Here is a 57,671-nt window from a genome sequence, read left to right on the forward strand (position 1 = left end):
AAAGGCTTGAAAGCCTTGTCGGGTATGCCTTCTGCCTTCATGCAGCCAGCCCTATTTATTTCCTATTCATAATTCCTAAAATTTGTCAAGTTTTTTGTAAAGAAATATGTTTATAAAGCATAGCTTATTAAGGGGGATAATGGGGGATCAAGTTGTACCTTATGGGATATAGAATTGCTATAGCGCTTCTCATAGCTATAAGGTACACAGGATTTTTTTCCTGATCTGAAGTTCCCTATTCTCTCTTCCCTACTCCCTACTCCCTGCTCCCTGCTCCCTAACTTTGGAGTTACACTGCATCTATGGACAGACTCCGATCACCCCTATGGAAATTACCATCCAACTCCCCGATGAAATCGCTAGTCAACTCCAAGTAGGTGACCTCTCCCGCAGAATCCTTGAATTGATCGTGGCTGATCACTATCGTCAAGGTCAGCTTGGCGCTGCCCAAGTCCGCAGAATCCTTAACTTCTCTTCTCGCTGGGAAACCTACCAATTCCTCAAGGAGGAAAAAGCTTACCTTCCCTACACCGAAGCTGACCTAGACGAAGATCGCAAAATCCTTGACAATCTATTTTCAAAAGCTTTTAGATAAGCAAAATGGCAACCTCTCTAATAAATCCTGATCAAGATTTCGCTTTATGGGCTGTGCTGCTGTCAGCAGCAACAATTGGATTGTGGGCAGAACGTACTCCTTGGGGAGCTAAACTATCTGGGGCTGTTGTGACCATTTTGGTAACCTTCATCCTATCTAATCTTAGGATTATCCCACCGGATGCTCCCACCTATGGGGTGGTCTGGTCTTACTTAGTTCCTTTAGCGATTCCTTTGCTACTATTCCAAGCTGACTTGTTTCGGATTGTGTGGGAGGCTGGGTCTACCTTAATTGCCTATGTCATTGGTGCAGTGGGAACAATCCTAGGAACAGTAGTGGCTTACTATCTCATTCCTTTAGGAGAAGAAGGTTGGAAGTTGGCAGCAATTTTTTGTGCTACTTATATTGGTGGTTCTGTTAATTTTGCGGCAACCGCTGAAAGCACTGGGTTACGAGCAGGAGATTTACTCAGTGCCGGGGTAGCAGCAGATAATTTAGTTATGACCTTGTACTTTTTACTGTTGTTTGCTTTACCTTCAATGAAGTGGCTACGGGGAATTTTCCCTAACCAACGTTCCCATGAGAATACTAATTCTAGCCAGTTTAGTGTCTTTGATTCCCAGTCTCGACAAGGACTCTCTGTTATCGATATCACTTTGGCATTAGCCATTAGTATGACCACTTGTGCTGTAGGTTATGGTCTCGCTAGCTGGTTGGGCTTCAACAAAGGGGGAATTCTGGTGGTAACGGTTTTAATTGTGATGCTAGCGACAGTATTTCCAAGTTATTTAGGTAGGATAACCGCAGCAGAAAAAATTGGCTATCTGCTGATGCAGGTATTTTTTGCTGTAATTGGAGCCAGCGCTAATGTGGAAATAGTGCTACGAGTCGGATCAGTTCTGTTTATCTTTGCTGGATTAATTCTCGCTATCCATTTGTTAGTGCTACTGGGAGTTGGTCGATTGCTGGGTTTGGATTTAGCTGAATTGCTGATTGCGTCCAATGCTAATATGGGTGGGCCAACTACAGCAGCGGCTATGGCGACAGCACGGCAGTGGGATAAACTTGTTACTCCTGCTATTCTTTGCGGTACTCTGGGTTATGCTGTTGCTACGTTTATTGGTGTAGGATTAGGTAATTTTCTGCGCTCTTTGGGTTGATATAGTATTTTGAAATTGGGTGAGGTACTTACGCCGGTGGATTTTAGGGAGCAGGGAGCTTCGGAGCAGGGAGCAGGGAGCAGGGAAGTCGGAAGTGGGAAAAAATACTGTTTACCTCATAGCTATGAAAAACGCTATATCGCATTTTCCTAGGTTTTGGAAATATTTCCGGATCTAGGTAGAACTCCCTTGGATTCAGAAATAGTAGATGCACCCTGACTAATCCCTCAGCTACCCGCTGGGGTTTTTTTTTTGATCTTGAACAATGGTATCTGGGGTGACGTTTCTGGGGATTTTGGTTTTTGCGATCGCGTAGCGGCTCCATTCGCGTAGCGTGGCCCAAAGGCCAAGGAGCATCGCATTTCCCTATGTTTTGCCAATGTTTCCGCCCACCTTCTGCACTTCAAACTGTAGTATTTTGAAACTCCCCCGGCTTATAGCCTTGAGGAGTTTCAATCGGGAGCAGGTCAAAGTTGATGAACTATCTAGTATTAGAGCAAGCTAAAACCCATGAGGGGGCTATAGCTTTAGTACAAATGCTCTGCATAAGTGACATGCTCCCTGTCAATCTCTTATATAGCGTTTTCCATACTTATGATTTAGACAGGATTTTTTACCAATTCCGAAGTTCCCAATTGCGAAGTTCCCTGTTCCCTAAAATCCCAAAATTGTCTACCTCACCGAATTGAAAACCGCTATATTATTACTAAGGCTGATAAGCATTAAGTAATTTACTGTGAGGCTGTACAAATGGTTAAGATTGATACTCAATCGGTGTAAATCGCTCAAAAATGGGCTTTTGAGATACTGTATTAGGGGTAATACCAAGTATCCTACCAAAGCCCTGTTGACTAATTGCAATTTTTCATATCCTAGATTGGCGAAGGTATTGTTAAAAACTAAATGATGCTATGACACTAGTTTATAACGATAAAACAAAGAAGCTTGAATTTAAATTTACATGGGAAACCTTTATCGATATATTTTTCACTTATAAAATTGAATGGGCACTTATTAGATATGTAGTAGATCTAGTGAAATCACCAGGTAATCTTTCTCAAGATGATAGTGCAATCATAAGGTCAGTCATTGAGGAGGGGCGCAAGCAAAACGTTGATGAAATGGAGATTCAGATGAGCCGTGATGTTGCTTTGGGAATTAATGTAGATGGTATAAAAGGTGTCGATGTGACATTCGGAAGCAAAGGTAAAACAAATTATGTTATGAAGATAAAATATAAGTCTGATGACTAATCAAGCTGTCTAGTTCTTCTCAAGAATTCCTGTTTAATAACATAAAAGCCAATGAAGATAAAATCTGAAAAGCTGTGGTAGTAAACTTTAGCATGCATGCCTCTTGCCTTGCCCGCAGCGGTATATCACAAAACCCAAGGAAATTTAGCAGAAGAATTCCAGGGTTTCTCCCAAGGAATACCACCAACTTCTAATCCACATAACTTACTTTCAGCTATCAAAATCGGTTCAACGTTATCCCCACGTCGTTGTTTAAGTTCCAACCTCAGGTGACCTTGCATAGTATCCCGGCAAATGAAATCTAACCCCTGTTCCGTCGGAGCTCGTAGAGGTGTACCAGGATAGTCCGTTGTACCAGTTAACTCTACTTCATACTCACCATTGCGTCCTTGCATCTGCCAATTTCCCCAAGGCTCGATCTGCCAGCTTACTTCTGCATTCCACGGCACGAATTCATAAAATTTACCTTCGTAGTGAATGCCAATCAATGCAGCTGCTTCTGCCAACCCCATTACTTCCCGTCTACCACCACCAGCAGTCAGAGCCAGGTCTGGTTGATCGCTAAAACTGTTGCAATTGAGCCAAAACCACTTCTTAGGAAAAGCACGACCCCAATTTTTTTCCCCATAGGCCGGGACATTGGTAAAATCATAGAGCTTACCATTCCAATCAATCCAGCCAGTGGCTAAACCGTGGGCCATCAAGATTTGCCATCCTGGTTCAAATATCTGTAAAAACGAAAGCCAGCCAGCGGTTGATTGCTGGGGTTTTCCCTGATCTCCCCAGCCATAAATCGGTTTAATTTCATAGCGCCAATCACAATAGCGTCCGCTGGCTGGGTCCCGAATAAACCCTTGATTCAAGGTAGCTGTAGCCTGATATCCTTCTTTGATTTGATACTCAAATTTATCCGGGTCAAGGTATTGAGGAGTTATTTGTAATTTCGTTTTACCCCAATGTCCTAGACCTAAGGATTCCGATGACCCCCAAAACTGTTCCGGATGGGGGAAGGTACGACACAGATACTGATCATCAGGGCCTAGAATTTGGGCTGAACCCCCACTATAGGGTTGACCACCAATGGGGTCTTCAATGGAATACATAAACGCAAACGTCTGACCACAACTGGGTAACGTCACCCGATAGTACCAACCTTCAAAAAAGCGATCGCTCTTACCGTCCCAGTGATATCCGCTGTGGGGTGTTTGTATTTGATCTGCCATAGACTAGGGTTTTGGTTGGGGGATTTTGCCATTAAATATTATAAATTCAAGGATCAACTTCGATGGTGGGCAGTGCCTACTAACCCTATAGCAAACTTGGTGAATCGGTCTAATGCACTGCCCACCCTACATGAACTGTTCCCTGTTCCCTGTTCCCTGTTCCCTCTTACCCCTACTCCCTACTCCCTACTCCCTACTCCCTACTCCCTACTCCCTACTCCCTACTCCCTAATGCCCGATAAAAAGGTATTCACACCCGAAATGACTGCTGATGGCTCATTCACCTTCTTTTGTTCAGAAATTGGTGAATCCTATCACAGCCGACAAGGTGCCATAGAAGAAGCCCAGCTGAAGTTTGTCAAACCCTGCCAACTAGCGGAAAAAGCCCAACAGCCAGTGCTACGGTTATTAGATATCTGTTATGGTCTAGGTTACAACAGCGCTGCTGCCCTAGCGGAAATTTGGACACACAATCCCCACTGCCATGTCCAACTAGTTGCCCTAGAATTAGACTCTACCGTACCACAAGCTGCGATCGCTCAGGGTTGGCTGAATCACTTTGCCAATCCTATCCCCCAACTATTAGAGGCTCTGGCAACTACTGGACTAGTTGAAACCCAGCAATTGCAAGCTCAACTCTATCTCGGTGATGCCAGAGAGACTATCCAACAGGTGCAACAAGCTAACTTCCAAGCTGATGCTATCTTTCTTGACCCCTTTTCCCCACCCAACTGTCCCCAATTATGGACTCTCGAATTTATTCAACACTTAGCCCAATGTTGCTCAGACACCGGTAGACTAGCCACCTACTCTTGTGCCGCAGCAGTGAGAATTGCCCTGATCACAGCTGGGTTTACTATTGGCTCTACCATTGAAGTGGGAAATCGGCAACCCGGTACTGTCGCTAGCTTTACTGAAGCTGATTTACCTAGCTTATCAATCCGAGAGCAAGAACATTTGCAAACTCGTGCTGCTGTGCCTTACCGAGACCCGAATTTATCAGACTCAGCCTCAGACATTCTACACCGACGCCGCCATGAGCAGCAAAACTCTTTACTTGAAGCAACCTCCCATTGGAAAAAGCGTTGGTTGAGAGAGCAAAGGGAATAGGGAACAGGGAATAGGGAGTAGGGAGTAGGGAGTAGGGAGTAGGGAGTAGGGAGTAGGGAGTAGGGAGTAGGGAGTAGCAAAAGGCAAAAGGTGTTGCTTAATAATTGAATGATTTTAAGAGTGAGGTGGAATGGGCATCTTGTGTGGAACTGGCATCTTGTGTAGAACTGGCATCTTGCCAGTTTCCTGGAATGGGCATCTTGTGTGGAACTGGCATCTTGTGTAGAACTGGCATCTTGCCAGTTTCCTGGAATGGGCATCTTGTGTGGAACTGGCATCTTGTGTAGAACTGGCATCTTGCCAGTTTCCTGGAATGGGCATCTTGTGTGGAACTGGCATCTTGTGTAGAACTGGCATCTTGCCAGTTTCTTGGAATGGGCATCTTGTGTGGAACTGGCATCTTGTGTAGAACTGGCATCTTGCCAGTTTCATGCTTATTTTCGCGCGGGCAGGATGCCCACTCTACTCCTATTCATTCAAAGACTGACGCAACGCCAGGCAAAAGGCAAAAGGCAAAAGGCAAGACAGGTTTAAGCGATGTAGTCCCGATTCCCGATTCCCGATTCCCGATTCCCGATTCCCATTTTATAGTCATAATACGGTAATTTTTTACTTAATTAGTAATTAATAAGAGTTTATACCGGAATAATCCTATTTATTCTCCCAATATAGTAATCATGCTTCTCCGGAATTCTTAATTCTCTCTCCTGCATCTTTAACAAAACTGCCAATTTATGACATTGAACTGAGGTCAAGTCTTAGTATGATAGGGATGCAAAGATGGAAGCAAAAAGCTAATCTATGGTTGCAGTAGCAATTCTAGCGGCAGGACGCGGAACTCGCATGAAATCTGACCTGCCCAAAGTCTGTCATCGTTTGGGTTCACAAACTCTAGTGGAGCGTGTGCTCAACAGTTGTGTTTCTATTAACCCCTCCAGAGTGATAGTGATTTGTGGCTATCAGAGTGAACGGGTAAAAGAAAGTCTGAGCGCCTACACGAATGTAGAATTCGTTGAACAGAAAGAGCAATTGGGTACTGGTCATGCCGTCCAGCAACTGTTGCCCCACTTGGCAGACGATACCGGAGACTTACTGGTCTTAAATGGTGATGTTCCATTGTTGCGTCCCGACACCATTAAACAACTATTAGAAAGCCATCAAGCCCATAACAATGGCGCTACGATCCTAACTGCCCATGTGCCCAATCCCACCGGTTATGGACGGGTTTTCTGTGATAGTAACAATCAGCTGCAACAGATTGTGGAACACCGGGATTGCACTGATGCTCAAAAGCAAAATAACCGCATCAATGCTGGTGTCTATTGCTTCAACTGGTCTCAATTGGCTTTGGTCTTACCAAAACTCTCTGCGGATAATGACCAAAATGAGTATTACCTAACGGATACGGTTACCATGGTTAATCCAGTAATGGCAGTGGATGTGGAAGATTACCACGAAATTCTAGGGATTAATGACCGTAAACAGCTGGCCATGGCTGAGCAGATTTTGCAAGAGCGGATTAAGGATAGCTGGATGAAGGCAGGGGTGACATTAATTAACCCAAACAGTATCACCATTGATGAGACTGTCCAATTGCAACCTGATGTCACCATCGAGCCCCAAACTCATTTGCGGGGTAAGACTGTTATTGGTGCTGGTAGCAGGATTGGTCCAGGGAGTCTGATTGAAAATAGCCAGGTGGGTGAGAAGGTGACCGTGCTATATTCAGTGGTAAGTGATTCTGTGGTTCAAGATGGCACCCGTATTGGTCCGTATTCCCATCTTCGGGGTCATGCCCAAGTAGGAGAATCCTGCCGTATTGGGAATTTTGTGGAACTGAAAAATACTCAGATTGGCGATCGCACTAATGCCTCTCATCTATCTTATTTAGGAGATGCTACCCTAGGGTCCCGAGTGAATATTGGCGCAGGTACGATTACTGCCAATTACGATGGTGTTAAAAAGCATAAAACCCAGATAGGCGATCGCACTAAGACTGGCTCGAATAGTGTTTTGGTGGCACCACTAACCTTAGGAGAAGATGTCACTGTGGCCGCTGGTTCTGTGGTTACCAAGGATGTTCCAAACGATAGCTTGGTAATAGCTCGTGGAAATCAGGTAGTTAAACCCGGTTGGCGATTAAAGACCACTGAAGATTCCAACAGCTGAGCAAGTATAGGGATGGCTGTAAGTTGATCAGGTTGTTGCTAAATTCCCTAAATTGGGTGTTTCAAGAGGGGCAATAGGGGTAACAGAAGTAAGAAGGGGAAGCAAATGACTAAAGACTGCGATAATAATTGTTGAGGTAAAATTTAGCTAGCCTGATGACCTGGGAAATTGCTTCTGTTGTTGCTAAATCTGTTACCCCTATTTTAGGGAGAAAAATTCAAACTAGGCTAACTCCTGCCGACATCCACAAAGCAGTAGAGCAAGGACTCAAAGCTGCCCTAGTGCGAGAAGAACCCTTGGCACCAGAGCAGCGCCTTTTCTATTACTCTGCTCCTGATGCGATCGCGTTTTTTCTGGAAGACTTTTTCCAAGATAGGGAAGTACAGGAGGAATTACACAAACCCCTCCAAGAGGAGCACAAAGCACCATTAACCTCTTTGCTTGTGGAGAAATTTAAGCAGGTAGCCTCAAACTATGCCCCCACTCAACCACAAGATAGTTTTATCCTTCCCTGGATGGAAACCTTTGTCAAGACTTATACTGAGAAAACCAGCACTTATTTACAATTTCAACTAACTAAGGAAAACTATTTCCAGCAAATTTCCAACAAGATTGATCATGTTAAGTTTGCTGGGATGTTGGTAGCGACCCAGCATGGAAACCATTCCCTTAAGCTTGACCAAATTTTTGTCATGCCTGAGGTGGAAGTGTTACATCCTCCCAGTAGTCAGCGACCGGTAGAGTCGCGGGCTTTTCACCCTCAGGTAGCATTACCCGGTAAGCAATGGCAACCATTGCCCATGCAAACGGTTAAAAAAACTCTTGCCCAATATTTATTAGCGGTAAAAACCTGGCAGGTTACCTCTGCTAAATCCCGAAACGTCATGTTACTGGGTGCGCCTGGTTCAGGTAAAACCACCTTAATGAATTATGTTGCTGTCATGTTAGCCCAGAAGCAACCAGAAGCAATGGGGTTAGCGCCAGATCTTGACTGGCTGCCGATTTTAATTGATATTCGGGATTGGGTCGAGTATTCAGATATCAGTATTCTAGACTATGCACGGCAGTTTGCTGAAAAAACCCTATTGGTGAAATCCCTGCCTAAAGGTTTCTTTGAACATTGGCTGGAGGATGGACGAACATTGATTTTGCTCGATGGGCTTGATCAAGTCACAGAACCAGCCAAAGGTGAGGAAGTCGTAGGGCAAATTAAGGATTTTATCCAGCAATTTCCTAATAATTGGGTAATTATTACCTCCGATAACGACCGTTACCTTAACTCAAATATCCCCTGGGAGTTTTTCTGGAACCAAGATTTTTATCACTATCAACTTCAGTTATTTGATGACAGTAAAATAGAGGAATTTATTCAGCGCTGGTACTATAGTAAAATTCAAGACAACGCAGAATCACAACGACTTAAAGAAAGCCTGAGCAACTTACTATCTGAGCATCAGCAGATTAGAAACCTGGCACGAAACCCCCTATTGTTGACGATTATTACTTTAATTCACCGCTATCATTTCCGATTGCCTTTGGAGCGCTATCAGCTTTATGACCAGGCAGTAGACCTGTTATTAACCTCCTGGGATAATAAACCAGACGTTACTAAACCAGACATTAGTAATAATCAGAAGCTGAAATATCTGGGATTGAATGATTGCAGACGATTGATGGAACGTTTAGGCTATTGGATGCATACCCAGAATAGTAAAAAAGATAAAGATAAAAAAGGTAAGATAGTAATTAACCGAGATGAACTGATGGCTTGGTTTGGTAGAGAAATTCAAAGCCTGAAACAGATTCAGTTATACGAGGCCAAGGCAGAGGCAAAACGGTTGGTTAATTTAATTAGCGTTCGCGTAGCGGCTCGTACCGAGCATCGCGTAGCGGCTCCAAAGGAGCATCGCACTGGAATTTTAACACAACAAGGGCTGGATGGTTACGCCTTTATCCATAAAATATTTCAAGACTATCTGTGTGCTCAAGAAATTAACTATCAAGCCGATAATGAAGGTAATTTTGAGATTATCCTGAATCATATCCAAGACTATCTCCATGACTCCCACTGGCAAGACGTGTTGCTCCTACTAATTGCTCAGCTTAAGCCCAAAAAAGCCGCTAAAGCAATTCAGGAAATTTTGAATCACGACAGTCAGTATGAGTCTTGGTTACATCGGGATTTATTATTTGCTGCCACTTGCATTAGCGAAAATCCTCAACCCTTGAAGATAGCAGATAATTCCCTACTGCAAGAAATTTTAGCAGCATTGGTTACCCTAGCAGCCAGTGATTCACGGCGCGTTGGTTACCAAATTCATCAGCAAGTCTTTCAAACCCTTTCCGACTTGAATCAGACTGAGATTAAACTTGACCTTTTACAACTATTGAAAGATAGAGCAAACTCTCAGAAAGATACACAATCCCAGGAAAGCCAAGTGGAATTAGGGCAAAACCAATTAGGGCAAAACCAATTAGGGCAAAACCCGACATTCCTCAAAACCTTTTTGGCAGGGCTAGAAGATAATAATAATACCGTGCGTCACCAGGCCAGTGAGATATTAACTAGTGATAGATTAACTAGTGATAGTTTAAATAAATTAGACTCTCCTGACTATTATCTGACTACTCTCCATCACACTAGTCTTCCAAAAAATATTCAGAACTTATCACTAAGCGCTATTGTCAGATTAGACAATACTTCAGAAAGCTTAGTAAATACATTGCTGAGCTGGCTAAAAGATGACGATGCTACGGTTCGTTCTGAAGCAGCTTTAGCATTAGGTGAATTAGCTCAGGTTTCTGAGCCAGTCGTGAATAGCTTGTTGATGCGGTTAAACGATAAAAATTCTCGTGTTCGTTACTCCAGTATCTGGGCATTGGGCAAATTGAAGCAGCGTGGTAAAACCGTTGTGAGTGCGTTATTGACCAGGCTAAACGATCAAAATTCTCGTGTTCGTTGCTTGAGTGCTTCGGTCTTGGGTAAATTAGAGCAGCGTAGTGAAACCGTAGTCAGTGCTTTAATCACATCCCTCAAGGATAAAGATTCTGATCTCCGTTGTGCCGCTACTACTGCTTTAGGTCAGTTAGGTAATGGTCAGTTTGGGAACCTTTCTGAAACAGTCATCAGTGCCCTACTACCACAGCTAGAAGATGAAGATTCTGATGTACGTTGTGCCGCTATTAATGCCTTAAGCCAGTTGGGTAATTCTTCTCAAGTTGTGATCACTGCTTTGCTGGGGTGCCTCAAAGATGAAGAGTCTGGTGTACGTGCCTCAGCAGCTGAGACCTTGGCTGAGTTAGGTAAACCATCTAGTTATGTGTCCAGTGCTCTTGCACAATGGATTGAGCTGCACCAATCCTCAGACTATGTGGGTAGTGGGATTGATGCTCTGTGGAATTTGGAGATCGCACAAGGGAGTAGGGAGTAGGGAGTAGGGAGTAGGGAGTAGGGAGTAGGGAGTAGGAGCTGAGGGGTTGACCACAAGGCTAATTCTCATAAAAAATGGCTAAAAGTATTGCTAGGCAACGCTTTTAGCCATTGAGATACTATTTAGTATAAAAAATCAATTATCAAAATATCAAAGCTATACACAATAGCAGTTTGAGGCCACTAAAGTTAACAGCTTAGTCTAACAGGTACCGAAAAGCCATTACTAATGACTATCAAGATTTCAGCATCCTGTATGCGTAATTGTTCAGATACATTTAAATCGACTTAAATCGACAAAAATTCCACATCCTTAGTCATATTCAACGTATCCACAATCTTTTCGCCAGTATGATAAGCCGCTAGCAGAACTTCGCTAGTTTTGCCCCATGCGATCGCACCATTAGCATCTAGAGCGATAGCGGCAAAATCTCGCTGATTCTTCCGAGCTTCCTTAAATGAACGCTCCATGGCATTCACCAGGGATGAACCATCAGTGACTCGCACCACAATCCGTGCTGCTAGACACTCTTCCATAATGTCTTCCCCGATACCGGTACAGCTCACTGCTGCATCAGAAGTAGCGTAATTTCCTGCTGGCATCGCCGAGTCACTGACGCGACCAATCCGTTCAAAACCCTTACCACCAGTAGAGGTCCCTGCTGCCAGATGACCCAGGCTATCTAGTACAACCACACCAATGGTTCCCCTTCGAGCTTCAGAGCTGGTCACCAATTCGTCCTCAGCAATCACTCCCGCCATCTTATGGCTAAAATTGGCCTGCCTTTCTTGAAGCCACTCTTGTAACCGCAGCTTCGTCATAGGATTGTAAACCGGGAGTTGCAGGTCTCGTAACAATTCTGCAGCTCCATAGTCCGACAGCACGCGGTCATCGGAGCCTTGCAACGCTTCTGCCAGCTGAATCGGATGCTGCACTCGCGACACATTAATCACACCGCTGAAGCGCTGAGATTGACCTTCCATCAGGGACGCACTCATCCGGATTTGCCCATCTGATTGCAACACTGAACCGGTTCCAGCATTAAAGCGCGGGTCATCTTCTAACAGTTGGCAGCCTCGGACCACAGCATCAGTCGCACTACTACCGTTCGCTAACAAGGCATAAATCTCCTCAATAATTGAGTGGAGGGACTTGCGAATCGCATCAGCCCCTCCTTTGCCTTTTATAGAACTACCAGCACCACCGTGGATAATGACTTTGGGACACACCGTCTTCACAAACATACACAAGAATGAAGAAAAGATTAAGGATTAGAACACATAGTGTGAATTATGAGAGTCTGCTGTGTCAAGTATGAAAATATACAAAACACAAAAAGTTCACTGACGAAACCTTTGGAACTAGCCCTGGTTATCCTTGATACCTCATCTCTGCTTCACGCCAGATTTCCGTCTGCGACAGCGCTCTGAGCAATATTTGACTTCCTCCCAACAATCTTGCCATTTTTTGCGCCATGTAAAGGAACGTTGACAAACAGGGCAAATTTTTGTTGGCAGGTTCGATTTCAATTGCTGGCGTGTCATATTAGTTCTAATATAGACTATAAATACCTAAAATTGTAACAAATTATTAATTTAGATCAAGTTTAATAAAAAAAATCACAAAATTTAATAATTATATAGCGGTTAATTATATAGCGGTTAATTGTTTATTGTTAATCGTTAATTGTTAATCGTTAATTGTTTATTGTTAATTAACAACTTTTGAGTTTTGATTGTCTATAGCAATTCTAAATAGGTTGTGAAATTTCACGGGGGCAGGATACCCGTACTCACAAGGATTTTGGGTTTCGGAATTTTCACAACTCGTTTATAAAACCTATAATTTTTCATACTTATCAAGTACTTTGTCCTAGGTTTTAGGCAATAGGGAGTAGGCAATAGGGAGTAGGCATAAGCCAATTGACTGTACATCATTACTAGGAGAAATGCTATAGTAAAGGGAAGAAGAACCCTTATTATCAAGTCAGGTTGAATACCCATCTTTCTAGAGAGCGAGGGGAGGGTGGGAAGTCTGGGGAGATAGGGAGATAGGGAGATGGGGGAGATTTTTATTAAGGGTAATTATCCCGACATGATATATGACCTTTCCCAACTAATCGATAACTAGATAACAATTAATCAAACTAACAATTAATCAAACTAACAACTCATCAAACTAACAACTAATCAAAGAACCTATGCAACCTATTCGACAAGGCGACGTTATTTTACTTCCTGTAGACCAAATCAATGGACAACAGTTACCTCACCTAACCCTAGCAGAAGGAGAGGTAACTGGACATTCCCATCGCATCAGTGATGGTGTTGCTCAGTTATACGAAAAAAATGGCATCCTTTATCTACAAGTTCTCTCAGAAACAGCAACCTTAACTCACGAAGAGCATCAGCCCATAGAGCTTCCACAAGGTAGCTGGATGGTGCGAATTCAACGGGAATATGAACCTCAAGGATGGCGATATGTTGCTGACTAATGATGCCTAATCTCAGGTCTGAGGGAACAGGGAGTAGGGAGTAGGGAGTAGGGAGTAGGGAGTAGGGAGTAGGGAGTAGGGAGTAGGGAGTAGGGAGTAGGGAACAACAATTATTACAATTCATTGAGGTGCCCTATAAAACTTATAACTTGTAACTTGTCACCTGTAACTTGTAACTTGTAACTTGTAACTTAAAAAGTATAAATTACAAATTACCTGAATACAAAGTAATTAACCGAACTCGATACTATCTGTTCACACAAGTTCTGATCGTCACACCTTTTCCAGTCTAACCAAAGCATTGTAGTCTGGAATATCCACTTCAGGCGATCGCTTGCGTTTATCCAATAGCACATTTCCTTCAGGCCAATGTACCTGTAAATTTCCTGGTGTAATCGGTGCGATATGGATGTTTCCTTGGAATTGACCCTGTTGATTCCTCAGGATTACGGCATCGCCATGGTTTAATCTCAGTTTTTTAGCATCCACCCGACTCATCAGCACGGCCTTTCGCCTTGCCCCAGTAATGGCATCTTTCTGTTCTTGCACCATGCTGTTAAATTGTTTACCTCGCCTGGTGGCTACCAAGAAATGACCTTCTGGCAGTTCTAGCTTCGGTGGAGATAAGGGGGAAAAATGGGCTAACCCATCCGGTGTGGGGAAATTCCAGCCAAAGCAAAGATGGGCACCCCCATACTGGAACTGATCACCGGCTTCCTTAAGATGTTGGATACCAGCATACTGGGGGATAACCTGGGCAATTTCTGCCCGAATCGCGGCTGTGCTATCAAACTGTAATTTATCTGCCAAATCGGGACGCACTCGCCGTGCTAGCTCCATAAAGACTTCCCACTCCGGACGGGCTTCCCCAATCCGAGGGCCAGGAATTTCTGGACTGAAAATCACCCTTCTCTCGGTACTGGTTTCAGTGACTCCCCCTGGAATTTCGTAGCGAGTCGTGGCGGGTAACAAGAGTACGGTTTCTCCAGGTTCTACTAACATTTGACTGGAGAGGACAATATCCATATGGACTCTCAGAGGGATTCGCTGTAGTGCCTCTTTGATATAATCCGGTTCTGGCAACACCTCCAGGAAATTGCCTCCGACGGAAAATACTATATCCAACTCCCCTGAATGGGCAGCATCAATCATTTCCGCTGCTGTTAATCCTTTGGTGGTGGGTACTTCAAACTGCCATTGTTGGCTGAGCTTAGCAGCATTTTCTGGAGTAATGGGCTTGCCACCAGGAAAAACCGTGGCATAGCATCCCATTTCTGCTCCTCCTTGCACCCCAGAGTGACCCCGAATCGGCATTAACCCACAGCCTTCTCGACCAACAAACCCTTTTGCTAAGGCTACGTTAATGATGGCTCGCACATTATCTTCGCCACACTGATGTTGGGTAATACCCATGCTCCAGACAAACACAGCTTTATCAGCTTCAGCTAGCATCTTGGCAAAGGCGTACATCTGTTCACGGGAAGTACCGGAAAGCTGTTCTAGTTCTTCCCAGGATTGGTTAGCTAGGGTTGCTTTTAATTGCTCAAAATTAGTCGTATGATTTTTGATGAAGGATAAGTCTACCCAATGGTTGGCAATCATCTCCTTGAGGGTGCCATTGAGGAATGCCATATCCCCACCCATGTTGATTAAAAAGAAGTCTTCGGCAAATTTAGTACCAAATAAGGCACTTTCGGGAATCGAAGGCACCCAATAGCGTTCCATACCTGGTTCTTGGTAAGTGTTAATTACCACAATTTTGGTACCAGCCTTCTTAGCCCAGTGGAGATACTTAACTGTAACTGGTTGATTGTTGGCAACGTTAGAGCCAATGAATACTAATAAATCTGTGCCAATCCAATCTTGATAAGAACAAGTAGTAGCTGCTACCCCTAATCCTGCTTTAAGTCCAGCAGTACTCGGAGAATGGCAGATGCGAGCAGCATTATCTATATTATTAGTTCCGATTGCCCGCACTGCTTTTTGGGCAGCGTAGTAGGTTTCATTTACTGTACCTCTACTGGTGAGATAAACGCTGAATCGGTTAGTGCTGCTATCAATGGGTGAAGGTAAACTATTCCTTAGGGAATCACTGATTAATTCCAGTGCTTTATCCCAACTAATTCGACGAAATCCTTGCTCCCCTCGTTGCCGCATCATGGGGTAAGCAAGCCGTCCTAAATCCCGCAGTTGGATACTTTTTTTCCTCTGAAGCTGAGAGACATCTGCTAAGATTTCGGGGTCAAATGCTGCCATGGTATTCATCCGCAACAGCCGCAGCCGGACATTACAGACATGGACGCCATCAAGAGTCCAGTCTTTCATACCAGTAGTGCCAAGGGCGCAACCGTCGCACACTCCCTGATTTAAGATATCCCAAGCATAGGATAACTGGTCTCGGTTTTCCCAAGCTGCTCTGAAGACTTCCCAATAATTGTTCGGGTATTGTTCACCAATACCGAATGGTTTCCAGTTTGCCCAGTGGGAAGGAGTCCAGCGTTTTTTGGGTTGACGCAGCATGAGTTTGGAGTAACGTTAAAATCTGGGGACTTGATTACGTTACCATAAACTTATAGCAATTATCATAGCTATTAGGTAAACAATTTCTGGATTTTAGGGAGCAGGGAGCAGGGAGCAGGGAATAGGGAATAGGGAATAGGGAATAGGGAATAGGGAACAGGGAACAAAAATTATCACAATTACTCTAGGGATTACTATATAATAAATAACTTAATTTAAGGAAATGCTTAGGATGAAATGTTGGAGGGAATATAACGGTTTATTGGTGTCAATAAAACTGATGGTTAAAGGGTTGGTTGCTAGGAATTTTTGTGTTTGTTGATAGCAGAGCGATCGCTTAATTTAGGAATACCATAAAAAGTTATATAAATCTATAGTTTTTATAAAATAGGTGAGCTAAATTTTTAATGTTAAAGAATAGGGCATAACGATGCAGTTCTACTCCCTACTCCCTACTCCCTACTCCCTACTCCCTACTCCCTACTCCCTAAAACCCAAGACTAAAGTACCTCAACCAATTGAAAACTACATCAAGTATGAATCAGCACCGTAGCAAAACTAAATCCCAAGTCTGGGTAGTGGACAACAGCCAAGTGCGATCGCGTTTAGATCAACTGGCAACAGAAGAACCCTTGGAAATTCGCCTGACCTCCCCCCAGAAAACCGTTGCGGTGACGATGCGCACCCCAGGGGCAGATTTTGAACTAGCAGCAGGGTTCCTCTATAGTGAAGGAATTGTGAAAGATCGGGATGATATTCAACGGATTAGCTACTGTGTGGATTCTAATCGAGATGGTGAGCAGCGCTATAACATTGTGAATGTGGCTCTGAGGGAAGAACTTACTCCAGATTTGCAGCCCCTGGAACGCCACTTTTTTACCACCAGCGCCTGTGGAATTTGTGGAAAAGCTAGTCTTGAGGCACTACGGTTGCGAGGGTGTCCAGTGATGTCTGATGCTATGGAAGTTAGCACTGAGGTGATTTACAGCCTCTCGGAACAGCTGCGTTCAGCTCAATCAGTGTTTTCCACAACTGGGGGAATCCATGCTGCTGGGTTGTTTAATTCCCAAGGAGAGTTACTCTGTTTACAAGAGGATGTAGGACGTCACAATGCTGTGGATAAATTGGTGGGTTCAGCGTTATTAACTAATCAACTGCCCTTAAGCGATCGCATTGTCATGGTCAGTGGGCGCTCTAGTTTTGAGATTTTACAGAAATGTCTGATGGCTAGGGTACCAATTGTTTGCGCAGTATCTGCTCCCAGCAGTCTAGCGGTAACCCTAGCCAGAGAGTTTGGGATTACTCTAGTGGGATTTCTGCGGGGAAAACGGTTTAATGTTTATTCTGGGAAAGAGCGTATTTGCAGTTTTTTTGATCATGGTTGATATGTCAGCATTCAGCGGTCAGCTGTCAGCTGTCAGCATTCCGTAACTCAGATTAAACTTTTGCTTACCTGTTGTCTTGTCCAGTCGCTTATTCAAAAGCTGTTTGGTGTAGCTTATCCTATGCCCATAAGCACATCAAGTACCGTGGCACAGGCTAGAAGCCTGTGCCACCCATTAGCTGATAGCTGATAGCTGATAGCTGATAGCTGATAGCTGATAGCTGATAGCTGATAACTTACGCTAGATTAACAAACAACAAAATCCTTAACCGTAATCATATTGGCGCTCACATCAGTCAAGAAAGCTAACGGTTGATTATTTTGAGTTGTGATCCAGGTGTCACCATTTTGTTCCAAGATAGAAAGTGACCCAAAGGTTAGACCTCCCTCTAATTTCAACAAATCTACACCATCTTCAAAGTCAGCAATGGTGTTCTTGCCTGCTGTGGACAAGACAAACATGTCTTCTCCAGCGCCACCAGTCAGGATGTTATCTCCTTGACCACCATTGAGGAGGTCGTCACCGCTACCGCCAAAGAGTTGATCTTGACCTTGACCGCCTAAGAGGGTGTCATTGCCAGCCTCTCCAAATAAGTTATCGTCACCATCACCGCCCTTAAGGCTGTCATCACCACTACCACCGTACAGTTCATCCTGACCACTGCCGCCTAACAGGGTGTCATTACCCTCGTCTCCAAATAACTTATCGTCACCGCCGTCACCGTCAATAAAATCATCACCTGCTAGACCTTCGGCAATATCTTGACCGGTCAACAGATTGATGATATCATTCTTTGGGGTCAGGGTCAGATTATCGTCGTTGGGGGTTGCGACAATGGAACTTGAGAAAGAGGTAGTGTTGAGCAGTACTGAGACGTTGTCGGAGCCAGAGTTGGCCGTCGCAATGTCTGGTTTACCATCACTGTTGAAATCCCCTACGGTGATGGAAGAGGGATTACTGCCCACATCAAACTGACCAGAAGGGGTAAAGTCTCCTGCACCATTCCCTAATAGCAGTGAGACGTTACCATCTAGTGAGACTAAGGGATCTATAACACTTGCTGCTGCAATGTCCAAGTTGTGATCACCATTGAAGTCCCCCACGGCGACTTCAGAACCAAAACCTGTTGTAAATGGTATGGGAGAACCAAAGGTACCATTTCCATTCCCCAACAGCACCGCGATTTCGTTCTCAGCACCGGAACCACTTCCTATCACTAAGTCTAGATTGCCATCTTTGTCGAAGTCTCCCACAGCATCAGGAGCAGCAAAATCCACACCTGTTGGAATCAATATACTAGGCTGAAAGGTTCTTGTCCCGGTTCCTAACAGCAGCGAGACTTGGTTACCTTGAGGCCCTGTCACTATATCCAGGTAACCATCCTTGTTGAAGTCCCCCACAGAGGTAGAAAAGCCAGCAACCCCAGTCGTAAAATCCCTAGTAAGTGGAAAGCTCCCCATCCCATTTCCGAACAACACCGAGACTATACCGGAAAATCTTCCCACCGCTATATCCAAATTTAGATCGCGGTCGAAGTCCCCCACGGCCACTGATTGAGGAATATCTCCTTGGTTGACTTGGGTGGCAGAACCAAAGCTGCCATTTCCATTTCCTAGCAAAACTGAGACAGTGTTATCAGTAGAGGATTCAAAAGGAGTACCGGAGTCTGCCGTCACCAAATCCAGATTACCATCCTTGTTGAAGTCTCCCACCGCAACGTCAACGGGATTTCGTCCCACGGCAAAGTTCCCACTTAAGGTATAGCTTCCTGCGCCATTATTTAACAGCACCGAGACGTTATCAGAGTTCAAGTTCGCTGTTACCAAGTCCAAATCACCATCATGGTCAAAGTCTCCGGTGGCGATGGAAACAGGACTATTTCCTACTGCAAAGTTGTTAGCGTTGCTAAAGGAAACAACAAAAACTCCTTGATATACCTGCATCAATTCCGGCAAAAATGCTGAATCTACACCAATCTGACCCGTACAACATTCTAGATTCCAATCACCACCCAAGGCAGCATTACCCGTGCGGTTCCCAGAAGCAGCAATCTCAGTACCAGTTATTTGGTGCAGTCGTTCCAAAAATTCTGTACCAGCATCTCCAGTAGCAACATTGCAGCCGTAGAGGAGAATAGGAGTGGGTGAATCAGTGGTTGACCAAGTTTTTAATTGAGGGGTGTAATGATTTAGAGTATCTAGACTAAGTTGGCTATTTCCTAAATACAAACACCCCGGTGAACCGTGAGAAACGATGTGAATAGCAGTAATATCAGTGCGTCGTTGCAGAGCCTTGGTAATTTGTTCAACGCCATCCTGTGTAGAGTCCAGGACAATTACCTCAGCTTCCGGTACCGTACCATTAACTAAACTCTGATAATCATCAACCCCTGAGTCAATAAAGACAATAGTGCTAGAGGTTTTGGAGTGACTTCCCAAAGCATTGTGTACCTCAGTTTCCCCAAAGTTCAACGACTTATCGAGTTCGTTTATCCTGGCATCTTTGATATCAAACATGCTAAAATGCCCCTTTATGATGTGTTGGTTTGTAACAGTAGCCACTGGTGAAATTGCTACTAGTCTCAGCAGTCCTCTAAAATCCCGTTGATTACTGTAAGCATCCTGCACATTATTATTAGTAGGTGGCTGCCATCCACCTACTAATCGTGACAATTTGCCAACAGAACCAAGCATTCGATAATCAGGGTTTTACTGATTACACTCTCAACCCAAATTACCAATCAGATATTTAGGATAATATTTGCAACCTCAGATATCCTAACTACCAATCCGGCCAATGTAGGTGAAGCTTTGATGAAGTATCACTCAAGTTTTATGAAATTTAAGTTAAGCAGGGCTTTCACATTTATTCATTTATTGCCTTTATAAATGAAATGTAAACCTATGATGTCTTTTTTTATTGTCCAAGAAAACTCCGAATCTCTTTCTCCTCTTGCCTTTTGCCTCTTGAATTTTGCCTTCTCTGGCAATACGTGTGTTTACAACTCAAATACAAACGCTATAGCAGTTCTCAATTGGGTGAGGTACCTCGTCTTGGGTTAATGGCAGTAGCAATGCAGTCCCTAATGGGAGAAACCCCCTCAGCTCGGCGCTGCATCGCTTCTCTATACCCCACACCCCACACCCTACACCCTACACCCTACACCCTACACCCCACACCCTACTCCCAGTAAGGCTCACAAGGCTGCTTGTCACCCCGTCGAGCCTAGCTTAAATTATTGATTAACCTGAAAAATCCCAAAAAAAGTGCTTCAACCTCTCACAGGAGATAATCTTCACCGAGAGGAAAGCATACACTTAGGAAAAACCCAAATGGAAATAAAAAATAACTTGCTACCTAAGCAATAATCTTCGTATTATAGCACTACTGACCAGAAAAGGAGTGTTTGATGAGATTACCCAAACAAGTAGCACCAGTCAAAAGACCGGATCTGATTCAACCCTATCGGGCAGTGGATGTGGTTCATGGTAGAGGCGAAGACTTGGTGACTATTCGCATGGACTTGACCCATGGTGCCAATTACAATGACCCAGCACCCTTTGCTTACCCTAGTTATCAGCAACTCAAAACCTCTGGCTGGGGCGGATGGTATTGATGTAGTGGTGCCCCTAGGTCAAGGGTCAGCATTCAGCCGTCAGCATTCAGGCGTCAGCATTCAGCCGTCAGCTTTTGGCTCACGCTGCGCGAACAGTACCGTGGCACAGGCTTCGACCCTGTGACCCATAGGCTGATAGCTGATAGCTGATAGCTGATAGCTGATAGCTGATAGCTGATAGCTGATAGCTGATAGCTGATAGCTGATAGCTGATAGCTGATAGCTGATAGCTGAATGCTTACGGTTAAATAGATGTCGTAAACCATAAGAAACAATAAGAAACAATTATGCCAGAAGAAGAAACTAAAACTCCCAGACGCGGTCGTCGCAGAAAAACCCAGGCCAAGCCAAAAGCAGAACCTGCTGCTGCTTCTCCATCTGTTCAACCAGAGGTTAATGAAGAAAAGAAATCAGTGTTACTTGCTACTGGTCTAGAAGATTATGCACGGTGGAAGGTTATGTTTAAAGACCAGAAGCCAGACAATGACCCCCCTTTCCGTCGGGGACGCATTTGGGCTTAATCAGGGGATGAGGGGATAAGGATAGCAGGGCTGTTTCTTGCGTCCGACTAAAATTTCACGGGTAGGGAGATAGGGAAATGGGGGAAATTTTTATTATATTAATGGTAATTATCCTGAGATGATAATAGCCTTCAATGGTCGTATTTTGACAAAAGCGATCCATCCCTACTCCCTACTCCCTACTCCCTACTCCCTAAAACCACCCGAGTAAAGTCCCTCATCCAATTGAGAAATAGTATATATGATTAATAAAAACAATGCTAAAAAATATGCTCAAAAAAGTAGCCTAAAACTATTCCGTATACCCCTACAAGTTACTCTAATTGGGTTTTTCCTTATCAATGGAGGATGCTTAGCCCAGACAATTCCACTGACCGAAAATCTGATTAACCTCGATTCCGATCACGGAGAAAGGTTACTGATGGCAAGCCAAGCCCGAGAAGACTATTTGCCCCTAAGTATTCAGTTTGTCACTCAGGAAAACCTGGCTTACTGTGGAGTAGCTAGTGTGGAGTAGCTAGTATGGTCATGGTGCTAAATGCTTTATCAATTCAAGCTCCAGAGGCACCGGAATTTAGGACTAACCGCTTCACCCAGAAGAATGTTTTTAATGCCAAAACTGAGCAAGTGCGGATGGCTGAGGTGATTGCTCGTCGGGGCATGACTTTGGAACAATTAGCAGGATTATTGGAAACTTATCCAGTTAAAGCAGAGGTTTACCATGGTGGTGATTTGACCCTGGATCAGTTTCGCAACATAGTGGTAAAGAATTTGCAAGAAGGGGGAAATTTTGTCTTAGTCAATTACTTACGCAAAGCCATTGCTCAGAAAACTGGGGGACATATTTCTCCTTTAGCTGCCTACAACCAAGAAGCAGACCGTTTTCTGATCCTAGATGTCTCTCGTTACAAATATCCTCCGGTCTGGGTCAAGGCTGAAGAATTGTGGCAAGCAATGGCGACTAAGGATTCAGAATCTAAAAAGACACGGGGGTTTGTGCTGGTGAGTCGCCGTTGATTGTCAAATTGATTGTCAAATTGATTGCATTCTCATTAATCTATCAATATTGATGTTTATATCATGTCAGGATAATTACCCTGTCTTGATGCAGTCGCTCATGGGGGAAACCCCCAAGACCGCGCTGCATCGCTTTATAAAAATCTCCCCCATCTCCCCATCTCCCCATCTCCCCATCTCCCCATCTCCCCATCTCCCCACACGCCCCACCCTCCCCATACTTTTATGATGGGTATTCAAGCGGACTTGATATTATTTTAAGCTGACAGCTGACAGCTGACAGCTGACGGCTGACGGCTTACAAACTAATCATTAAAACTAATCTGTTCTCCCATTGATCAATGTTTTGTCTGTGACCAGCAAAGACAGGAAAATAAGTAATGGCAAAAACACGATTGCCCAGCCAATTCCTAAAGCCCAGGCTGGGTATCCTTCATAGGGAGTCCTAATATCTTTTGAAAACTGGGTTGCTAGCAAAGCGACTAAAGCCATAGGAATCAGGTATTTTATAGAAAAATTCCACCATTTCCCAACCTTCCAATCACTAACTTGGTTGATGTATCGTCGTAGTTTTTCCGCACCATACAGCCATCCCACTAGGATAGATTGGAAAATAGCTACCAACATCAAGTTATAGTTAGTCACAAAATGATCTACGATATCTAAAATGTATAGTCCAGCTCTGGTAGTGTAAATAATTCCAGCAATAAATCCCCCTAGACAAACCCCAATTGAAACCTTAGCAACATTTCCCTGTTGTTGTTTGTCGAGGATAGTCGCATTCAAAGCTTCTACTAGGGAAAAAGCGCTGTCGATGCCTAGGGAAAGCAGCATCACAAAAAACAGCAGACTGAACAGCCAAGGCAAGGGCATTAAGCTTAAAGCTTCCGGAAAAACCACAAACGCTAGACCAGGACCAGAAGCAGCCAGCTCTGCCAAGGGGGTGTTAGTTTCTCCAGCCATATATCCTAAGATTCCGAACACCACAAAACCGGCAAATAAGCTGATACCACTGTTGATCAAGGCAGTTAACCACGTATCTTTAGCAATGTCATCCTCTGAGTTTTTGTAGCTAGCATAAGTCACCATAATTCCAAATCCCAGAGATAAGGTAAAGAAAATCTGTGAGAATGCAGCTGTCCAAACTTCGGGGTCAACTAATGCACTCCAAACCGGAGTAAGATAGAGTCTCCAGCCATTGAAGAAACCTGGTAAAGTTACCGCTCGTAATAGCAATACTCCCAGTAAAATAATTGGAAGTGGCACGCTGTAGACAACGACTTTGCCCACACTGGTCGTGCCTTTCCAAACACAGAAATAAATCAAGACCCAGACTACAACTAGGGACCATAAGATTGGCCAGTTGATACCACCTAATACATTGACCCCATCGCTGATTTGCAGAACACTATCAAAGAAGTAGCTTTTAGCATCCCTCGACCACTTGACCCCAAAGGATGCCAGAAAGTAAATCAAGCTCCAGCCCATCACAACTGCATAATAGGAGACAATGATAAAGGCTGACATCAGGGCAAACAGACCGAGACTGCCGAAATTGGGGTGTAATTTCCGAAATGAGCCTATGGCTCCCCGTTGCATTTTTTGTCCTACCGCAAATTCCAGCATCAACAGTGGAACCCCGATTAGGACTAAAGCGATCAGGTAAGGGACTAGAAATGCTCCCCCACCGTATTTCCCAGCTAGGTAGGGAAAGCGCCACACATTCCCTAAGCCAACTGCAGAACCTACTGCTGCGAGGAGAAATACTGTTCTTGAAGCCCAACGTTGACGAGCCATCTACAATTCCCTCTATCTTGATAGTTCATGCTTCATACTTAATCCTTGATACTTCATCCTTTACAATTAATCCTTGATACTTCATACTTCTTTAAATTCTTGCCATAGGTTTGCTTATTCCATCACAGGTTTTAGGGAGTAGGGAGTAGGGAGTAGGGAGTAGGGAGTAGGGAGTAGGGAGTAGGGAGTAGGGAGTAGGGAAAAAATTCTGTGTATCTCATTACTATGAGAAACTTTTATAGCGTTTCTCGCAGTTATAATATAGATCTTTGACGTTGATTTCCTATCTTGATACAGCGGATCGCTATTCCCTGTTCCCTGTTCCCTGTTCCCTAAAATCCATAAAATTTTACCTCATAGCTATGATAATTGCTATAGGTTTACATCTCAAATACAAACCCTATATTTCACTTCAAGGTGCTTGGTAACTTTACGCCCAGTAATATCGCTCTGCCTGCCATAAACAAAGATAACGCTAACCAAAGAAGATGAACACTTTGAAACTGCCAAGACGCCACAGCCATAGGGGCAAATCCCACCACCAAGGCGATTACGGTAGAATTACGTAAGGTCTGTCCTGCGGCTAAGCCCAGAAAATAACCATCCAGCATAAACGCAATGGAACCAAACCCTAACACCAGGAGTAACCAAGGAACATAGACAGTAATAGATTCGATCACCTCAGTGTGGTTTGTTAACAGCCCAAAGAGTGTCTGGGGAAACAGCATAAACAGGAAAGCAAGGTTAATTCCTAATAGCAAACAGCTTCCTCCAGCCATTCTCAATAAAGGGAATAACTGCTCTTTTGCTCCCTTACCTTGTAAATTACCCGTCAGAGTTTCAGTAGCAAATGCCAATCCATCAATAAAATAAGCAGCCAGCATGAACACCTCTAATATTAAAGCATTTTCCGCCAAGATTGTGGTACCCAAAGCTGAGCTCATATTGGTAAAAATAGACAAGGTAAAAATAATCGCTAAGGTTCTAATAAAAAGATTGCTATTTAGGGTAAAACTAGCTTTTATTTCTGACAAGTTCCAAATTCGTTTTGCTACTGATATTAGCTGTTGCCACTGGATTTCTTGGCTAACTAAAACTATGCCCACTAAAACCATCACGTATTGACTAACTGCTACAGATAATCCAGCGCCAGTGCTTTCCCAACCCCACCGAATAATAGTTAAGTAATCGCAAACTATATTAGCGCAGTTACCGATAATGGACAACAGCAAAACCTTACCACTCATTTCTCTACCGAGAAACCAACCAATGACTACAAAATTGAGTAATGTTGCCGGAGCTCCCCAAATCCGAGCGTTAAAATAGGCAATACCGGAAAATTTGACATCTGGTGTAGCACTTAACAGAGCAAATCCCAGCTCTCTAATAGGATACTGTAAACTTAAGATAACTACACCTAAAATCAGAGCAATTAAGCCATTACGAAGTCCCACCAGTAACATAGCATCTCGGTCATTTCGTCCGACGGCTTGAGCGGTTACTCCAGTAGTTCCCATCCGTAAAAACCCCAAACTTTTGTAGATGAAGTTAAACAGGATAGTGGCGATAACGACTCCAGCTAAGTGGCGGATTTGATCTAAATGACCTAAGAAAGCCACGCTGATTAAACCCGCAAGGGGTACCGTCAGATTAGACAGAATATTGATGATCGCCAGTTTCCAGAAGCGATAGAGCACGTTGTCTTGGTTTGAGCCAATAAAAGTCATAAATTAACCTTAATAGTTAGGGCATTTTGAATGGGAAAATAAAGGTATTTTAACCTTTTTTATTAAGTCAGATTAGTGGCTTGATTAAATATTATATCCAATACTATTTTTATAGTTAGAGATTAATAGAGATAGATTAATCGACTATAATATAAATAATGGACGCCAACCCTAACCATAAAGATGAAACTGATGATTTTTTTAAATTACCTATAAAGGATATCATAGAGGAAGAGTAAAGACTAGTGGCCAGAGTAACAGCAAGGCACCTGGACAAGCTAAAATCAATAAGCTGTTAATTCTTAACTACTGACGCCGGAGCCTAAGGATGAGTAAAGTCAAGACGATTCAAAAACTACACGCGGAATGGGTGACATCAGAGAACTTTCAGCCCTACGGTCAAGTCATCTTTGCCAGTGAAGATGGCAAACCCTATGATCAAGATGATGCTCAGTTAAACCTCGACAATGGGACATCCCGGTTTTATATCATGCGGCTACACCACAAAGGTCGTAAGTTTGATAAAATTACTCGCCACGTCCAATGTACTCAGTGTCTCGGTTCTCTAGAAGGGAAAGACTGGTTCATGGCTGTAGCTCCTCCCACTCAGGATGACCAACCAGTTTTAGAGGATATCGCCGCTTTTCGGATTCCAGGTAACTGCTTTATTAAATTAGAAGTAGGAACTTGGCATGCTGGTCCCTATTTTGACCAAGAATTTATAGATTTCTACAATTTGGAACTTGCTGATACCAATGTCGTCGATCATTTTACCCATGATTTTATAGACAGCCATCAGTTACAGTTTGAAATTGTTATAGCAAAGGGAACAGCGGAGCAGGGAGTAGGGAGCAGGGAGTAGGGAGTAGGGAGCAGGGAATATGGCATCAAAAATTATCACAATTCCTACACTGATACCTAGAGGAAGTGATAAACTGGAATGGGGAATAACAAGTAAATCATAATCCCATAATTAGTCACAACATAATAAAAAAAAACTAAGCCAAACTAACTAATGACTAATAGTATTGGATATATAATCAGTTATAAAATCCTCAAATTTTATGACTTTTCCCTGTTACCGATTCCCGATTCCCGATTCCCGATTCCCGATTCCCTACCTTGACAGGTAAATTTTAACTTGGTGCAAGATAATATGAGTAATGACTAATGAGAAAGGAAACCTATGACAGTAAACATCCAAAAATTATATAAAGCCTGTAATCCCAGCAAAACCTTAACGGTAGAACAGCCTGAAGACCTTAATTATTATATCGATTTTTCCTCAGTGCGAGGGGGCAAGATCATTGAAGAGTTGAAGGACAATATCACCTTCTTCTCCATGGATGAGCCGACCTGTGAGCTATTTACTGGACATATTGGTTGTGGTAAATCTACGGAATTACTGCGGCTGAAAGCGGAATTGGAAGAAGCTGACTTTCACGTGGTCTATTTTGAGTCTTCTCAAGACTTGGAAATGGGAGATGTAGATGTTGGTGACATTTTACTCGCTATTGCTCGTCGAGTCAGTGAAAGCTTAGACAAAATTAAGCTAGGTGAACCGAAAGGCTTTAAAAAATTACTGGCAGGTGCGGCTAAACTATTGCTCACTGAAATTGAATTAAGCGGTCGGGTAGGAGTTCCTGGCATTGGTGAGGTTGGAGTAGACACGGAGGGGGCGGTTTCCCTAGCCGTTGGGATTGGTGAGATTACGGCTAAGGCTAAGGATAGCCCGGATCTGCGCAGTCGGTTACGGCAATATCTCGAACCTCAAACCAATCGGTTGTTAGAAGTGATTAACCAAGAGTTGCTCGAACCTGCGATCGCAAACCTCCAACAAGTGGGGAAACAAGGGCTAGTGGTAATTGTAGATAACCTCGATCGGGTGGATGCTTCCCAGAAGCCTTGGGGACGTGATCAGCCGGAATATCTATTTGTGGATCGTGGAGCCCAGTTAAAGGGGTTACACTGTCATGTGGTCTATACCATGCCCCTAGCCCTACGATTTTCTAATGACTATAGTGCCTTGACTCAACGCTTTGTGGTAGATCCCAAAGTGTTACCAATGGTACCGGTAAGGTTACGAGATGGCACTCCCCATGAACAGGGCATGGCTCTGCTGCGACAAATGGTACTCGCTAGAGCCTTCCCTGATTTAGAGCCTGGGTCGCGTCTTGCTAGAGTAAAAGAGGTGTTCGACTCCCCTGACACTTTAGACCGCCTGTGTTACGCTAGCGGGGGTCATGTGCGGAATTTGCTCCGGTTCCTCAGTACCTGGATCAAGAAAGAAAGACGATTACCTCTGTCTCAAGGCATGTTAGAAACTGTAATTCGAGACCGCCGCAATGAACTAACCCTACCCATCTCAGACGATGAGTGGGAACTATTGTGTCATGTTGCTAAACACAAGAAGGTAGTTGGAGATGAAGGTTACCAAGTCTTGATCCGCAGCATGTTCGTCTATGAGTACCGAGACCAAGATGGGTCTTGGTTTGACGTTAATCCCATTTTGGCAGAAGCGGAAGGATTCAAATCATGCCTAGCTTATACCGCGTAGAAGATGCGGATGCCTACAACTTTAATTCAATGCAGGAACTCGCCTGGGCGATTGAGACGTCCCAAGGGGAGTTTTCCCTGATTTTAGCCCGCCGCAACTATGAAGCTTTACAGGAGTACATTGTCCGGAAGTTGCGGCAAGTCTGTGCTGTTGAGTTCCAGGAAATATACCTGAACCAGTCGGTTAAGGTTAAGAGTCTCTATACCACTATCTTGGAGCAGCTAGGGGATCAACAGCCAGCTGCGGTGATGGTCTTTGGTTTAGAGTCCCTGAGCAACCGGTCGCAAGTACTAATCACTACCAACCAAGTGCGGGAGGAGTTTCGCAAGCATTGCCCCTTCCCTCTAGTGTTATGGGTAAATGACGAGGTATTGCAAACGCTGATTCGGTTTGTGCCAGATTTAGAGAGTTGGGCAACAAGCACAGATTTTGTCCTCTCCTCTAGTCAATTGATTGAAGCTCTAGCAGAGCGAGAGAGTTATTTATTTACTCGTATTTTGGATGCCGGTGGGGATCAGTTCCTACCCAATACCGCTATTTTCGGTTCCAGCTATTGCCGAGAATTGGACTCAGCTTTGAGGGATTTGCAAACTCGTGGAGATGTCTTAGACATAACCCAAGAAGCTAGTTTGCCATTTGTCCTTGGTCGAGAAGCTTATATTAATGGTCAGATCGAACAGGCGTTAGAGTATTATCAGCAAAGTTTAGCCTTTTGGCAGCAGCAATCTAGGAGCTGCGAAACACAACAGCAGAAAACACAACAGCAGACTAGTTTTACCTCCAGACTGGGTCGAACTACCCAAATACCTACTTCCCTCCGGACGTTGCCGAGAGACCCCTCAACCCCTTCACCAGTAGAACGTCAAGCTCTACTGCTGTTTCATATCGGTTTGTGTTATCTGAACCTGGCTGAACTCAATCGCTCCCAAACTCGTCACCACTGGATCACAGCCAGAGGGTATTTTCAAAAATGTATCGATACATTTGAACAAGCAAAACGCCCAGATTTAATCGCCAAGTTTATTACTAAACTTGGCGAAACCCTACAACGACTGGAAGCTTGGAAAGACTTACAAGGTCTGGCGCAACGCTCCCTGGTACTGCACAGAACCTATGGAAATTCACTGCAACTGTCTCAAGATTATGGATTTATCGCTGCAGTCGCCCTTCAAGACTGCCGTTGGATGGGCGCTCAGCAAGCAGCTAGGAAAGCTTTAGAACTCCTAACACGGTTAACTAATACCTCCGGACAGTATCAAATGTCCTATCTACTGCTTCTGGCTAAAGCGAAGGGGCATTTGGGTCAGTCGGAGGAGGCGATCACTATCCTGGAAAGGGCTAAGGAAACCGGTCCAATGGATGCCCCACAACTTTATATTCGCATTTTGGAAAAATTGCGGACGCTTTATTTCCGGCAAAAGCAGTATCTAGAAGCCTTTCGGGTCAAACAAGAACGATTCTCCGTTGAGCAGCAGTACGGTTTCCGTGCCTTTATCGGACCTGGTCGGCTTAAACCTCATCTACGCCAAACTTCTACCTTACTCCTAGAGCAGGAAACTGCTGCGGAGGAAATCACTGCTTCTGTACGTCAGAACGATGTAGAGCGCTTAGTGGAACGTATTGGCAGCACCCAGCACAAACTGACAGTGATTTATGGTCAGTCAGGGGTAGGTAAGAGTTCCCTGCTAGAAGCTGGATTAGTCCCCACTCTCAAAACTAAGGTAATTGGAACCCGTGATGTCGTACCAATTTTGGTAAGGGTTTACACCGATTGGGTCAGGGAAGTCTGGAAATCCTTAGCTTCTTCTCAGTTGGAAGTTGACCCGTTGAACGGTGAAGGGTTTTCTGGGTTGAAGGTTGACCCGTTGAAGGTTGTTCGCGTTCGCGGAGCGTCGCCTACGGCGAAAGCGTGGCCGAAAGGCCAAGGTTCACAGCAGTCTTCTCACCTGCAACATTCAACCCAAACTAACCTGCAACATTCAACCCAAACTAACCTGCAACATTCAACCCAAACTAACCTGCAACATTCAACCCTTTTAGAGCAATTGCGACAAAATGAACATAGCAATTTGCTAACGGTGCTGATTTTTGACCAGTTTGAAGAGTTTTTCTTGATTTCGGATAATCCTACTGAAAGAAAACGCTTCTTTGATTTTTTCCGGGAGTGTCTTCAGATTCCTTTCGTCAAGGTTATCTTGTCATTACGGGAAAATGATTTGTATTTTTTGTTGCAGGGAATTCGTCATAAAAATTTTGATTCAATCAACAATAATATTCTCAACAAAACTATTCTTTATTATTTAGGTAATTTCTCCCTAGAGGATGCTAAATCTATTATTCAACGACTAACCGAGCGCTCTCAAGTTTATTTAGAAGAAGCCTTAGTAAACACCTTAGTGCAGGAACTAGGTAGCAGTGAAGGAGAAGTTCGTCCCATTGAATTACAGATAGTAGGAGCTCAACTACAGACTGAAGGAATTACTACCCTAGCTCATTATCGGAGAAAAGGTCCTAAAGAAAAATTGGTGCAGCGTTACCTGCAAGAAGTGATCGCAGATTGTGGCTCCGAGAATGAAAAAGCTGCTGAACTGATCTTGTATTTACTAACTGAAGAAAATAACACCCGCCCGCCTAAGACCCGCCAGGATTTGGAAAAAGACTTAAAATCCTTGGCAGTGGATTTAGCGATAGAAGAAATAGACCAGTTAGATTTAGTCTTAAATATCCTAGTCGAATCAGGATTAGTGGTGCTCTTACGAGAAAGTCCCCTTAACCGCTATCAACTGGTTCATGATTATCTAGTTTCTGTGATTCGCCAGCAGCAAGATAGCGAATTACTCGCCAAACTTAAGGAAGTCCAAGAGCAACATCGGCTTTCTCAAGCCCGGTTACAGAAGTCGAAGATAGCACTGACCGGCTCCATTGTTCTAGTTGGCATGTTAGCGGTCTCAACCGTTTCTGCTGCTATATTTTGGGCTCTTGCTAGAAACAACGAAATCACAGCTTTGATTAAATCCTCAGAAGCCCTTTACGGTTCGAATAATCATGCCCTCGATCCACTAAAAGATGCCTTACAGGCAGGAAAAAAACTCAAGTGGTCAGTTCGGGTCAGCTCTGACACTAAGGATATAGCGATGAGTTCTCTACAGCAAGCCTTTTATGGGGTTAGAGAGCGCAATCGCTTAGAAGGTCATGATAATACAGTCAACACTGTTAGTTTCAGTCCCGACGGTGAGCTAATTGCTACGGCTAGTTCCGACAAAACTGTCAAAATCTGGTCCAAGGAAGGCAAACAACTCTACACGTTAGCAGGAAAGCATGGACATAAGGATGAAATCAAGAGTGTTACCTTCAGTCCTGATGGGAAGTTGATTGCTACCGCTAGTAAAGATCAAACTGTTAAAGTTTGGCAACGGAATGGTAAGTATATTCAAACCCTGACAGGGCATACTGATTTAGTTTGGAGCGTGCGTTTTAGCCCTGATCGCAAAAGCCTTGCTGCTTCTAGCGAGGATGGAAGAGTTATCATCTGGAGTCTGGAAGGCAAAAAACCCCAAATCTTCAAAGCCCATGATAAAGCAGTGCTCAGTATTAGTTTCAGCCCCGATAGCAAGGTGCTGGCAACCGGGAGTTTTGACAAAACGGTTAAACTCTGGCGTAGAGACCGGAATGGCTTGTACAAGAGAAAGCCTCTAACCATACAAGCCCATGAGGATGCGGTTTTCAGCGTCAGTTTCAGTCCCAAAGGTAAACTGATTGCTACTGGTAGTAAGGATAAAACTGTCAAACTCTGGAAACTTGACGGTACTCGGTATCAGACATTGGGAACCGATGACCATGAAAGTCATCAAAGTACTGTGACTACCATCAGTTTCAGTCCCGACGGTCAGACCCTTGCTAGCGCTAGTGCTGACAATACCGTCAAACTTTGGAATCGAAATGGCCAGCTACTCGAAACCCTTACCGGTCATGAAAGTACGGTATGGAGCGTTAATTTCAGCCCCGACAGCCAGACCCTTGCTAGCGCTAGTGCTGACAACACGGTTAAACTTTGGAGTCGATACGGTAATGAACTCCCTATTCCCACAGGGGATGAGAATACCGTTTACAACGTCAGTTATAGCCCCGACGGTCAGACTATTGCTACCGCTAGCAAGAACAACACTATCCAAATCTGGAGCTTAAACGGTCAATTGCAGCGAACTCTGACTGGTCATACCGGTTGGGTTTGGGGTGTTAGCTTCAGCCCTGATGGTAAGACTATTGCTAGCGCTAGTGCAGACAATACTGCCAAAATCTGGAATAAGAATGGTAAGTTACTGCACACCCTATCTGACCATAAGGATGTGGTCAGGAGTATCGCTTTCAGTCCCGATGGCCAAATTATCGCTACGGCTAGTAGGGACAAAACAGTTAAACTCTGGAATCAGAATGGTATCCTGATTAGAACTCTGACTGGTCATGAAAATTGGATCAACAGCGTCAGGTTCAGTCCTGATGGTGAGACGATTGCTACGGCTAGTGCAGACAAGACTGCCAAACTTTGGAATGTTAGTGATGGCAAGGAGCTGCAAACCCTCGATGGTCATAAGGATTGGGTTCTGAGTGTCGGTTTCAGCCCCGATGGTAAAACCCTGGCCTCTGCTACCAGGGATAAGATGGTTAAACTCTGGAATGTTAGTGATGGTAATGAACTAAAAACTCTTAAAGGTCATGACAATACCGTCTGGAGTGTGGTGTTTAGCCCCGATGGTGAAACCATTGCTACCGCTAGTGCTGACAAAACTGTCAAGCTTTGGAACACCAAAGGTAAACAACCTCAAACCTTTTCTGGCCATGATGGTGCTGTAGTTAGCCTCAGTTTTAGTCCCGATGGCCAGACTATTGCTTCTTCAGATTCATCTGCTAGAGTAATTATATGGAATTTAGAGACTATCAGACATCCTGATCAACTGCAGTCCCTTGCTTGCGATTGGCTACAGGATTATCTGAAGCACAATACTAATGTAAATAAGAGGGATCTTCGTTGGTGTCGTTAGTGCGTCAGTGCTGAAGTCCTGATTCCGTCAGAAGCAGTCTGGAATGGGACTGGAAACCACTATGGCAATTTTAATAAGTTTTAAGTAGTATTGCTAAGTAGTCTGTAGTAGTTTTAGGTATTTAAGTGTTACTACTTAAAAGTTAATCATATCATGACTAATCACAAAAAAATCACAAAAAATTGCCATTTTGCTACCAGGATAGAATTTAATTTGCTGATAATATAATTACCTCACTGGCTGGCATAAGTACTTGCTGGCATAAGCAATATCCTTAAAATCATGACTAACTCACCCCTACTCGACCCTGTAGCTACTCACCACCGGGATGCTGTAGAAGAACTAGCCTGGGCAATAGCTGCTAGTGAGGGACAGTTTTTGCTGATGTTAGCACACTGTAATTATGCCAAGTGGCGTAAGCGAGTGGTGCGCAAGCTACACAAAATTTCTTCTGTCCCAATCCGGGAAGTATTCCTAGACCAATCTGCTTGTACACTCTACACCACCCTCCGACAGGAAATCGGGGAGGAACAGCCAGCTGCCTTGATGGTGTTTGGTTTAGAGTCAGTCACGGACCTTGATGAACTGTTAATCGCCACTAACCAAGTTAGAGAAGAGTTTCGCAAAAATTTCCAGTTTCCATTAGTATTGTGGATTAACGATGAGGTGCTGTGTAAGCTGATTCGCATCACACCAGATTTCCACAGTTGGGCAACAACGGTTATGTTTCAAATCCCAACCTCAAGCCTAATTAGCAACCTACAACAAAAAGCCAATTCTTTATTTAGCAAAGTCTTGGAATTAGGTGCCAGTGAAATTTGCCCCAATGATGCTATCTTAGGTGCTGGTTATAGTCAGGAAATTAAGTTTGCCTTACGGGATTTGGAAAGTGGTAACCACCAGTTGCCACCACAGTTGCTAGCCAGTCTTAACTTTGTCTGGGGTCGAGAGGCGTATGGATTGGGCAAGATTGATGTTGCTATCACCCACTATCAGAAAAGTTTAGAATTCTGGCAACAGGAACCCCGCAAGCACCAGAGCAAGCCCGAAAACAACGGTGAGATTCTCCCCGGACTTGGTGTGCCTACCTTCAGATCCCGTAAACCCATTACCCCTCCACCTCGGGAGCGAGAAGCAGTTATCCTGTTTCACCTAGGATTGTGCTATTGCGATCAGGCTAAGCAATATCCAGCGGGAGACCCTAGCTATGGAGAAAATTGGCACAAGGCTAAGGAGTATTTAGAGCAGTGTCTGGTGGTGTTCGAACAAGAGCAACGACCGGATTTAGTGGCTAAGTTTATTAATCAGCTCGGTGAGATACTGCAATCTCTGCAAGCCTGGGAGGATTTGGAAAGTCTAGCTAAAAAGTCTCTAGCGCTACACAGAAACTACTCTGCTCCTGTTCAAATCGCTCAGGATTATGGATTTATAGCAAAAGTGGCGCTACACAAATCCCGCTGGCAGGAGGCTTACACAAACGCTCAATATGCCAATGTAATTATCACAAAAGTCACAGAAGAACAGGGTGTTGCACAGGATAGGGAAGATTTGTTGGCCTATGGAACAGGGGGAACAGGGGGAAGTAAAAAATTTTCCTATTATCCCGCAAGTATCCAAGCCCAACAACAGCAACAGTACTCCAGCTATCAGGAAAATTCTGCTTTATATTGCCTCAATGGAGTAGTCAATATAGATAAGATTAGCCAGAAATATACAAATAAATCTCCCGTTGGTCGCTATCTGTTACTTCTGGCTCAAGCGCAACAACACTTGGGTCAACATTCCGAAGCGATTAGCCATCTGGAACGGGCTAGGGAGTTAGGCATTGGTGATGACCCGAAACTGTACCTGGAAATCCTGGAAACTCTAGGAACCCTCTACTGGCAACAAAAACGATATCAAGCAGCATTTAGATTAAAACAAGAACGGCTTGCGATCGCACAAGAGCATGGTTTACTTGCTTTTATCGGTGCGGGTAAACTCAAATCCTCCCAACAGAATCAGTTACCACAGAATCAGTTACCACAAAATCAGTTACCACAGACCAAGAGTAAAGGTAGCCCTACCGTATCTCAGGCCATGACTGCTTCCCATTGGCAACACAAAGTACAAGAGCTAGTCCAACGCATTGCCAGTACCCAGCACAAACTAACTGTAATTTATGGTCAAGCTGGAGTGGGCAAGAGTTCCTTACTAGAAGCTGGGCTAATCCCCACCCTAAAACAGCAACCCATTGGTAACCGTGATATAGTCCCGATTAGGTTGAAGGTTTACACTGACTGGGAAAAAGAGTTGGGTAAACGTATCTTAGAGTCGAAAGGTGAAAGTTTAACGGTTGAAGGTTTAAAGGTTGAAGGTTATAAAAACAACCTTGGCCAAAAGGCCACGCTACGCGAAGAACCGGCTACTCTTCTAGACCAGTTGCAAAAAAATCAACGGCAAAACCAGATAAACATCCTGATTTTTGACCAATTTGAAGAGTTTTTCTTTGCTTGCCGAGAGCCAGCTGAACAAAAACGCTTCTTTGAGTTTTTCCGTGACTGTCTTAATATTCCTTATCTCAAAGTTATCCTGTGTTTACGGGAGGATTATCTACACCTATTATTAAAGTGCGCTCGTCAGGTAGATTTGGATGCCATTAATAATGATATTCTTAATAAAGGTATCCTTTATTATGTCGGTAATTTTTCTCCAGACGAGGCAAAATCGATTATTTCTAATCTAACCACTAGAGCTAAATTTTACCTAGAGGATGCATTAGTCGATGAGTTGGTAAACGACCTAGCTAAGAATGAACCAGTGGGAGAAGTAAGCCCGATTGAATTACAGATAGTGGGAGTGCAACTGCAAACTGAGCAAATCAATACTTTAGCGGCTTATCGACAAAACGGATCAAAAGAAAAGCTAGTGGAGCGCTATTTAGAAGGGGTTGTTTCTGATTGTGGTTCAGAAAACCAAAACGCGGCTTGGAAAATTTTGGGTTTGTTAACGGATAAGGATGGCACTCGACCATTCCGAACAAAAGACGATTTAGGAGCAGAGTTACAGTTATCCACTGACAACTTAGATTTTATCCTAGAGCTATTGGTCAAGTCAGGTTTAGTGATGAGATGGCAGCAAGAACCAGAAGCTCAATATCAACTGATTTATGATTATTTAGCTGAGGCTATTCGTAGACGTTGCTGATTCTAAGCTATCAGCTATCAGCTATCAGCTATCAGCTATCAGCTATCAGCTATCAGCTATCAGCTATCAGCTATCAGCTATCAGCTATCAGCTATCAGCTATCAGCTATCAGCTATCAGCTATCAGCTATCAGCTTTTGAATTAAAGAGGTAAGCATTGGTTTAATCTCAGTTCCTTGGCCTTTCGGCCAAGGAATTCATTGTATTTGGCTTTGAGTCCGTTGAACTCCTAAGCCGAATATCTTGTTTTAAGCCAAGGGCTGACAGCTGACCGCTGACGGCTGTTCGCGTAGCGTGCGCGTAGCGCATATGCTTACATCTGATTAGCCTTTCAGTCCCTCTAACCAACTGGATAAATCCGAGCCATCGGAAAAATCGAACAATGCTTCACTCAATTGATCTAAATCAGCAACAGATAAGTTGTTGATGAGTGATTCTAGAGTAGGCTCAATTGTTCCAACCTGGCGTGTCAACTGACGCATAATTAGCTCCAGTTTTCCTTGCTGTAAGCCTTGCTGTAAGCCTTGCTGTAGACTTTGTTGAACTTTCTCCTCTCCCCAAGGTAATAAATTTCCAGAGCTATCCCACCACCGTAACCAATAGTTGGTAATTTCTGATTTTTTGCCGTACCATACTCCTAGAAACAAACCCATGGATTCAATCCAGTAGCGTCCATTAGCATCGGGTTGTTGGAGGGTATAGCTTCCTGAATTAAGCGATCGCATTTCGACACTTCCCGACGCTGGGTCAAAAATCACATAAATTGGTACTTGTAGGATTTGCTCGTAAAAGTACCATTTGCCATAGGGGTAACGGGGGTTAATGGAATATTCTCCTTGCTCCTTCTCGGATAAAAATTCCATAACCACTGCTGGTACCTCTCCTTCCGTGTGAGGGGTATAGCTCCGGCGAATCACCCCTGGTAAGACTGGAAACACGGAAGGTACATAAAACCAGTCCGGTGCTTTGACTACTGTTTTACCGTCCACATTGGCACAGAGTCCAAAGTTGGAAGCAATCAGCATTGAATTATTGATAAATCCGGCTAATTCCAGAATCTCTCGGAGGATAGCCGCTAATAAGGGATGATAGAGATTTTCCACTGGGTCATCGGGTAATTGAAATTCGTCGGGGAGTTTTTCCCATCGGATAATGGGTTCGGCTTTCGTTTGAGTCATAGCCCTATCGGGTGTCTTTATATCCTTAAGGTAACGAAAAATTTAACTTTGCTTGTTTGAAGATAGTTTTGAAGAGACTGTCGAGTTTTGAGGGTTTAGTTTTGAGTAATAACGACAGGTTTTCAAATTCTATTATATTTATAGATTATAATTAATTTTAACTACTAAATTCTTAAAGACTAACTAGTAATGATGCCCAAAAAAATTGAAACTGCTACCTATGTCGCAGCAATGGCGGAACTCCTTGATTTAGACCTTAAGCCCGAACACCGTCCTGGTGTTATCAAAAACTTCTCTAAAATTTATGCGATCGCATCTCTAGTCACAGAATTTAGCTTACCTGATGATATCGCAGCTGCTCCTGTATTTGAACCTTAGGATGCTGATAATTTTTGACTATCAAATTATCTAGTTTATTGGTTGATCAGCGTTACTCAATCATCATAATAGTTGAAATTAGGATGCTAACCGTGAACCCAACTGATGCCATTGGAATTACCACTGCGATTCGAGAAGGTCAAGTCACCGCCAAAACAGTCATTACTAACTGTCTCGAAAAAATAACTGTCCGTAACCAATCCCTTAACTGTTTCACAACGGTTACCACTGACCAAGCTTTATCGGATGCTGAAGATATTGATCATGCTATTGCTAAAGGGAACAATCCCGGTCCATTGGCAGGAGTTCCTTTTGCGGTTAAAAACTTATATGATATCGCTGGCTTAATAACATTAGCTGGGTCAAAAATTAATGCTGAAAATCCTCCTGCTTCCCGTGATGCTACTGCTGTAACTAAACTCAAACAAGCGGGTGCTATCCTAGTTGGAGCATTAAATATGGATGAGTACGCCTATGGCTTTGTAACGGAAAATAGCCATTACGGTGCAACTCATAACCCCCATGATCTCACTCGCATTGCTGGTGGTTCCTCTGGCGGCTCGGCAGCAGCAGTGGCGGCGGGATTAGTACCGATCACTCTCGGTTCCGATACCAATGGTTCGATCCGGGTACCAGCTGCGTTGTGTGGTACTTTTGGCTTCAAACCTACCTACGGACGATTGTCTCGGGCAGGGGTTTTCTTGTTTTCAGCTAGTTTGGATCATATCGGTCCGTTTGCTCGTTCTGTACGGGATATTGCTACTATCTTTGATATCCTTCAGGGAGTAGATCCCACTGATCCCGTTTGTAGCAATCGTCTCCCAGAACTCTGTGTCCCCCAGCTTAACGAGGGGATTGAAGGGTTACGGATTGGGGTTGCTGATGGCTATTTTTCTCAAGGGGCAGAACCAGAAGTCTTGGATGCTGTCGCTAAAGTCGCTAGTAGCTTGGATGTAACTGCCTCGGTTACTATCCCAGAAGCCAAGCGAGCCAGAGCAGCAGCTTATATTATTACGGCTAATGAAGGGTCAAACCTGCATTTGGACAATTTGCGTAAACGTCCCGATGATTTTGACCCAGCTACACGCGATCGCTTTTTAGCAGGTGCCCTAATTCCAGGGACTTGGTATATTCAAGCCCAACGGTTTCGACAATGGTTTCGCGATCGCGTTCGGGAAGTCTTCCAAGATGTGGATATTATCCTCGCTCCCACTACACCCTGTGTTGCTCCCCTACTGGGTCAAGAAAAAATGGTCATTGCCGGAGAAGAAGTGTTGGTTCGTCCAAACTTAGGATTATTTACTCAACCCTTATCCTTCATTGGCTTACCGGTCTTATCAGTACCAATTAACCGTCCTGGTCAAATGCCCTTAGGGGTACAAATTATTGCTGCACCCTATCATGAAGCAATGATTCTTAGAGTTGCTGCAGTGCTTGAGGAGCAAGGCATCGTTTCAGCAGCGGTTGTATCTTAAGAAATGGATGATTGAGACAATATTCTTTCACCGCAAATAGTTGTATGATAACCAATTAATTATTACAACAATTAAAAAAGAAGTATAAATAAGTAAGCTTACCCCCGGCTGAAGCGCAGGGGCTTTCGCCCAGTCTTCAGAACGTTGGTTTTCAGTAGCCCTAGCATACTCAACGCGCCTAGACTCCAAATCAATCGAATCTAAGGGTTAAGCGCCGAACCTCCAGGCTGGCTTACTCTACAGATGCGAGGGATTGCTCGCATCTGTAGCTTCTACAACCGAGTCAATTCCCGGACAGCCCCAATACTTCGTTTTGCGCATCACTCGCCGATACTAACCTACTGGCTTAGCCGTTTCTCCGTTCGCGTAGCGTCGGCTTTGCCGAAAGAAGAGTGCCTTAGCATCATTTCAGTCTTTTTTGATTATAATTGATCGCGACTAAAGTCGCTACTACGCTTCCTCCCCGCTTTAAAAAGACGGGGCTTCCGCGTTTGTTTAACTTACGTGAAGTATCAAAACAATTTTATCTAGCATTTATCTAGCAGCATGCTCTCCCAGATTAAAGAGTTAGCCCAAGAAATTGCCCCGCGTCTAATCGAAATTCGCCGTCATATCCACTCTCACCCAGAATTGAGTGGTCAAGAGCACCAAACAGCCGCTTACGTAGCTGGTGTCTTATCCTCCTGTGGTGTTCATGTACAAGAAGGAATTGGCAAAACTGGCCTGATCGGTGAACTGATTGGTGGTACCGATGAGCGATTAGTCGCACTGCGCACTGATATGGATGCTCTACCCATCACCGAACAAACTTGCCTGGATTTTGCTTCACATCAACCGGGAGTTATGCATGCCTGTGGTCATGATGTCCACACCACCGTAGGCTTAGGCACAGCTATGGTTCTATCCCAACTCGGAGAAACGTTTCCTGGTAATACTCGCTTTCTGTTCCAACCCGCTGAGGAAATTGCTCAAGGTGCAAACTGGATTGTTAAAGATGGCGGAATGAAGGATGTCAGTGCTATCTTTGGTCTTCACGTTTTCCCATCAATTCCTGCAGGGTCTATTGGTATCCGCTATGGGGCATTAACAGCAGCAGCGGATGATTTAGAAATCGTAATTATGGGAGAATCGGGTCATGGAGCTCGCCCTCACCAAGCTATTGACGCGATTTGGATTGCTGCCCAGGTGATTACCACCCTCCAACAAGCTATTAGTCGCACCCAGAACCCATTACACCCGATGGTCTTGACAATTGGACAAATTAGTGGTGGGCGAGCTCCGAATATTATTGCTGACCAAGTGCAACTAGTAGGAACAGTGCGATCGCTTCATCCCCAAACCTATGCTGACCTACCGGATTGGATTGAAAAGATTGTGGCCAATGTCTGTAATGCTTATGGCGCTCGCTATCACATCAACTATCAGCGGGGAGTACCATCGGTACAAAATGACCTAGCCTTAACTCAGTTGTTGGAAGCAGCAGCTAAGGAAGCTTGGGGAAGCGATCGCGTTTTAATCATACCCGAAGCCTCTATGGGTGCAGAAGATTTTTCGGTTTATCTACAACACGCTCCTGGCAGCATGTTCCGCCTCGGGGTTGGATTCCAAAATAAAATAAATTACCCACTGCACCATCCTCTGTTTGCAGTGAATGAATCGGCCATTGTTACCGGTGTAGTTACTCTCGCTTATGCCATTTATAAGTACTGGCACCAGGACTGTTAATTATACAGTTAGTTATACAGTTAATTTTAGCGATTTGCGACAATTTTAAGTACAGATTAGTTTTTTTTGTTACCTGTTCCCTGTTACCTGTTCCCTTTTGCCTTTTACCTTTTGCCTTTGATGCTAAAGCCCTAAGACTGATTTAGCAATATTGAAATAAATCAGCACACCTAAAACATCAACAACTGTTGTAATGAATGGTGCGGACATCAGGGCTGGGTCTAAGCCTAGATGACGGAACAGAAACGGTAGGGCTGAACCGGCAATTGATGCTAAAAGTGCGATCGCAACTAGACTCACTCCCACCGATAGGGCTACTAAAAAATCTCCTTGTAACCAGTAAGCCCATCCAGTAGCCATCGTACCCAGAATTACTCCTAGTAATAACCCCGCCAGTGCCTCTCGCCAAATGACTTGACCGGGGCCTAAGTCACGAATTTCATCAGTATTCAAGCCCCGAATCACCACCGTAGAAGACTGAGCGCCTACATTACCACCAGTGCCAGTAAGTAAAGGGATAAAAGCTGCTAGGGCAACAACCTGCTGCAAAATAGACTCTTGGGACTTTATGATCGTACCCGTAACCGTATTAGTGAGTAACAAGACAAATAACCAAACTACCCGTCGGCGGGCAACTGTGAATAAATTGGTTTGAAAATAATTATCCCCCTCCGATTGGACACCACCACCAACCGCGTACATATCTTCTGTTGCTTCCTGCTCCAAGATATCAATCACATCATCCACAGTGACAATACCCACTAGACGCTGCTCCCGGTCAACCACCGGTACAGCCAGAAAATCATAGCGTTGGATCATCCGTGCTACCTCTTCCTGGTCTGCATAGGTATAGACATATACCACATCACGAGTCATAATTTCACCCATGGTGGTCTCGGTGGAAGAAATCACCAAATCCCGCAGGGAAACAATCCCAGTCAAATGTCGAGAGTTATCAGTTATATACAGGTAATATACGACTTCCGAGGCTTTCGCTAAGCTACGAATCTGATCCAATGTCTCGCTAACTGTCAAGTTTTCCTTGAGGGAAATATATTCAGGGGTCATGATTCGTCCTGCTGTTCCCTCCTCATACCCCAAGAGCAGGGCTGTCGCTCGGCGTTCCTTGGGACTTAACTGTGACTGCAAGCGTCGGACTACCTTAGCTGGTAACTCATCAAACAACTTGGCTCGATCATCTGGCGACATCTTATCTACGATATCCAGTACCTCCTGATGTTTAAACTTCTCAACTAGAGACTGTTGAACACTGGAGTCAAGATTTTCATACACCTCAATGGCCTCAGATTTAGACAATAAGCGGAAGGCAATCACTTGCATTGCTTCGGGTAATCCTTCAATCGCTTCCGCAATGTCTACTGGTTGTACTGGCACCAGCACTTGCTTAGCACCCTGAAGATTACCTTGCTCCAGCAGTATCTGCAGTTGAGAACGCACCAGCTGTCGCAGTTCACTACGCGAGATTGTCTGGAGGGAAATTTGGTTTTCAGTCAATGCAAACCCTCCTCTTGAGTAGGTTCTACTTGTTTTTCAGTGCTGACTCAAGTCTAGATGCTTTTGGACTTGTTCCAAGACTAATTGCTAATTGGTAATTAGTACTTGGTAATTAGTACTTATTAAGTAGTACTTGGTAATTAGTTTTATATCAATTTATTAAAAAATGTAAAATACGAACCATTCTTACTGTTAATCAGGTTTCAGTTAACTTAACCAAAGTTAACACAGTTACTAAAACGTTTGTTTCTTAATTGGTAGCTCACACAACTATCCTTGATTGGATTCCGATATTTACCAATACCACTACTTGAGGCATCTTAGTCCAAGAGTATTTTCAGCGCAATAGTTATTTGAGAGTGATCCCATCACCTTAGATTTCCCTGTACGTGATCCAGCCCGAGGGAAATTAATTTGTTAATAAAAATAGTGATATTCTTTCCCTTCTTACCCCTCTCTCCCTCTTGCAGTGTTTCACCACTCAAATCGGATTGCTATCGATGGCCTTTTGGCCTTTTGGCCACGCTACGCGAACGGCCACGCTACGCGAACAACTGGTCTAGTCAATAGTACATTTATACTATTGACTTAGTTTAGGTTATAATGATATACACAAGCAATTATTATAAATTGCTACCATTAAAGATTATTTAAATTAGATTTGCGAGTCTAATTATGCTTGATTGTCTCAATGCGGCTCGCTACTTCATCGTAAAAGCTTACGATGATGGCATGGAAGCTGAAATGACCAACATGAAGCTTCAAAAGCTTCTGTACTATGCACAAAGTTTACATCTAGCGCTTTACGATCAGCCATTGTTTGATGAAGAAATTCAAGCATGGCGATACGGTCCTGTTTGTCCTCGTGCTTACAGGTTTTACAGTGAGTTTGAAGCTAAGCAACTACCTATCCCTAAAAAAGACTTCCTCTCAACTATCCCTGATGATAAGATAGAGCTTCTAGAAGAAACTTGGGAATATTTTGGTGGCTATCATGCCTATGGACTTAGTCATATGACCCACTGCGAGTTTCCTTGGCAAAAAGCTCGCAAAGGTTTACCATCTGACGCTAGGTCAACTGAGCCAATTCTTCGTAAGGATATGAAAGTATTAGGTGAGCAGAAGCTTGATGAAATAGAACGTCAGCACCCTGCATATGAATCGGTGATATCAGCAGTTTTAGAGGACGCTTTTACTTCTCCATCTTCAAATCTTATTTGTAAAGGAGAAGTGGGTGACTGGATCAAATCCCTTCTCGATTGAAGCGTCAGAGAAGTTCAAGCGTTCTTTAAAAAAACTTGCGAAAGTTCACGGGAATAGCTTTGTTGAGCTTGTAACCCAAATCGTAGAAAATTTAAAACAAGACCCATATCCCAGGAATTACCGCCAAGAACCTTTACCAAAAAAGATTAATTTACCGCAAGGATGGACATTTCATAAGCTTAAGTTTAAGGTGGCAAAAGGGACTTCTGGACAAATCAGATTGATGTATTTAGTTAATACAAGTAAATCAGTTATTAAACTTGTTTGGATATACACTCATGAACAGTTCACAAAACGCCCTGATGACAAAGATCTTAGGAGTGTAATCCAACAAATTCTAGAGGATTAGCTTTTGCGTTCGCGCAGCGGTTCCAAGGCCCATTCCATTTCCCTAGTTGCTCCTGCTGGGACAGATAATGGTCTCTGCCTCTGGATTGACTCAAACTCCAGCAGCTAACAACCAACTGCTAATCAATACTAAACTAGAGTAGAGAGAAAGTAGGCGCAGGTGGTTGCGGATTCGCATTTTTCTGCGAGTCTGAGGAAAGTCCGGGCTCCCGAAAGACCAAACTTGCTGGGTAACGCCCAGTGCGGGTGACCGTGAGGATAGTGCCACAGAAACATACCGCCGATGGGAAGGATAAAGGTAGAAGGCTCCAGGATGAATGTATTCTTCCTGCCTTTTTCCTGATTTTTTCACAGGTAAGGGTGCAAAGGTGTGGTAAGAGCGCACCAGCAGCATCGAGAGGTGCTGGCTCGGTAAACCCCGGTTGGGAGCAAGGTCGAGAGGAACTACGGTTGGTCTTTTACCAGTTCCGGATATGGAGAACCGCATGAGGCGTCTGGTAACAGCCGTCCTAGATAGATAACCACCCTCTTTAGTAGCTTCTTGATGGTTGCTAGGGAGAACAGAACCCGGCTTATGTCCGACTTTCTCTCAATTTAGCTATTAGTCGTTAGTCATTAGACTTCTTGCAGAAGTAGGGAACAGGGAACAGGGAACAGGGAACAGTGGACAAGAATTGATCCAAACACTATCAGAAAACTACTTTTGCAAGAGGTCTATTAGTCATTAGTACTCCCAGACTCTGGTTAGTAACAAAGGACTTTCCGACTCACGACAACAGACAGCCATGACCATCAAAGACCCCCGTCGTCAGAAACAATTAGAGAAGTTAGTTCAAAAGTTAGGACTATCTAAAACTACAGCTGTGAATTGGTCGTTGCTAGATTTAGCACTGACTCATTGTAGTATCTCAGCAGAACACAACTATGAGCAGTTGGAGTTTGTTGGTGATGCTGTTATACGTTTAGCTAGCTCAGAATGGCTATGGGAAAATTATCCCAACTCTTCCGTTGGTGAGTTTGCTGCCATTCGTTCCGTACTGGTAAGCGATCGCATTCTGTCTCAACTCGCTCGCAGCTATGGTCTAGAGCGTTATTTACTCGTTTCCAATAGTGCCGCTGGGGACAAAGTTGGCGAAACATCCCGCTTAGCTGATGCCTTTGAAGCAGTATTGGGAGCATTATATTTAAGTACCCATACCCTAGAATTAGTCCGTCCTTGGCTAGACCCTCACTTACAAAAACTGACTACTGAAATTCGTCAAGACCCCGCCCGCCAAAACTACAAAGATGCTCTTCAGGAATGGACTCAAGCTCACTACAAACTGCTTCCAAAGTATCATCTGACGGAAAACCTACAAGTGCATGGGGCAAACAACCGCTTCACTGCCCAAGTTTGGCTACAAAATCGACAATTAGGTGAAGGTACAGGAAGATCGAAAAAAGCTGCGGAACAAGCAGCAGCCAAACAGGCATTTCTGGAATTGAGAGGCGAAAAATGAAACAAACCGGAGTAGCGATATTGGGAGCAGGTCGCTGGGGGAAACACTTGATCAGGAATTTCTTGACACACCCTGATGCTTGCTTAGTGGCAGTGGTTGATCCATACCCAGAAACCTTGGCAGCAATTAAAGATAAATATAACCTAGCTCCTGAGGTACGTTTGGCAACAGATTGGGAATCGATACGGGATCTCCCGACAATTGAGGCAGTGGTAATCGCTACTCCAGCAGTTACCCATTACACCCTAATTAAGGATGCTCTACAGCAGGGGAAACACGTCTTAGCAGAAAAACCCTTAACCCTTGATGTGGCTGAGTGTCTAGAATTGTGCCACCTGGCTCAAGAAAAGCAGCTACAGCTTATGGTTGACCATACCTATCTATTTCACCCAGCGGTCAAGCGTGCTCAAGAGGTTGTGAACTCGGAATGCTTAGGAGACTTACGCTATGGATACGCCGCCCGTACTAACTTAGGACCAGTACGTCAAGATGTCGATTCTCTCTGGGATTTAGCGATTCACGACATTGCTATTTTTAACTATTGCTTAGGACAGCTACCTGTTCAAGTCCAAGCTACTGGTAGGGTGTGGCTACAGTTTCAAAAAGAGTTTCAAGTTAGCAACTTGCCGGTTAAAACAGAGTTTCAAGTTAGCCAGTTGCCGGTTGAAAGTTCTCAAGATAACCAAGGCTGTAGTCAATCACTTATTCCTCAACAACCTGCTAACCTTCAACCTGCTAACCTTCAACCTGCTAACCTTCAACCCGATAACCTTCAACCTGCTAACCTTCAACCTGCTAACCTTCAACCTGCTAACCTTCAACCTGCTAACCTTCAACCTGCTAACCTTGGCCAAAAGAGCACGCTACGCGAACAACCTTCAACCCCTCAAGGATTAGCTGACTTAGTTCAGGTCACACTTACCTATCCCACTGGCTTCCAAGCATTCATTCATCTGTGCTGGCTCAATCCAGATAAACAGCGGCGGCTTGGGATTGTAGGAACACAGGGAACCTTGATTTTTGATGAAATGCTTGCCCAAGCACCCCTAACTATTCAACATGGTTATTTTGAACAGAACGGGGAGTACTTTATCCCTGCTGGTCAACATCGTGAAGTTCTTGATCTCGAATCATTTGAACCACTTTACTCAGTATGCGATCGCTTTCTTAACAGTGTCCGCTTGTCCCAACCTTCATCAATATCATCTGGCTGGGTTGGTGCTCAATTGGTACACATTCTCAGTTGTTTAAGCCAATCCCTTCACCAAGGAGGAGTGCCAGTCACTGTTCCCCAGTTACCAAAATAATTACCTATTCATTCTACCTGTAGATAATCACGATAGGTTAATGCCCAGCTTCAATGCTGGATTATTTTCCCAGCGATCCGCTACATGGGCGTAAATACAAGTTGTTCTGGGATCAGCATGTCCCAACAAATCTTGCACTTGGCGTAACTCAGCACCAGAACGCAGAGCTAACGTACCTGCCGTATGTCTCAAGCTATGGGCTGATATAGTTCTTCCTGGTGTTTGCTTAAGGTTAGTTTGCTCTAAATAGCTATCCACAACTAGCCGAATCCCCCGCCGGGAAATCCGCTTGCCACCCGCCCTGTTTCCAACAGCTATAAATAAAGGACTCGATGGTTTGACCACTTCCCCATTTTCTGTCCTTGCTTCAAGATAAGCCATTAGCAAGTCAGCAAGATCTGGTGTTAATGGCACTATTCTAATATTACGCTTGCCTTCGACCCGAATTCCCAGATTACCCCCCTGCTTAACTACATCAGAGACATTTGCCCGATGTAACTCAATGCTACGGGGACCTTCCAATATCATGATTGCCAGCAGAAGTTTATCCCGCTTGGCCTTAAGGCTACCATCATTCACTATCGCTCCTAACAACTTTTCAACTTCAGGCTTTTCCAAATAGGTAATCCTTGCCGCCGGGTCCAGCTTTTCCCGTGGCGGTTTCACTCCAAGGGCTGGATTAATCGTAATCAGTCCTTTTTCCACAGCAGCTTGATAAAAACGCTTGACAACTGACAACTTTAGTGATACTGTGGCTGGCTTAAATTTTTTAGTGTCTACCATCCAGCGGCGGTAACGCTTAATGTCCTCTTTAGTAACTGCGGCTGGATGAAGATTTATGCGATCGCACCAGTTCACAAACTGCTGAACCTGGCGGCGGTAGGTATTAACAGTATCAGCCGCAGCATCTCCTGCTGCCACATCGATATCCAGGAAATCAGCAAAAGCCTCCAGTAGGTTTGCTGTAGTAATGGTCAGGTGGTCAGGTTGAGGGGTGATTTGGTTTGGGGTATGACTATCCACGGTGCCATTGGTGCCATTAACGTGAAGTTGTTAAGCATCTAGTACTATTATAGCCTCTTTAAGTACCGATAATCCCCCAACTCGGCGTTATACACATAGCTTCAACCCAAAACAAACAAATCTTATTTGTACTTCGTTGGCCAGAACAAGGATGCCAACAATAACACACAAACTTACACTTTTGGAACGGCTACAAAATGCCTCTGTGGTTAAAATCTTAACCTGGCCATGACGGTCGATTTTAATACCCCACGCCTCAATACACCCCTGCCTTTTAGTTAATACCTTGGGTGTACCTGAGTCAATACAATGTGGGTGCGATGCTGCTTTGCAGCCACCAAAGGCGATCGCATAGCGTCAGCGAAAGCTGAATCGCTCTTAGCGGTTTCAAAGGAGCATCGCAGTTGCAACAACCTACCCCTGGATGTCTGTTAAAAACAGTATATTAGTTAATAAACACAATCAGACAGGGTTTATTAAGAAATATTTTCAGTTTATTGACAAGAGCTACTTACTATACTAATGTAATACAACTAAACTTCCATAGTAGCGTTAGCAGGGTCGTAAGGAAACCTATGTGCCCAAGTAAATTTATTACCACGATAGTATTTTTAGAATCCTGATTCATCGATTGTAGTTTACATCGAGGAGTGCTCCAGTATTCATTTAAACTATATATTAAAAAACCAAGATGGTTAAATTACCTACAGAGTTAGCTGTTATCATATTCTGTTTTGGAGGAGCAATGCTCCTTGTATGTATAGTGGGTAAAGTTAATGTCAAAGAAATTGAATTTGGAACTAGTAATAAGTGGGGACGAGTCATACTAGGATTTTTGGGAACTTTATTTATAATTTTTTCGATTGCACCATTTCTTATTGAAAAAGAATCCACTACAATTCCTTCAGATACTGTAGACACCCCTTCAGATTTTTATGCTGTAGTAACAACTTCTAAAAACCCAAATGAATTATCTAGAAGATACGAAAAAGCCAAAGAAATATCAGCTGATAAATTTGGCATATCCAGATACGATGTCCTTATTTGCCCCCCATTAGAAGGAACTGATGAGTATGCCTTAATAATTGGTAGTAAAAGTGGGAAAGGTAAAATTAATACCCACAGGTCTGAAGCTAAGTGGAGAATAAAGCAAGCAGAAGTTGATAATTTTGGGACTGAAGGAACTGTGATACACAAAGCAACTAAGTCTTTTAAAGATGAAGGTTGTAAACTTATTCAAAAAGCATTATAAACTGAAGACTTTAATCCATGCCGGTGTGATAGGGAATTGGGCATTGGAAACAGGCAATAATTATTTGTACTTCGTTGGCCAGAGCAAGGATGCCAACAAAAGCACAGAAACTTACGCTTTTGGAACGGCTACAAAATATCCTATTGGCTTAACAAGAATTATAGGATTGGTCACATTTTTATTTTTAAAATTAAGTAATGGACAGTGAAAAGTTTTTCAGCATCGGTGAGTGTTATTTGAACTAGCCAACTGGTACTCAGTGCTTTGGCGCTTTATCTAGATTGTGCTGAGGATGTGCCTTTGAGGGAGAAGGTGGCAGTAATTGAGAAAAAGCTGGTGGCATTGGAAGCTGAGGTGCGCCGTGTCCAGACAATTTTCTGGTGCCTTCCTTGCGAAGAACAGTTGATCGAATCCCCAGGTGCAATCATCCTCGATTAGTTCTCCCTCAATTAGTTTCAAGGTTTTGATGGAGAAAGATTAAATTGTCTGAGTAGCAATAATTCCTGGGTACTCCTCAACTAGTGATATGGCGGTTTTGTAATGTCAAAATAATCCTTTAACCATTGTGGCCTTTCATCTTTTAAATCTTCAAAGTCTGACTTTTTATCGGGGGGATCTATCCTCTCATCTAAAGATGGAAAATAAGGGACGTTTTTTTCTATATCTTGTACTAGTTTGTACATAGAAAAGCCTAAATTTTTACTAAAAGCTAAAAAATCTTCTTCAGTCATTATCTGATGTTTGTTTTGAAATCTGTTTTTATCATAATAAGCCTTATATATGAAAGGATTCCACAGGAAAGTAATTACTATGAAAAATGATACAAATCTCGAACTTGCATCAGCAGAAACTAATCCAAATTTTTTCAATTTTGAAATTTTAACATATGAATTTCCACGACCTTTTTCCTTAATAGCTACTTTTTTTAAAGCACAAGCACCCCAAACTAATGCTCGTTCTATCATTGCAACCTCATCTCCTAAATAAGCATGAAGAATAGCTATCAAACAACAAACAGTTAAATCCTTGTGCTCAGCCTCATAAGAACCAAACGAAAAGATTAGTCGATAAGCACTAGTATATTCACCTAATTTTATTCGTGCTTTGTAATATAACAAATGCGCTAAAAGCAAATTATCTAAAACTACTATTAAAACAGCCGACCTATTTTCAGGTTTAATCTTATTAATATTTTCTAATTTATGTATGGCCGCATCAGTGTATATATCACCAAATGTCTTTAAGGTTTTTGTTAACTCCCCTCCTTCAACAAAAGTTTTTATTTTTAAAAAACTTTGAACAACTGTCAATAAATTAGGCTGTGGTAAAGTCATATCAGGTAAATCAAACTCAGTCATCACAGTTAAAAAACTTATGGAATGCGCATTACCAGTTCGAGGCAAAGCGGCCAAGCTACATCGCGTTCTGTGAAGTAAGCTTCTCACTCTGCATCGCCCATACCGAAAAGAAGGTTGACCGATACTTTTTTTAATACAGAACGGTCTTATGCCATTGAATTGCCCTTATAAATTTGAGATTGATTTTTGATATTCTGCAACTTGGGTTTCTAGTGCTGCCATTCTTTCTTCTAAGTCAATTACCCTTTGACTGAATGGCACATATTCAACCGCACCGAGGTATTGAGCAATAGCACTCACAATTACCTCACTTTTACTTAAGTGAGCTTTAGCTCTGTATTCCTCCAATTGTTTGTGGAGGTTTTCCGGAATTCGGAAACCTACAGTCATACTAGACATAAAGCCAAATTGTGTAACAACTTTTTAATTCAGTTTAACAGTTATCCTAAGCACTCACCAACTACTTTTTGGAAGATAGTGAGTTCTGGGGGGTGACATGCAAGCTAACGAATCCGTTGAGTCCACTAACTCTGTGCTTAATCACCTTGGGTACCAAATTTTGCCAATGTATCGACCCTAGGACTGTGACAGAAGCTTACCCGAGAACCTAAAAGGGTCAGACAAGTGTTTACGCTGGAATTACCTACGATCACAAGAACACATAGCTAAGTTGCAATTCAACCTAGCAACCTAGTACCATAAGTTTATTTACTTACCAAGAATTGCCTCTGTTATTTATTATTTTCCGATAAAAACCAAAGACAACAAAAAGACGTCCTGATGCGGAATTAGAGGCAAAAATGAAATACTGCTAACTCCCATTAAAGGAATTAATTATTTAATCAAATTGGAATTCATCAATCGTTAAAATCAAATCAGCGACTACTAAAAAGCGATTGACCGTAGGTCGCGAATCGCGAAAGCATTTCAGTGGCGGTTGTGCAGAGAAATGCCCAAGATAACAAAAAGGACAACAAGCATTCTTGATAATGCTGTGCTGTCCGTGGAAGGTTGAAGATTTAAGGTTATCCAGTTGTTCGCCTTTGGCGTTCGGTTTAGGGTAGGTTATCCGGTTGTTCTTGCCCAGGTGTCCGGTATAGAGTAGCTTATACCAAGCTGGATCCCTTCTCCAGAAAATCCAGTAGAATACGCTGATGAGCAGGACCAAGGGGTCGCACCTGACCAGCCTTGGCAGAATAAGACTCGCCCTGGCGAATCTGCTCAGGAGTCAACAACCCCATATCCCAGCCTTCCCCTAACACTAACTCTGAGAGTTCCACGGTCAGGGGTACTGCAAAAACATGACGGAACACATGGGGTTCAGGATAATGGCCAAACAAAGATGCTGAGGGTAGTGCATAGCTAATTTCCTCCAGCAATTCCCGCCTGAGAGCTTCGATTGGGGTTTCTCCGGGTTCGATGTGCCCCCCAAATAAACCCCACAAACCAGGGTAAAGAATACTAGGAATATTGTCCCGTAGCTGCATCAGGAACTGACCTTGCCGATAGAGAATAGCGATCGCTACTTGAACTTGCTTACTGCTCATCTGTTGGTCTTGGAAGTAAGGGGGACTTGGGTTGATAGACTTGCCGTTGTAGCTGCTCAAGCTCTTGAATAAATAATTCACCCAAATCTTGTCCAGCGATGGGAATGCTTTGAAATTGAGCCTTACCCTGGATCAAGACTTGATCACCGATATTGGGCAAAGTTCCCTGAGAGACTACCCAAATGGTACTAGTGGCATCCTGGAGTTCATAAGCATTCGCATCTAAAAGTGGTGCTTGATTAGTAACTTTACCCCGAAGGTAGACTGTATCGATAGTATTCTGATTTTGTGGTATATCAAGGATTTTTGTGACCTTTACACCAGGGTAGCTAATATTAAGCTGATGAATGCCATTATGGGCTAAGGGACTACAGCCAACAGTCCCGGCTCCTACAAGTAAAACCCAAAACGGTAAAAGAGTTGACCAATACTTAGTTGGCATATTGAAATCCTATGATGTTTTCAGTTGTCAGTTGCCAATGAACTCTGTTTGGAGGAGTGAAAAAGGAAGTAGGTTGAAACATAAATGTTCGTTCCCCAGCCTCAAGTAAGTCGCTCCATGCATCTACAGCATCTACAATGTTCTAACCCAAGTAGGCAGCATCTGTACACCCGTCTACACTGTTTAACCCAATTGACCAATGACCAACATACTTGATGGTAAGACCATAGCTAAAAAAATTCAGACCCAGCTGCAAGAACAGACACAGAAGCTGACCTTGAAACATGGACGACCACCTGGATTAGCAGTGTTGATGGTAGGTGACAACCCTGCTAGCGCTGCCTATGTTCGTAATAAAGAGCGTGCCTGTGCTAAAGTGGGCATTGCTTCTTTTGGTCGTCATTTTCCCAGTAACACGTCCCAAGCAGAACTCGAGCAAACCATTAACGCCCTCAATCAAGATCAGCGTGTAGATGGAATTCTGCTCCAGCTGCCCTTACCCGACCACCTAGATGCTGTTTCATTACTGCACCAAATCCATCCGGATAAAGATGTTGATGGATTACACCCTGTTAATCTAGGTCGTCTGCTCAGGGGAGAGCCTGGTTTACGTAGCTGTACACCAGCAGGCATCATGCGCCTGTTGCAAGAGTACCAGATTAATTTGTCTGGTCAAAAGACAGTAGTGGTAGGACGTAGTATTTTAGTAGGTAAACCTCTAGCACTGATGCTACTAGAAGCCAACGCTACAGTAACAATTGCTCATTCGCGCACCCAAGATCTGGGGGAGCTGACACGTCGCGCTGATATTTTGGTAGCAGCTGTGGGACGACCTCAACTGATTACCAGGGACATGGTAAAACCAGGTGCTGTGGTAATTGATGTTGGTATCAATCGCGTTAGTGATCAACAAGAAAAATCTCGTCTTGTGGGAGATGTCCACTTTGACTCTGTTCAGGAAACTGCCCGATATATTACCCCTGTTCCTGGTGGCGTCGGACCGATGACAGTGGCTATGCTACTAAATAATACAATCCTTAGTTATACAAAGAGGTATTCTTGAACAGTTTTGCTCTGGTTAAAATTGACAAGAGTCTATTGAACCTTTGTTTATGACTAAAATCATTTAAATTCACAGGAGGCTAGGTCAACAAAAGAACTAATTAAAAAAACTTAAAGCTATAAGATATAAAAATATTAAAAATCTGTGTTTTTTGTTTAAGAACATATTAAATGTGGGGATTGACAGGGATAGACTTTAGTTTAGCGCTACTGATAAATTTCACAACTCGACAATCGTAAATACCATCAGTAAAGAGTTTTGTCCATCAAACGAGAAGCACAAGAATATGACAAGGTAGTTTCAAGAAGACCCCCAGCCCCGTAAAATTGTTAGAAGAATCAGATAATCAAGGAATCAAGGCATGGTAGCGACGGAGGGGCGACCTACCCCCAAGAGGGAATCCCCAAGTTTAGACTTAGTAACTTACTTAAAAGAGCGAAAAGCTCTAATTGAGTCAGCTTTAGACCAGGCTCTGCCCCGAATGGAGCCCGACAAAATTTACGAGGCAATGCGTTATTCTCTTTTGGCTGGAGGTAAACGCTTGCGCCCGATTCTGTGCCTAGCTACCTGTGAGCTGATGGGTGGCACGGTGGAGATGGCAATGCCAACCTCCTGCGCTCTGGAAATGATCCATACCATGTCATTGATTCATGATGACCTACCAGCAATGGACAATGACGATTACCGTCGCGGTAAACTAACTAACCACAAAGTTTTTGGTGAGGACATTGCCATTCTCGCAGGTGATGGTTTATTAGCTTATGCATTTGAATATGCGGCGGCTCAAACTAAAAATGTACCAGCTCCCCAAGTTTTGCAGGTAGTTGCTTGGTTGGGTAGAGCAGTCGGGGCATCAGGATTGGTTGGGGGTCAAGTGCTTGATCTCGAATCAGAAGGTAAGTTGGATATTAAAGAAGAAACGCTCACCTTTATCCATACTCATAAAACTGGTGCTTTGTTAGAAGCCTGTGTAGTTTGTGGTGGAATATTGGCAGGGGCAACGACAGCTAACTTACAAAAGTTATCCAAATATGCCCAAAATATTGGTTTAGCATTTCAAATTGTCGATGACATCCTAGATATCACTGCTACCCAGGAGGAACTGGGTAAAACAGCAGGTAAGGATATTAAAGCACAAAAGGCAACTTATCCTAGCCTCTGGGGGCTAGAGGCATCAAAAACCAAAGCCCAGGAGCTGGTGAATGAGGCAAAAGCTCAAATGGAATCCTTTGGGGAAAAGGCTCAACCCCTGATTGCGATCGCTGACTTTATTGTGAATCGCACTCATTAAGGTACTTGGTATTGGGGTAAGGCCAACGAAAGTTAAAGGATGAAGTGTTTAATCCTAGCCTACAGGAACACCAAAAACAAACTTCATCCTTAATTATACCATAGAAGGGACGCTATCCAGGGAACATACTTCATAATTCATACTTGATCCTTCATACTTCATCGTTTCCCCAATGCTGAGTTATCGATGACCAATGACCAATTTAAAATAAATAATTATGCAGGACTTTAGCGACATCCTAAACAACCAGGTGTTGCTGGTTGCGCTCATTGCTTGTCTGGTGGCTCAACTATTTAAGTTTTTGGTTGATCTAACCAAAAATCGCAAACCTAATCTTCAGGTATTGATGACTGCTGGTGGAATGCCTAGTTCTCACTCAGCCTTCGTAACTGCCTTGGCATTTGGTGTAGGACAAACAGTAGGATGGGCTTCTCCAGAGTTTGCGATCGCTTTAGTGTTTGCCATCATAGTCATGTATGATGCTGCTGGTGTCCGGCAAGCTGCCGGTAAGCAAGCTCGAATTCTCAACCAAATTATCGATGAGTTGTTTAGCGAAGACAAAGAGTTGAAAGAAGACCGCCTTAAGGAATTATTAGGTCATACACCCTTTCAGGTGCTTGTTGGTTTGGTGTTAGGTATCGCTATTTCTTGCATAGCAGCAACGGCTTATTGATCGTGTTAATTGTTGACTACTCCCCCGCTTAAAAGACGGGGGATTCTAATAAGGATGTTTCGTGATGGGATGAATCCGCATCACTCCACACTGTTTTCTTATTAGCTGACCACAGGAATACCCTGTGGGGACGAGTCAAAACGCCCCTACCCAGTCGGTCTAGGCTAATACCTAGCGTTCTGCTTACTTTGCGTATTATATTGGCAGAACCGTTACAATCCGCATTGACATACCAATTCATTGCGGTTCGGTATAAACCGCGCTTCGTTCTTCTCCCTGACGGTTTCCAATCATTGGGTTTTTCACCATAATTAGGCAGATAGTCACCATCTAAGAACGGTTAAACTAAGTCGGGGGGTCGCCCCCAGCCGACTCGTCTTCAAAACCGTACGTGACAGTTTCCCGTCATACGGCTCCTCATGAAAGGAATCATTGTCATTGATACCTCTAGAAGGGATTATCATCAACGAACTGACTACAGGTTTTGTATAAGCAATACTATGACATTATTAACTACTAATCAAGTTCTTAAACAACTTAAGCAAGGACTGTCGTTACAGAAAGCCGAGCTGAGTCATATTGATTTACAGGGCTTGAATCTAGATAAGGCTGACTTTGCCCATGCCTACCTACGTAATGCCAATCTCTCAGGAGCGTCTTGTCAAGAGACAGACTTTAATCAAGCCAATCTCAGCTGGGCCAAGCTATCCGGGGCCACTCTGGTTTATGCCCAACTCTCAGAAGCTAAACTGACTCGTGCTGGTTTGGAGGAGGCGAATCTCCGAGGGGCTTGGGCAGCAAAAGCTAAGCTGTGTGGAGCAAGACTAGATGGGGTTGAGGCGTCCTTAGCTCAGCTGCAAAAGGCTGATTTGAGAGAAGCAACTGGCAAAGGGATAACCTTTATCAATGCCAATCTCAAGATGGCCAATTTAGGAGCTGTGAATTTCCCTGAGGCTAATTTCAGTGGGGCAAGCCTTGATCTAGCTAGCTTAGAAGCGGCTAAGTTAATGGATACTAAGTGGCTTGGTGCTGATTTGGAACGAGCCAACTTAAGCCGTGCTAGTTTAGTCAGAGCAGATTTAACCTCTGCTAATTTGATTGTTGCTAATCTCAGAGCTGCTGATTTGACCGAGGTAATTTTGCGTGGTGCTCAGTTGCTGGAGTCAAGTTTGGAAAATGCCTTATTAAAGGATGTTGATTTAACTGAAGCGTCTTTATTTTCTGCAAATTTAGAAGGCGCTCGCTTATCTAAGGTTAATCTTAAAAATTCTGATTTACAGTACGCTAATTTGGAGAATACTATTTGGAATGGTGTTGATTTCTCTAACTGTGAGGTAGCAGGTGCAGTGTTTACCGATGCTAAAGGCTTAAGTGCTCAACAGTGCCAATGGCTGAATAAAAATGGCGCGTTGAATGTTCCTTTTGGGTAACCGTTGCGAAAGCCTAACTGTTAAACAACCATGGGATCACTTAGCGTCGGCTGTGGCCTACGCTAAGCCTTACGATGAAAAGCCATAGTCTATCCTAGAGATAAT

The 57,671-nt window shown here is 43.7% G+C and carries 55 protein-coding genes and 1 other RNA gene; 36 read left to right on the forward strand and 20 right to left on the reverse strand.

Features of this window, described 5'->3' with window-relative positions:
- The first annotated feature begins 325 nt into the window (after positions 1-325).
- Together F6K49_RS03860 and F6K49_RS03865 are read left to right on the forward strand one after the other, a co-directional pair.
- The gene (locus F6K49_RS03860) at positions 326-595 is read left to right on the forward strand and encodes a UPF0175 family protein (protein ID WP_293026349.1); all 270 of its coding nucleotides are present in this window, start codon (positions 326-328) and stop codon (positions 593-595) included.
- 5 nt (positions 596-600) lie between these two features.
- The gene (locus F6K49_RS03865; protein WP_293037482.1) at positions 601-1,755 is read left to right on the forward strand and encodes a DUF819 family protein; all 1,155 of its coding nucleotides are present in this window, start codon (positions 601-603) and stop codon (positions 1,753-1,755) included.
- A 227-nt stretch (positions 1,756-1,982) separates the two neighbouring features.
- Here the strand turns inward: F6K49_RS03865 and F6K49_RS03870 are convergent, their stop codons facing one another.
- On the reverse strand, positions 1,983-2,117 hold the full coding sequence (locus F6K49_RS03870; RefSeq protein WP_293026353.1) for a hypothetical protein: 135 nt from the start codon (positions 2,115-2,117) through the stop codon (positions 1,983-1,985).
- Positions 2,118-2,666: 549 nt separating this feature from the next.
- Between F6K49_RS03870 and F6K49_RS03875 the strand changes: the two genes are divergently transcribed.
- Positions 2,667-3,008, forward strand: coding sequence for a hypothetical protein (locus F6K49_RS03875; RefSeq protein ID WP_293026355.1), 342 nt, complete (start codon positions 2,667-2,669; stop codon positions 3,006-3,008).
- A 125-nt stretch (positions 3,009-3,133) separates the two neighbouring features.
- Here F6K49_RS03875 and F6K49_RS03880 read toward each other — a convergent pair whose 3' ends face one another.
- A complete protein-coding gene (locus F6K49_RS03880) occupies positions 3,134-4,231 on the reverse strand; it encodes a tocopherol cyclase family protein (protein WP_293094394.1) in 1,098 nt (365 codons plus the stop codon).
- A gap of 72 nt (positions 4,232-4,303) precedes the next feature.
- Between F6K49_RS03880 and F6K49_RS03885 the strand changes: the two genes are divergently transcribed.
- Positions 4,304-5,341, forward strand: coding sequence for an MnmC family methyltransferase (locus F6K49_RS03885; RefSeq protein ID WP_293094397.1), 1,038 nt, complete (start codon positions 4,304-4,306; stop codon positions 5,339-5,341).
- Here F6K49_RS03885 and F6K49_RS03890 read toward each other — a convergent pair.
- Positions 5,285-5,428 carry a hypothetical protein gene (locus tag F6K49_RS03890; RefSeq protein ID WP_293094400.1) on the reverse strand — a complete coding sequence of 48 codons (144 nt, stop codon included), beginning with the start codon at positions 5,426-5,428 and terminating at the stop codon, positions 5,285-5,287. The two genes, F6K49_RS03885 and F6K49_RS03890, sit on opposite strands and share 57 nt — an antisense overlap.
- A gap of 17 nt (positions 5,429-5,445) precedes the next feature.
- Between F6K49_RS03890 and F6K49_RS03895 the strand changes: the two genes are divergently transcribed.
- The 4 genes from F6K49_RS03895 to F6K49_RS03910 all read left to right on the forward strand — a co-directional run bounded on the left by F6K49_RS03895 (position 5,446) and on the right by F6K49_RS03910 (position 10,941).
- Positions 5,446-5,628: a hypothetical protein gene (locus tag F6K49_RS03895; RefSeq protein WP_293094403.1), complete on the forward strand. Its 183-nt coding sequence runs from the start codon at positions 5,446-5,448 to the stop codon at positions 5,626-5,628.
- 39 nt (positions 5,629-5,667) lie between these two features.
- On the forward strand, positions 5,668-5,946 hold the full coding sequence (locus tag F6K49_RS03900; RefSeq protein ID WP_293094407.1) for a hypothetical protein: 279 nt from the start codon (positions 5,668-5,670) through the stop codon (positions 5,944-5,946).
- A gap of 196 nt (positions 5,947-6,142) precedes the next feature.
- Positions 6,143-7,510, forward strand: a complete 1,368-nt coding sequence (gene glmU / locus F6K49_RS03905) for a bifunctional UDP-N-acetylglucosamine diphosphorylase/glucosamine-1-phosphate N-acetyltransferase GlmU (protein WP_293094410.1) — start codon at positions 6,143-6,145, stop codon at positions 7,508-7,510.
- A 155-nt stretch (positions 7,511-7,665) separates the two neighbouring features.
- Positions 7,666-10,941 carry a HEAT repeat domain-containing protein gene (locus F6K49_RS03910; protein WP_293094413.1) on the forward strand — a complete coding sequence of 1,092 codons (3,276 nt, stop codon included), beginning with the start codon at positions 7,666-7,668 and terminating at the stop codon, positions 10,939-10,941.
- On the opposite strand, the gene F6K49_RS03915 is transcribed toward F6K49_RS03910, so the two are convergent.
- From F6K49_RS03915 to F6K49_RS03930, 4 genes are all read right to left on the reverse strand, one after another.
- Complete coding sequence (locus F6K49_RS03915) at positions 10,873-11,010, reverse strand: hypothetical protein (RefSeq protein ID WP_293094416.1); 138 nt, start codon at positions 11,008-11,010, stop codon at positions 10,873-10,875. The two genes, F6K49_RS03910 and F6K49_RS03915, sit on opposite strands and share 69 nt — an antisense overlap.
- 218 nt (positions 11,011-11,228) lie before the next feature.
- The gene (locus tag F6K49_RS03920) at positions 11,229-12,185 is read right to left on the reverse strand and encodes an isoaspartyl peptidase/L-asparaginase (RefSeq protein WP_293094419.1); all 957 of its coding nucleotides are present in this window, start codon (positions 12,183-12,185) and stop codon (positions 11,229-11,231) included.
- Between the two features lie 141 nt (positions 12,186-12,326).
- On the reverse strand, positions 12,327-12,485 hold the full coding sequence (locus tag F6K49_RS03925) for a DUF2256 domain-containing protein (protein ID WP_075904077.1): 159 nt from the start codon (positions 12,483-12,485) through the stop codon (positions 12,327-12,329).
- Positions 12,486-12,710: 225 nt separating this feature from the next.
- Positions 12,711-12,878 carry a hypothetical protein gene (locus F6K49_RS03930; RefSeq protein ID WP_293026369.1) on the reverse strand — a complete coding sequence of 56 codons (168 nt, stop codon included), beginning with the start codon at positions 12,876-12,878 and terminating at the stop codon, positions 12,711-12,713.
- A 263-nt stretch (positions 12,879-13,141) separates the two neighbouring features.
- Here F6K49_RS03930 and F6K49_RS03935 point away from each other — a divergent pair, with 263 nt between their 5' ends.
- Positions 13,142-13,435, forward strand: coding sequence for a hypothetical protein (locus F6K49_RS03935; RefSeq protein ID WP_293094422.1), 294 nt, complete (start codon positions 13,142-13,144; stop codon positions 13,433-13,435).
- A 273-nt stretch (positions 13,436-13,708) separates the two neighbouring features.
- On the opposite strand, the gene F6K49_RS03940 is transcribed toward F6K49_RS03935, so the two are convergent.
- Positions 13,709-15,955, reverse strand: coding sequence for an FdhF/YdeP family oxidoreductase (locus tag F6K49_RS03940; RefSeq protein ID WP_293094425.1), 2,247 nt, complete (start codon positions 15,953-15,955; stop codon positions 13,709-13,711).
- Between the two features lie 430 nt (positions 15,956-16,385).
- Between F6K49_RS03940 and F6K49_RS03945 the strand changes: the two genes are divergently transcribed.
- Together F6K49_RS03945 and fdhD are read left to right on the forward strand one after the other, a co-directional pair.
- On the forward strand, positions 16,386-16,508 hold the full coding sequence (locus F6K49_RS03945) for a hypothetical protein (protein WP_293026377.1): 123 nt from the start codon (positions 16,386-16,388) through the stop codon (positions 16,506-16,508).
- Positions 16,492-17,340, forward strand: coding sequence for a formate dehydrogenase accessory sulfurtransferase FdhD (gene fdhD / locus F6K49_RS03950; RefSeq protein WP_293094427.1), 849 nt, complete (start codon positions 16,492-16,494; stop codon positions 17,338-17,340). Before F6K49_RS03945 ends, fdhD begins: the two co-directional genes overlap by 17 nt.
- A 245-nt stretch (positions 17,341-17,585) precedes the next feature.
- On the opposite strand, the gene F6K49_RS03955 is transcribed toward fdhD, so the two are convergent.
- Positions 17,586-20,012 (reverse strand): DUF4347 domain-containing protein, encoded by a 2,427-nt coding sequence (locus F6K49_RS03955; protein ID WP_293094430.1) that lies wholly within the window; start codon positions 20,010-20,012, stop codon positions 17,586-17,588.
- Between the two features lie 287 nt (positions 20,013-20,299).
- Between F6K49_RS03955 and F6K49_RS03960 the strand changes: the two genes are divergently transcribed.
- Positions 20,300-20,533, forward strand: a complete 234-nt coding sequence (locus tag F6K49_RS03960) for a hypothetical protein (RefSeq protein ID WP_293094433.1) — start codon at positions 20,300-20,302, stop codon at positions 20,531-20,533.
- Positions 20,534-20,749: 216 nt separating this feature from the next.
- Positions 20,750-20,956 carry a cyanobactin biosynthesis system PatB/AcyB/McaB family protein gene (locus tag F6K49_RS03965; protein WP_293017984.1) on the forward strand — a complete coding sequence of 69 codons (207 nt, stop codon included), beginning with the start codon at positions 20,750-20,752 and terminating at the stop codon, positions 20,954-20,956.
- A 60-nt stretch (positions 20,957-21,016) separates the two neighbouring features.
- On the opposite strand, the gene F6K49_RS03970 is transcribed toward F6K49_RS03965, so the two are convergent.
- Positions 21,017-21,241 (reverse strand): hypothetical protein, encoded by a 225-nt coding sequence (locus F6K49_RS03970; protein WP_293094436.1) that lies wholly within the window; start codon positions 21,239-21,241, stop codon positions 21,017-21,019.
- Positions 21,242-21,243: 2 nt separating this feature from the next.
- Here F6K49_RS03970 and F6K49_RS03975 point away from each other — a divergent pair, with 2 nt between their 5' ends.
- From F6K49_RS03975 to F6K49_RS03985, 3 genes are all read left to right on the forward strand, one after another.
- On the forward strand, positions 21,244-21,477 hold the full coding sequence (locus F6K49_RS03975) for a cyanobactin biosynthesis PatC/TenC/TruC family protein (protein ID WP_293017980.1): 234 nt from the start codon (positions 21,244-21,246) through the stop codon (positions 21,475-21,477).
- Positions 21,478-21,718: 241 nt separating this feature from the next.
- Entirely contained in the window at positions 21,719-21,994 is a 276-nt protein-coding gene (locus tag F6K49_RS03980) for a phytochelatin synthase family protein (protein ID WP_293094441.1), read from the forward strand.
- 5 nt (positions 21,995-21,999) lie between these two features.
- Positions 22,000-22,494: a phytochelatin synthase family protein gene (locus F6K49_RS03985; protein WP_293094446.1), complete on the forward strand. Its 495-nt coding sequence runs from the start codon at positions 22,000-22,002 to the stop codon at positions 22,492-22,494.
- 61 nt (positions 22,495-22,555) lie between these two features.
- On the opposite strand, the gene F6K49_RS03990 is transcribed toward F6K49_RS03985, so the two are convergent.
- Together F6K49_RS03990 and F6K49_RS03995 are read right to left on the reverse strand one after the other, a co-directional pair.
- On the reverse strand, positions 22,556-22,687 hold the full coding sequence (locus F6K49_RS03990; protein ID WP_293037553.1) for a hypothetical protein: 132 nt from the start codon (positions 22,685-22,687) through the stop codon (positions 22,556-22,558).
- A 125-nt stretch (positions 22,688-22,812) separates the two neighbouring features.
- Complete coding sequence (locus F6K49_RS03995) at positions 22,813-24,291, reverse strand: sodium-dependent transporter (RefSeq protein WP_293094448.1); 1,479 nt, start codon at positions 24,289-24,291, stop codon at positions 22,813-22,815.
- Between the two features lie 269 nt (positions 24,292-24,560).
- Between F6K49_RS03995 and F6K49_RS04000 the strand changes: the two genes are divergently transcribed.
- Positions 24,561-24,719 (forward strand): hypothetical protein, encoded by a 159-nt coding sequence (locus F6K49_RS04000; protein WP_293094451.1) that lies wholly within the window; start codon positions 24,561-24,563, stop codon positions 24,717-24,719.
- Here the strand turns inward: F6K49_RS04000 and gntT are convergent.
- Positions 24,699-26,018, reverse strand: coding sequence for a guanitoxin biosynthesis MATE family efflux transporter GntT (gntT, locus tag F6K49_RS04005; RefSeq protein WP_293094453.1), 1,320 nt, complete (start codon positions 26,016-26,018; stop codon positions 24,699-24,701). The two genes, F6K49_RS04000 and gntT, sit on opposite strands and share 21 nt — an antisense overlap.
- A 328-nt stretch (positions 26,019-26,346) precedes the next feature.
- Here gntT and F6K49_RS04010 point away from each other — a divergent pair, with 328 nt between their 5' ends.
- The 4 genes from F6K49_RS04010 (at position 26,347) to F6K49_RS04025 (ending at position 36,800) form a co-directional block, all read left to right on the forward strand.
- Positions 26,347-26,880: an ureidoglycolate lyase gene (locus F6K49_RS04010; RefSeq protein ID WP_075903997.1), complete on the forward strand. Its 534-nt coding sequence runs from the start codon at positions 26,347-26,349 to the stop codon at positions 26,878-26,880.
- A gap of 324 nt (positions 26,881-27,204) precedes the next feature.
- Positions 27,205-28,575: an AAA family ATPase gene (locus F6K49_RS04015; RefSeq protein WP_293017972.1), complete on the forward strand. Its 1,371-nt coding sequence runs from the start codon at positions 27,205-27,207 to the stop codon at positions 28,573-28,575.
- Positions 28,554-33,614, forward strand: coding sequence for a hypothetical protein (locus tag F6K49_RS04020; RefSeq protein ID WP_293094456.1), 5,061 nt, complete (start codon positions 28,554-28,556; stop codon positions 33,612-33,614). The genes F6K49_RS04015 and F6K49_RS04020 overlap by 22 nt, the downstream gene beginning before the upstream one ends.
- 282 nt (positions 33,615-33,896) lie before the next feature.
- Positions 33,897-36,800, forward strand: a complete 2,904-nt coding sequence (locus F6K49_RS04025; protein WP_293094458.1) for a tetratricopeptide repeat protein — start codon at positions 33,897-33,899, stop codon at positions 36,798-36,800.
- 322 nt (positions 36,801-37,122) lie between these two features.
- Here F6K49_RS04025 and F6K49_RS04030 read toward each other — a convergent pair whose 3' ends face one another.
- A complete protein-coding gene (locus F6K49_RS04030; RefSeq protein ID WP_293094461.1) occupies positions 37,123-37,977 on the reverse strand; it encodes a DUF4351 domain-containing protein in 855 nt (284 codons plus the stop codon).
- Positions 37,978-38,166: 189 nt separating this feature from the next.
- Here F6K49_RS04030 and F6K49_RS04035 point away from each other — a divergent pair, with 189 nt between their 5' ends.
- The 3 genes from F6K49_RS04035 (at position 38,167) to F6K49_RS04045 (ending at position 41,555) form a co-directional block, all read left to right on the forward strand.
- Positions 38,167-38,355, forward strand: a complete 189-nt coding sequence (locus F6K49_RS04035) for a DUF4089 domain-containing protein (protein ID WP_075903942.1) — start codon at positions 38,167-38,169, stop codon at positions 38,353-38,355.
- An 83-nt stretch (positions 38,356-38,438) separates the two neighbouring features.
- Positions 38,439-39,830 (forward strand): AtzE family amidohydrolase, encoded by a 1,392-nt coding sequence (locus F6K49_RS04040; protein ID WP_293094466.1) that lies wholly within the window; start codon positions 38,439-38,441, stop codon positions 39,828-39,830.
- Between the two features lie 546 nt (positions 39,831-40,376).
- Positions 40,377-41,555, forward strand: a complete 1,179-nt coding sequence (locus F6K49_RS04045) for a M20 family metallopeptidase (protein WP_293094470.1) — start codon at positions 40,377-40,379, stop codon at positions 41,553-41,555.
- Positions 41,556-41,678: 123 nt separating this feature from the next.
- Here the strand turns inward: F6K49_RS04045 and mgtE are convergent, their stop codons facing one another.
- Positions 41,679-43,070, reverse strand: coding sequence for a magnesium transporter (gene mgtE / locus F6K49_RS04050; protein WP_293094473.1), 1,392 nt, complete (start codon positions 43,068-43,070; stop codon positions 41,679-41,681).
- Positions 43,071-43,499: 429 nt separating this feature from the next.
- On the opposite strand from mgtE, the gene F6K49_RS04055 reads away from it, so the two are divergent.
- From F6K49_RS04055 to F6K49_RS04080, 6 genes are all read left to right on the forward strand, one after another.
- Positions 43,500-43,640, forward strand: a complete 141-nt coding sequence (locus tag F6K49_RS04055; protein WP_293094476.1) for a hypothetical protein — start codon at positions 43,500-43,502, stop codon at positions 43,638-43,640.
- Positions 43,641-43,745: 105 nt separating this feature from the next.
- A complete protein-coding gene (locus F6K49_RS04060; protein WP_293094479.1) occupies positions 43,746-44,333 on the forward strand; it encodes a type II toxin-antitoxin system antitoxin SocA domain-containing protein in 588 nt (195 codons plus the stop codon).
- The gene (locus F6K49_RS04065; protein ID WP_293094482.1) at positions 44,305-44,682 is read left to right on the forward strand and encodes a hypothetical protein; all 378 of its coding nucleotides are present in this window, start codon (positions 44,305-44,307) and stop codon (positions 44,680-44,682) included. The genes F6K49_RS04060 and F6K49_RS04065 overlap by 29 nt, the downstream gene beginning before the upstream one ends.
- A gap of 145 nt (positions 44,683-44,827) precedes the next feature.
- Positions 44,828-45,272: RNase P RNA component class A (rnpB, locus tag F6K49_RS04070), an RNA gene on the forward strand.
- A 194-nt stretch (positions 45,273-45,466) separates the two neighbouring features.
- Positions 45,467-46,180 carry a ribonuclease III gene (gene rnc, locus F6K49_RS04075; RefSeq protein ID WP_293094485.1) on the forward strand — a complete coding sequence of 238 codons (714 nt, stop codon included), beginning with the start codon at positions 45,467-45,469 and terminating at the stop codon, positions 46,178-46,180.
- Complete coding sequence (locus F6K49_RS04080) at positions 46,177-47,487, forward strand: Gfo/Idh/MocA family oxidoreductase (RefSeq protein WP_293094488.1); 1,311 nt, start codon at positions 46,177-46,179, stop codon at positions 47,485-47,487. The genes rnc and F6K49_RS04080 overlap by 4 nt, the downstream gene beginning before the upstream one ends.
- Positions 47,488-47,514: 27 nt before the next feature.
- Here the strand turns inward: F6K49_RS04080 and F6K49_RS04085 are convergent, their stop codons facing one another.
- Positions 47,515-48,510 (reverse strand): tyrosine-type recombinase/integrase, encoded by a 996-nt coding sequence (locus F6K49_RS04085; protein ID WP_293094491.1) that lies wholly within the window; start codon positions 48,508-48,510, stop codon positions 47,515-47,517.
- 691 nt (positions 48,511-49,201) lie between these two features.
- On the opposite strand from F6K49_RS04085, the gene F6K49_RS04090 reads away from it, so the two are divergent.
- Positions 49,202-49,762 (forward strand): hypothetical protein, encoded by a 561-nt coding sequence (locus F6K49_RS04090; protein WP_293094494.1) that lies wholly within the window; start codon positions 49,202-49,204, stop codon positions 49,760-49,762.
- Between the two features lie 264 nt (positions 49,763-50,026).
- Positions 50,027-50,200, forward strand: a complete 174-nt coding sequence (locus F6K49_RS04095) for a hypothetical protein (RefSeq protein WP_293094497.1) — start codon at positions 50,027-50,029, stop codon at positions 50,198-50,200.
- Between the two features lie 80 nt (positions 50,201-50,280).
- Here F6K49_RS04095 and F6K49_RS04100 read toward each other — a convergent pair whose 3' ends face one another.
- The 4 genes from F6K49_RS04100 to F6K49_RS04115 form a co-directional block, all read right to left on the reverse strand.
- Positions 50,281-51,120, reverse strand: coding sequence for a hypothetical protein (locus F6K49_RS04100; protein ID WP_293094500.1), 840 nt, complete (start codon positions 51,118-51,120; stop codon positions 50,281-50,283).
- A 165-nt stretch (positions 51,121-51,285) separates the two neighbouring features.
- A complete protein-coding gene (locus F6K49_RS04105) occupies positions 51,286-51,519 on the reverse strand; it encodes a ribbon-helix-helix protein, CopG family (RefSeq protein ID WP_293094504.1) in 234 nt (77 codons plus the stop codon).
- Positions 51,520-52,226: 707 nt separating this feature from the next.
- Positions 52,227-52,667, reverse strand: coding sequence for an NUDIX hydrolase (locus F6K49_RS04110; RefSeq protein WP_293094507.1), 441 nt, complete (start codon positions 52,665-52,667; stop codon positions 52,227-52,229).
- Positions 52,657-53,109 (reverse strand): hypothetical protein, encoded by a 453-nt coding sequence (locus F6K49_RS04115; RefSeq protein ID WP_293094510.1) that lies wholly within the window; start codon positions 53,107-53,109, stop codon positions 52,657-52,659. Before F6K49_RS04115 ends, F6K49_RS04110 begins: the two co-directional genes overlap by 11 nt.
- 199 nt (positions 53,110-53,308) lie before the next feature.
- Between F6K49_RS04115 and folD the strand changes: the two genes are divergently transcribed.
- The 4 genes from folD (at position 53,309) to F6K49_RS04135 (ending at position 57,566) form a co-directional block, all read left to right on the forward strand.
- Positions 53,309-54,172 (forward strand): bifunctional methylenetetrahydrofolate dehydrogenase/methenyltetrahydrofolate cyclohydrolase FolD, encoded by an 864-nt coding sequence (folD, locus tag F6K49_RS04120; RefSeq protein WP_293094513.1) that lies wholly within the window; start codon positions 53,309-53,311, stop codon positions 54,170-54,172.
- Between the two features lie 361 nt (positions 54,173-54,533).
- Positions 54,534-55,463: a geranylgeranyl diphosphate synthase CrtE gene (gene crtE, locus F6K49_RS04125; RefSeq protein ID WP_293094516.1), complete on the forward strand. Its 930-nt coding sequence runs from the start codon at positions 54,534-54,536 to the stop codon at positions 55,461-55,463.
- A gap of 217 nt (positions 55,464-55,680) precedes the next feature.
- Positions 55,681-56,136, forward strand: coding sequence for a divergent PAP2 family protein (locus tag F6K49_RS04130; RefSeq protein WP_293094519.1), 456 nt, complete (start codon positions 55,681-55,683; stop codon positions 56,134-56,136).
- A gap of 500 nt (positions 56,137-56,636) precedes the next feature.
- Positions 56,637-57,566 carry a pentapeptide repeat-containing protein gene (locus F6K49_RS04135; RefSeq protein ID WP_293094522.1) on the forward strand — a complete coding sequence of 310 codons (930 nt, stop codon included), beginning with the start codon at positions 56,637-56,639 and terminating at the stop codon, positions 57,564-57,566.
- The last annotated feature ends 105 nt before the right edge of the window (positions 57,567-57,671 follow it).

Source organism: Moorena sp. SIO3I6, assembly GCF_010672095.1.

Coding starts and splice junctions, on each gene's coding strand:
- F6K49_RS03860 (WP_293026349.1), top strand. CDS start 326: ATGGAAATTACCATCCAACTCCCCGATGAAATCGCTAGTCAACTCCAA.
- F6K49_RS03865 (WP_293037482.1), top strand. CDS start 601: ATGGCAACCTCTCTAATAAATCCTGATCAAGATTTCGCTTTATGGGCT.
- F6K49_RS03870 (WP_293026353.1), bottom strand. CDS start 2,117: ATGCGATGCTCCTTGGCCTTTGGGCCACGCTACGCGAATGGAGCCGCT.
- F6K49_RS03875 (WP_293026355.1), top strand. CDS start 2,667: ATGACACTAGTTTATAACGATAAAACAAAGAAGCTTGAATTTAAATTT.
- F6K49_RS03880 (WP_293094394.1), bottom strand. CDS start 4,231: ATGGCAGATCAAATACAAACACCCCACAGCGGATATCACTGGGACGGT.
- glmU (WP_293094410.1), top strand. CDS start 6,143: ATGGTTGCAGTAGCAATTCTAGCGGCAGGACGCGGAACTCGCATGAAA.
- F6K49_RS03910 (WP_293094413.1), top strand. CDS start 7,666: ATGACCTGGGAAATTGCTTCTGTTGTTGCTAAATCTGTTACCCCTATT.
- F6K49_RS03915 (WP_293094416.1), bottom strand. CDS start 11,010: ATGAGAATTAGCCTTGTGGTCAACCCCTCAGCTCCTACTCCCTACTCC.
- F6K49_RS03920 (WP_293094419.1), bottom strand. CDS start 12,185: ATGTTTGTGAAGACGGTGTGTCCCAAAGTCATTATCCACGGTGGTGCT.
- F6K49_RS03925 (WP_075904077.1), bottom strand. CDS start 12,485: ATGACACGCCAGCAATTGAAATCGAACCTGCCAACAAAAATTTGCCCT.
- F6K49_RS03930 (WP_293026369.1), bottom strand. CDS start 12,878: ATGATGTACAGTCAATTGGCTTATGCCTACTCCCTATTGCCTACTCCC.
- F6K49_RS03935 (WP_293094422.1), top strand. CDS start 13,142: ATGCAACCTATTCGACAAGGCGACGTTATTTTACTTCCTGTAGACCAA.
- F6K49_RS03940 (WP_293094425.1), bottom strand. CDS start 15,955: ATGCTGCGTCAACCCAAAAAACGCTGGACTCCTTCCCACTGGGCAAAC.
- F6K49_RS03945 (WP_293026377.1), top strand. CDS start 16,386: ATGCAGTTCTACTCCCTACTCCCTACTCCCTACTCCCTACTCCCTACT.
- fdhD (WP_293094427.1), top strand. CDS start 16,492: ATGAATCAGCACCGTAGCAAAACTAAATCCCAAGTCTGGGTAGTGGAC.
- F6K49_RS03965 (WP_293017984.1), top strand. CDS start 20,750: ATGAGATTACCCAAACAAGTAGCACCAGTCAAAAGACCGGATCTGATT.
- F6K49_RS03975 (WP_293017980.1), top strand. CDS start 21,244: ATGCCAGAAGAAGAAACTAAAACTCCCAGACGCGGTCGTCGCAGAAAA.
- F6K49_RS03980 (WP_293094441.1), top strand. CDS start 21,719: ATGATTAATAAAAACAATGCTAAAAAATATGCTCAAAAAAGTAGCCTA.
- F6K49_RS03985 (WP_293094446.1), top strand. CDS start 22,000: ATGGTCATGGTGCTAAATGCTTTATCAATTCAAGCTCCAGAGGCACCG.
- F6K49_RS03990 (WP_293037553.1), bottom strand. CDS start 22,687: ATGGGGAGATGGGGAGATGGGGAGATGGGGAGATGGGGAGATGGGGGA.
- F6K49_RS03995 (WP_293094448.1), bottom strand. CDS start 24,291: ATGGCTCGTCAACGTTGGGCTTCAAGAACAGTATTTCTCCTCGCAGCA.
- gntT (WP_293094453.1), bottom strand. CDS start 26,018: ATGACTTTTATTGGCTCAAACCAAGACAACGTGCTCTATCGCTTCTGG.
- F6K49_RS04010 (WP_075903997.1), top strand. CDS start 26,347: ATGAGTAAAGTCAAGACGATTCAAAAACTACACGCGGAATGGGTGACA.
- F6K49_RS04015 (WP_293017972.1), top strand. CDS start 27,205: ATGACAGTAAACATCCAAAAATTATATAAAGCCTGTAATCCCAGCAAA.
- F6K49_RS04020 (WP_293094456.1), top strand. CDS start 28,554: ATGCCTAGCTTATACCGCGTAGAAGATGCGGATGCCTACAACTTTAAT.
- F6K49_RS04025 (WP_293094458.1), top strand. CDS start 33,897: ATGACTAACTCACCCCTACTCGACCCTGTAGCTACTCACCACCGGGAT.
- F6K49_RS04030 (WP_293094461.1), bottom strand. CDS start 37,977: ATGACTCAAACGAAAGCCGAACCCATTATCCGATGGGAAAAACTCCCC.
- F6K49_RS04035 (WP_075903942.1), top strand. CDS start 38,167: ATGATGCCCAAAAAAATTGAAACTGCTACCTATGTCGCAGCAATGGCG.
- F6K49_RS04040 (WP_293094466.1), top strand. CDS start 38,439: ATGCTAACCGTGAACCCAACTGATGCCATTGGAATTACCACTGCGATT.
- F6K49_RS04045 (WP_293094470.1), top strand. CDS start 40,377: ATGCTCTCCCAGATTAAAGAGTTAGCCCAAGAAATTGCCCCGCGTCTA.
- F6K49_RS04060 (WP_293094479.1), top strand. CDS start 43,746: ATGCTTGATTGTCTCAATGCGGCTCGCTACTTCATCGTAAAAGCTTAC.
- rnc (WP_293094485.1), top strand. CDS start 45,467: ATGACCATCAAAGACCCCCGTCGTCAGAAACAATTAGAGAAGTTAGTT.
- F6K49_RS04080 (WP_293094488.1), top strand. CDS start 46,177: ATGAAACAAACCGGAGTAGCGATATTGGGAGCAGGTCGCTGGGGGAAA.
- F6K49_RS04090 (WP_293094494.1), top strand. CDS start 49,202: ATGGTTAAATTACCTACAGAGTTAGCTGTTATCATATTCTGTTTTGGA.
- F6K49_RS04100 (WP_293094500.1), bottom strand. CDS start 51,120: ATGACTGAGTTTGATTTACCTGATATGACTTTACCACAGCCTAATTTA.
- F6K49_RS04105 (WP_293094504.1), bottom strand. CDS start 51,519: ATGTCTAGTATGACTGTAGGTTTCCGAATTCCGGAAAACCTCCACAAA.
- F6K49_RS04110 (WP_293094507.1), bottom strand. CDS start 52,667: ATGAGCAGTAAGCAAGTTCAAGTAGCGATCGCTATTCTCTATCGGCAA.
- F6K49_RS04115 (WP_293094510.1), bottom strand. CDS start 53,109: ATGCCAACTAAGTATTGGTCAACTCTTTTACCGTTTTGGGTTTTACTT.
- folD (WP_293094513.1), top strand. CDS start 53,309: ATGACCAACATACTTGATGGTAAGACCATAGCTAAAAAAATTCAGACC.
- crtE (WP_293094516.1), top strand. CDS start 54,534: ATGGTAGCGACGGAGGGGCGACCTACCCCCAAGAGGGAATCCCCAAGT.
- F6K49_RS04130 (WP_293094519.1), top strand. CDS start 55,681: ATGCAGGACTTTAGCGACATCCTAAACAACCAGGTGTTGCTGGTTGCG.
- F6K49_RS04135 (WP_293094522.1), top strand. CDS start 56,637: ATGACATTATTAACTACTAATCAAGTTCTTAAACAACTTAAGCAAGGA.